Origin of the sequence: Pseudomonas sp. TSRC2-2, assembly GCF_049897785.1 — a bacterium.
Lineage (GTDB): Bacteria > Pseudomonadota > Gammaproteobacteria > Pseudomonadales > Pseudomonadaceae > Aquipseudomonas.
Genome location: NZ_JAFCWZ010000006.1, coordinates 284,645 through 342,315, shown reverse-complemented (window position 1 = coordinate 342,315; position 57,671 = coordinate 284,645). Strand labels below are relative to the sequence as shown.

Annotated in this window: 52 protein-coding genes and 4 pseudogenes (1 of these 56 cut by a window edge); 25 read left to right on the top strand and 31 right to left on the bottom strand. The window is 54.6% G+C overall.

Features of this window, described 5'->3' with window-relative positions:
- Nucleotides 1-22: 22 nt before the first annotated feature.
- The 5 genes from ACP7D9_RS14830 (at nt 23) to ACP7D9_RS14810 (ending at nt 6,781) form a co-directional block, all read left to right on the top strand.
- Nucleotides 23-1,009, top strand: a complete 987-nt coding sequence (locus ACP7D9_RS14830; RefSeq protein ID WP_426158188.1) for a hypothetical protein — start codon at nt 23-25, stop codon at nt 1,007-1,009.
- Nucleotides 1,010-1,258: 249 nt separating this feature from the next.
- Nucleotides 1,259-2,458 carry a tyrosine-type recombinase/integrase gene (locus ACP7D9_RS14825; protein WP_023092971.1) on the top strand — a complete coding sequence of 400 codons (1,200 nt, stop codon included), beginning with the start codon at nt 1,259-1,261 and terminating at the stop codon, nt 2,456-2,458.
- Nucleotides 2,459-2,464: 6 nt separating this feature from the next.
- Complete coding sequence (locus ACP7D9_RS14820) at nt 2,465-3,994, top strand: site-specific integrase (protein ID WP_146050526.1); 1,530 nt, start codon at nt 2,465-2,467, stop codon at nt 3,992-3,994.
- Nucleotides 3,991-6,345, top strand: a complete 2,355-nt coding sequence (locus ACP7D9_RS14815) for a hypothetical protein (RefSeq protein ID WP_125864148.1) — start codon at nt 3,991-3,993, stop codon at nt 6,343-6,345. Before ACP7D9_RS14820 ends, ACP7D9_RS14815 begins: the two co-directional genes overlap by 4 nt.
- A complete protein-coding gene (locus ACP7D9_RS14810; RefSeq protein WP_071560078.1) occupies nt 6,335-6,781 on the top strand; it encodes a hypothetical protein in 447 nt (148 codons plus the stop codon). Before ACP7D9_RS14815 ends, ACP7D9_RS14810 begins: the two co-directional genes overlap by 11 nt.
- Nucleotides 6,782-7,028: 247 nt before the next feature.
- On the opposite strand, the gene ACP7D9_RS14805 is transcribed toward ACP7D9_RS14810, so the two are convergent.
- From ACP7D9_RS14805 to ACP7D9_RS14795, 3 genes are all read right to left on the bottom strand, one after another.
- Nucleotides 7,029-7,331 carry a hypothetical protein gene (locus tag ACP7D9_RS14805; protein WP_023092974.1) on the bottom strand — a complete coding sequence of 101 codons (303 nt, stop codon included), beginning with the start codon at nt 7,329-7,331 and terminating at the stop codon, nt 7,029-7,031.
- Between the two features lie 91 nt (nt 7,332-7,422).
- A complete protein-coding gene (locus ACP7D9_RS14800; protein ID WP_023092975.1) occupies nt 7,423-8,823 on the bottom strand; it encodes a DEAD/DEAH box helicase in 1,401 nt (466 codons plus the stop codon).
- Nucleotides 8,820-9,410, bottom strand: coding sequence for a hypothetical protein (locus tag ACP7D9_RS14795; protein WP_023092976.1), 591 nt, complete (start codon nt 9,408-9,410; stop codon nt 8,820-8,822). The genes ACP7D9_RS14800 and ACP7D9_RS14795 overlap by 4 nt, the downstream gene beginning before the upstream one ends.
- Nucleotides 9,411-9,513: 103 nt before the next feature.
- Between ACP7D9_RS14795 and ACP7D9_RS14790 the strand changes: the two genes are divergently transcribed.
- Nucleotides 9,514-9,735 carry a helix-turn-helix domain-containing protein gene (locus ACP7D9_RS14790; RefSeq protein WP_023092977.1) on the top strand — a complete coding sequence of 74 codons (222 nt, stop codon included), beginning with the start codon at nt 9,514-9,516 and terminating at the stop codon, nt 9,733-9,735.
- An 18-nt stretch (nt 9,736-9,753) separates the two neighbouring features.
- Here ACP7D9_RS14790 and ACP7D9_RS14785 read toward each other — a convergent pair whose 3' ends face one another.
- From ACP7D9_RS14785 to ACP7D9_RS14715, 15 genes are all read right to left on the bottom strand, one after another.
- Nucleotides 9,754-10,326 carry a hypothetical protein gene (locus tag ACP7D9_RS14785; RefSeq protein WP_023092978.1) on the bottom strand — a complete coding sequence of 191 codons (573 nt, stop codon included), beginning with the start codon at nt 10,324-10,326 and terminating at the stop codon, nt 9,754-9,756.
- A 61-nt stretch (nt 10,327-10,387) separates the two neighbouring features.
- Nucleotides 10,388-10,723, bottom strand: a complete 336-nt coding sequence (gene tnpB, locus ACP7D9_RS14780) for an IS66 family insertion sequence element accessory protein TnpB (protein WP_003284817.1) — start codon at nt 10,721-10,723, stop codon at nt 10,388-10,390.
- Nucleotides 10,720-11,037 (bottom strand): IS66-like element accessory protein TnpA, encoded by a 318-nt coding sequence (gene tnpA / locus ACP7D9_RS14775; RefSeq protein WP_003284819.1) that lies wholly within the window; start codon nt 11,035-11,037, stop codon nt 10,720-10,722. The genes tnpB and tnpA overlap by 4 nt, the downstream gene beginning before the upstream one ends.
- A 481-nt stretch (nt 11,038-11,518) precedes the next feature.
- Complete coding sequence (locus ACP7D9_RS14770; RefSeq protein ID WP_023092980.1) at nt 11,519-13,063, bottom strand: ABC transporter substrate-binding protein; 1,545 nt, start codon at nt 13,061-13,063, stop codon at nt 11,519-11,521.
- A 24-nt stretch (nt 13,064-13,087) separates the two neighbouring features.
- Entirely contained in the window at nt 13,088-13,888 is an 801-nt protein-coding gene (locus tag ACP7D9_RS14765) for an urease accessory protein UreF (RefSeq protein WP_199862411.1), read from the bottom strand.
- Entirely contained in the window at nt 13,794-14,069 is a 276-nt protein-coding gene (locus ACP7D9_RS14760; protein ID WP_227493139.1) for a hypothetical protein, read from the bottom strand. The genes ACP7D9_RS14765 and ACP7D9_RS14760 overlap by 95 nt, the downstream gene beginning before the upstream one ends.
- 246 nt (nt 14,070-14,315) lie before the next feature.
- Nucleotides 14,316-15,023: an urease accessory protein UreD gene (locus ACP7D9_RS14755; RefSeq protein ID WP_223863002.1), complete on the bottom strand. Its 708-nt coding sequence runs from the start codon at nt 15,021-15,023 to the stop codon at nt 14,316-14,318.
- Nucleotides 15,024-15,130: 107 nt separating this feature from the next.
- Nucleotides 15,131-15,742, bottom strand: coding sequence for an urease accessory protein UreG (ureG, locus tag ACP7D9_RS14750; RefSeq protein ID WP_023092983.1), 612 nt, complete (start codon nt 15,740-15,742; stop codon nt 15,131-15,133).
- A gap of 13 nt (nt 15,743-15,755) precedes the next feature.
- On the bottom strand, nt 15,756-17,471 hold the full coding sequence (ureC, locus tag ACP7D9_RS14745) for an urease subunit alpha (protein ID WP_023092984.1): 1,716 nt from the start codon (nt 17,469-17,471) through the stop codon (nt 15,756-15,758).
- A 3-nt stretch (nt 17,472-17,474) separates the two neighbouring features.
- Nucleotides 17,475-18,164: an urease subunit beta gene (locus ACP7D9_RS14740; protein WP_023092985.1), complete on the bottom strand. Its 690-nt coding sequence runs from the start codon at nt 18,162-18,164 to the stop codon at nt 17,475-17,477.
- A 93-nt stretch (nt 18,165-18,257) separates the two neighbouring features.
- Nucleotides 18,258-18,965, bottom strand: a complete 708-nt coding sequence (locus tag ACP7D9_RS14735; protein WP_023092986.1) for an ABC transporter ATP-binding protein — start codon at nt 18,963-18,965, stop codon at nt 18,258-18,260.
- Complete coding sequence (locus tag ACP7D9_RS14730; protein ID WP_023092987.1) at nt 18,962-20,755, bottom strand: ABC transporter permease subunit; 1,794 nt, start codon at nt 20,753-20,755, stop codon at nt 18,962-18,964. Before ACP7D9_RS14730 ends, ACP7D9_RS14735 begins: the two co-directional genes overlap by 4 nt.
- A complete protein-coding gene (locus ACP7D9_RS14725; RefSeq protein WP_023092988.1) occupies nt 20,748-21,584 on the bottom strand; it encodes a branched-chain amino acid ABC transporter permease in 837 nt (278 codons plus the stop codon). Before ACP7D9_RS14725 ends, ACP7D9_RS14730 begins: the two co-directional genes overlap by 8 nt.
- 13 nt (nt 21,585-21,597) lie before the next feature.
- Nucleotides 21,598-22,752: a substrate-binding protein gene (locus ACP7D9_RS14720; protein ID WP_023092989.1), complete on the bottom strand. Its 1,155-nt coding sequence runs from the start codon at nt 22,750-22,752 to the stop codon at nt 21,598-21,600.
- Nucleotides 22,749-23,663: a nitrilase family protein gene (locus ACP7D9_RS14715; RefSeq protein WP_023092990.1), complete on the bottom strand. Its 915-nt coding sequence runs from the start codon at nt 23,661-23,663 to the stop codon at nt 22,749-22,751. Before ACP7D9_RS14715 ends, ACP7D9_RS14720 begins: the two co-directional genes overlap by 4 nt.
- Before the next feature lie 479 nt (nt 23,664-24,142).
- On the opposite strand from ACP7D9_RS14715, the pseudogene ACP7D9_RS14710 reads away from it, so the two are divergent.
- Nucleotides 24,143-24,427: pseudogene (locus ACP7D9_RS14710) on the top strand (cupin domain-containing protein); the annotation flags it as partial.
- A 305-nt stretch (nt 24,428-24,732) separates the two neighbouring features.
- Here the strand turns inward: ACP7D9_RS14710 and ACP7D9_RS14705 are convergent.
- The 3 genes and pseudogenes from ACP7D9_RS14705 to ACP7D9_RS14695 form a co-directional block, all read right to left on the bottom strand.
- Nucleotides 24,733-25,161 (bottom strand): annotated as a pseudogene (locus tag ACP7D9_RS14705) (IS66 family transposase); the annotation flags it as partial.
- Nucleotides 25,162-25,220: 59 nt separating this feature from the next.
- The gene (locus ACP7D9_RS14700) at nt 25,221-26,861 is read right to left on the bottom strand and encodes a UvrD-helicase domain-containing protein (protein ID WP_023092993.1); all 1,641 of its coding nucleotides are present in this window, start codon (nt 26,859-26,861) and stop codon (nt 25,221-25,223) included.
- A gap of 3 nt (nt 26,862-26,864) precedes the next feature.
- On the bottom strand, nt 26,865-28,571 hold the full coding sequence (locus ACP7D9_RS14695; protein WP_023092994.1) for an ATP-dependent nuclease: 1,707 nt from the start codon (nt 28,569-28,571) through the stop codon (nt 26,865-26,867).
- A gap of 504 nt (nt 28,572-29,075) precedes the next feature.
- On the opposite strand from ACP7D9_RS14695, the gene ACP7D9_RS14690 reads away from it, so the two are divergent.
- The 12 genes and pseudogenes from ACP7D9_RS14690 to ACP7D9_RS14635 all read left to right on the top strand — a co-directional run.
- Complete coding sequence (locus ACP7D9_RS14690) at nt 29,076-30,446, top strand: IS1182-like element ISCfr1 family transposase (RefSeq protein WP_003116647.1); 1,371 nt, start codon at nt 29,076-29,078, stop codon at nt 30,444-30,446.
- An 825-nt stretch (nt 30,447-31,271) separates the two neighbouring features.
- On the top strand, nt 31,272-31,565 hold the full coding sequence (locus tag ACP7D9_RS14685) for a hypothetical protein (protein ID WP_426158178.1): 294 nt from the start codon (nt 31,272-31,274) through the stop codon (nt 31,563-31,565).
- Between the two features lies 1 nt (nt 31,566).
- Nucleotides 31,567-32,610, top strand: a complete 1,044-nt coding sequence (gene traF / locus ACP7D9_RS14680) for a conjugal transfer protein TraF (protein WP_426158176.1) — start codon at nt 31,567-31,569, stop codon at nt 32,608-32,610.
- A complete protein-coding gene (locus ACP7D9_RS14675) occupies nt 32,594-34,021 on the top strand; it encodes a conjugal transfer protein TraH (protein WP_426158174.1) in 1,428 nt (475 codons plus the stop codon). The genes traF and ACP7D9_RS14675 overlap by 17 nt, the downstream gene beginning before the upstream one ends.
- Nucleotides 34,021-37,041, top strand: a complete 3,021-nt coding sequence (locus tag ACP7D9_RS14670) for a conjugal transfer protein TraG N-terminal domain-containing protein (RefSeq protein ID WP_426158172.1) — start codon at nt 34,021-34,023, stop codon at nt 37,039-37,041. Before ACP7D9_RS14675 ends, ACP7D9_RS14670 begins: the two co-directional genes overlap by 1 nt.
- A gap of 192 nt (nt 37,042-37,233) precedes the next feature.
- Entirely contained in the window at nt 37,234-37,914 is a 681-nt protein-coding gene (locus ACP7D9_RS14665) for a cupin domain-containing protein (protein WP_004574802.1), read from the top strand.
- On the top strand, nt 37,911-38,495 hold the full coding sequence (locus ACP7D9_RS14660) for a TetR/AcrR family transcriptional regulator (RefSeq protein ID WP_004574803.1): 585 nt from the start codon (nt 37,911-37,913) through the stop codon (nt 38,493-38,495). The genes ACP7D9_RS14665 and ACP7D9_RS14660 overlap by 4 nt, the downstream gene beginning before the upstream one ends.
- Nucleotides 38,496-38,554: 59 nt before the next feature.
- On the top strand, nt 38,555-39,331 hold the full coding sequence (locus ACP7D9_RS14655) for an SDR family NAD(P)-dependent oxidoreductase (protein ID WP_004574804.1): 777 nt from the start codon (nt 38,555-38,557) through the stop codon (nt 39,329-39,331).
- A gap of 14 nt (nt 39,332-39,345) precedes the next feature.
- Nucleotides 39,346-39,912 (top strand): OsmC family protein, encoded by a 567-nt coding sequence (locus tag ACP7D9_RS14650; RefSeq protein ID WP_004574805.1) that lies wholly within the window; start codon nt 39,346-39,348, stop codon nt 39,910-39,912.
- A gap of 296 nt (nt 39,913-40,208) precedes the next feature.
- Nucleotides 40,209-40,817, top strand: coding sequence for a hypothetical protein (locus tag ACP7D9_RS14645; RefSeq protein ID WP_014003956.1), 609 nt, complete (start codon nt 40,209-40,211; stop codon nt 40,815-40,817).
- A gap of 2 nt (nt 40,818-40,819) precedes the next feature.
- The gene (locus tag ACP7D9_RS14640; RefSeq protein WP_014003957.1) at nt 40,820-41,380 is read left to right on the top strand and encodes a recombinase family protein; all 561 of its coding nucleotides are present in this window, start codon (nt 40,820-40,822) and stop codon (nt 41,378-41,380) included.
- A gap of 3 nt (nt 41,381-41,383) precedes the next feature.
- Nucleotides 41,384-43,996, top strand: a pseudogene (locus ACP7D9_RS14635) (Tn3 family transposase); the annotation flags it as partial.
- Nucleotides 43,997-44,036: 40 nt separating this feature from the next.
- Here ACP7D9_RS14635 and ACP7D9_RS14630 read toward each other — a convergent pair.
- The gene (locus ACP7D9_RS14630; RefSeq protein WP_017335988.1) at nt 44,037-44,954 is read right to left on the bottom strand and encodes a recombinase family protein; all 918 of its coding nucleotides are present in this window, start codon (nt 44,952-44,954) and stop codon (nt 44,037-44,039) included.
- Nucleotides 44,955-45,155: 201 nt separating this feature from the next.
- On the opposite strand from ACP7D9_RS14630, the gene ACP7D9_RS14625 reads away from it, so the two are divergent.
- Genes ACP7D9_RS14625 through ACP7D9_RS14615 form a run of 3 tightly spaced genes read left to right on the top strand, consistent with a single transcriptional unit; the run spans nt 45,156 to nt 48,802 of the window.
- Nucleotides 45,156-45,395 (top strand): ribbon-helix-helix domain-containing protein, encoded by a 240-nt coding sequence (locus tag ACP7D9_RS14625; RefSeq protein ID WP_017335987.1) that lies wholly within the window; start codon nt 45,156-45,158, stop codon nt 45,393-45,395.
- Nucleotides 45,395-45,805, top strand: coding sequence for a putative toxin-antitoxin system toxin component, PIN family (locus tag ACP7D9_RS14620; protein WP_017335986.1), 411 nt, complete (start codon nt 45,395-45,397; stop codon nt 45,803-45,805). The genes ACP7D9_RS14625 and ACP7D9_RS14620 overlap by 1 nt, the downstream gene beginning before the upstream one ends.
- Nucleotides 45,806-45,808: 3 nt before the next feature.
- Nucleotides 45,809-48,802, top strand: coding sequence for a Tn3 family transposase (locus ACP7D9_RS14615; RefSeq protein WP_024015052.1), 2,994 nt, complete (start codon nt 45,809-45,811; stop codon nt 48,800-48,802).
- Between the two features lie 102 nt (nt 48,803-48,904).
- On the opposite strand, the gene ACP7D9_RS14610 is transcribed toward ACP7D9_RS14615, so the two are convergent.
- The 9 genes and pseudogenes from ACP7D9_RS14610 to cadR form a co-directional block, all read right to left on the bottom strand.
- Nucleotides 48,905-49,756 carry a universal stress protein gene (locus ACP7D9_RS14610; protein ID WP_017735064.1) on the bottom strand — a complete coding sequence of 284 codons (852 nt, stop codon included), beginning with the start codon at nt 49,754-49,756 and terminating at the stop codon, nt 48,905-48,907.
- Between the two features lie 11 nt (nt 49,757-49,767).
- Nucleotides 49,768-51,255 carry a SulP family inorganic anion transporter gene (locus ACP7D9_RS14605; RefSeq protein WP_017735063.1) on the bottom strand — a complete coding sequence of 496 codons (1,488 nt, stop codon included), beginning with the start codon at nt 51,253-51,255 and terminating at the stop codon, nt 49,768-49,770.
- A 582-nt stretch (nt 51,256-51,837) separates the two neighbouring features.
- Nucleotides 51,838-52,116, bottom strand: coding sequence for a PadR family transcriptional regulator (locus tag ACP7D9_RS14600; RefSeq protein WP_024015051.1), 279 nt, complete (start codon nt 52,114-52,116; stop codon nt 51,838-51,840).
- 37 nt (nt 52,117-52,153) lie between these two features.
- Nucleotides 52,154-52,645 (bottom strand): annotated as a pseudogene (locus ACP7D9_RS14595) (chromate transporter); the annotation flags it as partial.
- Between the two features lie 308 nt (nt 52,646-52,953).
- Complete coding sequence (locus ACP7D9_RS14590) at nt 52,954-53,820, bottom strand: sterol desaturase family protein (RefSeq protein ID WP_024015049.1); 867 nt, start codon at nt 53,818-53,820, stop codon at nt 52,954-52,956.
- Between the two features lie 68 nt (nt 53,821-53,888).
- Entirely contained in the window at nt 53,889-54,635 is a 747-nt protein-coding gene (locus ACP7D9_RS14585) for a helix-turn-helix transcriptional regulator (protein WP_024015048.1), read from the bottom strand.
- A complete protein-coding gene (gene lspA, locus ACP7D9_RS14580; RefSeq protein ID WP_003452327.1) occupies nt 54,635-55,144 on the bottom strand; it encodes a signal peptidase II in 510 nt (169 codons plus the stop codon). Before lspA ends, ACP7D9_RS14585 begins: the two co-directional genes overlap by 1 nt.
- On the bottom strand, nt 55,141-55,488 hold the full coding sequence (locus ACP7D9_RS14575) for a DUF3703 domain-containing protein (protein WP_024015047.1): 348 nt from the start codon (nt 55,486-55,488) through the stop codon (nt 55,141-55,143). The genes lspA and ACP7D9_RS14575 overlap by 4 nt, the downstream gene beginning before the upstream one ends.
- Before the next feature lie 130 nt (nt 55,489-55,618).
- On the bottom strand, nt 55,619-56,026 hold the full coding sequence (cadR, locus tag ACP7D9_RS14570; protein ID WP_024015046.1) for a Cd(II)/Pb(II)-responsive transcriptional regulator: 408 nt from the start codon (nt 56,024-56,026) through the stop codon (nt 55,619-55,621).
- A gap of 100 nt (nt 56,027-56,126) precedes the next feature.
- On the opposite strand from cadR, the gene ACP7D9_RS14565 reads away from it, so the two are divergent.
- From ACP7D9_RS14565 to ACP7D9_RS14555, 3 genes are all read left to right on the top strand, one after another.
- Nucleotides 56,127-57,020 (top strand): cation transporter, encoded by an 894-nt coding sequence (locus ACP7D9_RS14565; protein WP_033902376.1) that lies wholly within the window; start codon nt 56,127-56,129, stop codon nt 57,018-57,020.
- Nucleotides 57,021-57,190: 170 nt separating this feature from the next.
- The gene (locus ACP7D9_RS14560; protein ID WP_020303033.1) at nt 57,191-57,454 is read left to right on the top strand and encodes a type II toxin-antitoxin system RelB/DinJ family antitoxin; all 264 of its coding nucleotides are present in this window, start codon (nt 57,191-57,193) and stop codon (nt 57,452-57,454) included.
- Nucleotides 57,441-57,671, top strand: the 5' portion of a protein-coding gene (locus tag ACP7D9_RS14555; RefSeq protein ID WP_011282522.1) for a type II toxin-antitoxin system YafQ family toxin. 51 nt of this gene lie beyond the right edge of the window; the window shows 231 of its 282 coding nt (coding positions 1-231); its start codon is at nt 57,441-57,443; its stop codon lies beyond the right edge, outside the window. Before ACP7D9_RS14560 ends, ACP7D9_RS14555 begins: the two co-directional genes overlap by 14 nt.

The following is a 57,671-nucleotide window of genomic DNA, read 5'->3' as shown; positions in this document are numbered from 1 at the left end:
TTAATGCTCGAAAGGCCCCAAAATGATGAAATCAGGTCATCGTCAAATTATCCCATTAGATAAGTGTATAGTTATTCTAGATACGAATGTCGCCCGTAGTTTAGGGGAGACCACCGCTTGGCCGGAATGGCTTGGTACATTTTGCAATATGGCTCTCTCTGGTGAATACACCTTTGCACTCGCGGATGGGGCATTTGCCGAGCTCTTGAACCAGGTCACAAAGCCTATCGGCGGGATGAGTGATGGTTGTTTCAGCCGGATGATTCAGGGGCTTGAGACATTTATAGACCCCGAATATCCAGTCTTCCTTGGGAGGAAGGATGTCTTAGGGATGCTTGGAATTAACGGTAAGGAGCCGTGGTGCCCTGTCGAAGTGAGGCAGCTTTCAAAGGACGGATGGCAGAAACTCTGCAATGTCCAATCAGAACCAAAATCTGCTCAGTACCAATTAAAATTGGAGAAAATACTACAGGAAGAGCGTGACGAGTGGGCAGCGCAATTTCAAAAATTTGATAATAGTTTTGCTCGTGAAATTGCAGCAGTAAAGAGGCGCATGACTGAGCTACAAAGCCTTAGTGGTGCTCATGCTCTTGCCTTAAGTAATTTGCTTCGTGAGCTTCAACAGAAACTGCAAGCTCTAAATAGTTTGAAGGAATTGGACGGTAAAGTACTGGACGATGCCTTAGCCGCCATAAATGCAGATCGTCCAGTTGCAGGTGTGTCAATGAGCGCGAGATGTGATCTTCAAATAAGGTACCTCTATCGGCAATGGGTAAGGACACGCAAATCTAAGCGTGCCTATTCTCCCGTTTCGCCCAACAGTCGAAATGATGGAATTGATTTTGATTTCTATCGGTTCTTGATGCTGCCGGCATTTGTTGTGACTGAGGACAAGGGCTTCCTCACGCGCATTAGTGACATTCCTAGCGCCCAAAAGACCTGGTTTATGACTCCTGAGGAGCTTGCCGCTCGGTGGGAACGGGGTGGTCGGCCATGGCCAACCTGGTAACGCTCCTGCAGGCGTGGCGTGGCGTCTTATGAGCTTTTACAGGCGATTATAGTTTTTAAAATAGGCTGTCAAATTTCCACCTGTTTATTTCTAGATGGAATAGATACGGACGTTTTTATCGCTATTACGCATAACGTACATTATGTTAAAGACAGGACGTTTCGAGAGTGTTGCATATGCCTGAGTCATGGGCGCTGAAGCCGCCTGTTCCGGGCTTTCCAAGGAGATTTTCCTTCACTACGATACGGCATGACCTGTCAAACCCTCAGATCCAGCGCAACACCCAAGGCCCTGACCGGCTGGGTTCTCCTCGATGGCAATAATGTTCCTCGCTATTGGGCGACTGTCTGGGCTGACGTCCTGCAGGCGAAACTCAAAGACAGCACGCGAAGCCGATGCTTGTACGCGATTGATCGCTTGTACCAGCATTTTGCGCTGCTGCACCAAGCCGATGTCCTTGATCGGCTTCTGACTGATTGCCAATTCGATGCACTTGAGGCTGGCCTGGCCGCCTTCTTGAGCGTCCTGCGAAATCAGGCCAAACGCGATGGCATTGTCAATTCCACAGTTTGGGCTTCGGCCATTAGATTCATTGTCGATATCCTCCGCTACCTTGCCAGAGGCATAGACGCCGACAATATGAAGGGCCGGCTAGAGAATCTGGAAAAACTATATAGCCAGCTCGATCCATCCCCCCCAGCTGAACCGGGTCCTATTCGAGCCTTGCCGGGAATTGTGGTTGACGATCTTTATCGGATTATGGAGCCCCTTTCCCCTGACAACCCTTTTCGTACTGAAAAAAACCGCTGGCGAAATTACTTTGTGTTTATTTGCGCGCTTGCATCTGGGTTGAGGCGAGGAGAAGTAGCCTCTCTTGCAATTGATGCCATTCAATCTGAATATGATTACGTAGCCAATGATGATCGGAGTTGGATAAGCGTACGAGAGAACCCATATGTCGAAGTGGATCCTCGCCGAGATGCGGCTAGCATTAAGAATGCACAGTCCAGACGTCAATTGCCAATTTCCCAAGAGCTATTGCGGATAAACGATCGCTTAGTCTTAGGAACTCCTAGAAAACAATCCCATGGTTACTTAGTAAGCTCACAGAAAGGAAAACCTATTTCTCTTCGTCAGTTACAACGTATATTTGAAGTGGCCTCGGGTCGATTGTCTCCGGCTGCGAGAAGAGCTTTGCAGTTTCGCGGAAAGAACAATGTGACTCTTCACGATCTTCGCCACACTTGCGCCGTCTATAGACTTAAGTGCTACTTGGATTCGGGGCATGACCTGGATACGGCAGTTGAGAAGTTGCGAGTGTTCTTTGGTTGGTCAGCTAGCTCTGATATGCCTAGGCATTACGCTCGAGCATACTTTGAATCAGAGCATGCAGATGTCTGGAGCGACAAGTATGAGAAGATAATTAGCGTCTTGAGAGAGTTAGGATAGATGGGAGTGAAAGTGCCTGGCCAGTTAGAGTTATTTTCCGCGCCGCAGGAAAGAGAAAAAAAAGAGATTTCTCTGCCCACGCTGCACAGATCTATTCGGTACTACGATGGGTTTTCTGGTGAGTTTCGAGTTGTCACGGATACGGCTGCGGATACTTGGGTTCTGGAGATAGAAGGGAGAAAGACACGACTTCTATTTGAGAAGGTTCCAGTCCGCGAGCGGGAGTTATTCAAACATCTAGCGCGGGACATGCTCTCTCGGCTGAATGCTGTATCAGTTGGCATATTTATAGGCTCCTTGCTTAGCGAGCCAAAACATATCATATCTGCATTTTATATGTCGCCGCCAGAGTTTCGTGACTACTGGGTTGCCGGTTTTCGGGGGTGGACGTACATGGTTGCGCTTTCAACGAGAACTGCGGTGCACTCGTTATGTAATCTATCGCTTGGTTTTTGGTGTTCGCATTACAGAGATTACGTAAGCCTCCTCCCCTCGCCTAAAGTTGACCAATATAGAACAGTCAGAAATCAAGAATGTTTTTTGCCTCTTAGTGATCAATCACTTATCGTTTCATATATAGATGATCTTGCAGAAAAGCTGGAGGTATCTAGGTCGGATGGCGCGCCGCATGAATTAGATCTTCTAGATCTAAGGAACGCCTGCTTGATGATATTGAGCCATCAATATGCATTCAGATCTGGCCAAATAGCAAAGATTAAAGCTAGTGACGTTAGGTCGCCCAATATGAATTCGCTGCATGTTTCAGTGCCTGTTGGAAAGCAAAGGAATTCTAAGCGAGGCAGGTTGGTGACGCGAAAAATAAAAAGTGAATGGGCAATTATATTCAGATCATATAGCGAGATGGCTGGCGCTGTACGATTGCATGAAAACAGTACCTTAGGGCAGCTTTACTTTTGCATGACACCGGTGCAGGTCTCTATCGCGATCGGAGATCTTTCCGAGCATATTATTGGTGAGCGCTGGGTCGCGACAGATCTACGGCATACAGCTGCGCAACGAATGGTAGACGCTGGTGTAAGCCATGTGTCTCTTTCAGAGTTCATGACTCACGCCACCACGTTATCAGCCAATGTCTACTTCAACGCCTCGCCTACTCAGGCCGAACGCGTAAATCAGGCATTGGCGCTTTCGCCCATCTATTCAAATGTTGCAGAAGTTGCACGAACTAGGGTAATTGACAAAGCAGCTCTCATGCGACTCCCGTCCGATCAGCAAATAGCAGGTGTCCCCCACGGAATTCCGATTGCTGGCATTGGAGGTTGCTCCGCTGGACAATCGCTCTGCACAATGAATCCGATCTTGAGTTGCTACACGTGCAGAAGATTTTTGCCACTATTAGACTCTGCGATTCATCTAGAGGTCGTAGAAAAGTTGCGCCCTGTTGTAACTGATTTTGCAAATGCATCACGAAACAACGAGGAGAGTCCAGCCTATACGCAGCTAAAGCGAATGTTCCACGCTGCTTTACGTGTTGCGGATGAGGTAAAGATTATAAAGACAGAGGTTGTTGAGTGAATAGCTTTTTCAATAAGTACATTGAAAGTGGTAAATCACTTGCTGAGTCATGCGGTCTAGATTGGGATCTCTCGGCAGACCTTCAAGGTAAGATAATCAAGACCGCGCGTTGGGATCTCGCAACATTATGTGGACTCCCCTCTCCCCCATATTTCTGGCACTCAAGTCTGGGGCCTGACTCAAATGCGCTGGATTCACTGAACGGCTACCGCGCGCGCCAAGGCCTCGAACCAGTTACCATTAAGCGCCTTTCCAAACCGTGGTGTGATTTTTACCAAGCGGTACTACTTAACGAACTCTTGGTGAAGCGTAATAAACCTGGGCACGCACTTAACAATATTGGGCGTGCACTGCGCCTTGTTGCGACTTGTGCTGCAAACGAAGCCCCATGGGAGCTTTCTCCTGACACAGTCCAATTGTCCTATAACGTGGCGCTTGGCCTTGGTGGTTCAGGGAAATTGGCCGCCAATGTATGTATGGTTGTGCGCAATCTTGTAGACGGCTTGCACATCTCGGATCAGTCACCCTTATCAAGATTTTGCGCGCCTTATCCAGAGCAAATAGATCTTGATAAAAATGTTTCAAAGTTACGTAAAGGTAACAATACATATCGAGCAACGGAGAAGGTTCGGACAGAGCTTTCTGAAAGAAAATCTGCTGCTCGCCTACCCGATGAGAAGGCGTTCTGGGAACTTGTCCGGATAGTTTTTACAGAAACCCCCCGAACATTTTCAGATGCAATGCGATTCAATCAGATCAAAATCCAAATTGCTTGTGGATTTCGGGTTGGCGAGAACACCTTGCTGCCTCTGGATTGGAAGCGGTCACATGACTACATTACCATCGATGGTAGACCTGCGGGCGAGCTAGGTGGTATCTCGCGAGCGCTATCAATTCGTCATTTCGCTGAAAAACAGGGTGATGATAAAGACTCTGAAGGAGTCGTGCTTTATGAGACTACGCAGAACATTCCAAAAATTTTCGAGAGTCTCATTGAAGAGGTGCTTACGAATGCGGAGCGACTAAGCGCCCCGCTCCGTGTCCGCCTTCGCCGTCAGATCGAAACAGGAAGACTTATCCCAGAGTATCCTCTAGATGCATTAGTGCCAGCATGGGATATCTATAGCCGCCTTACTGGATCGATTTGGCTTGCTTCCTTACCACCGCCAGATGAGTTAATAGAAAAATATCGAGAAAATTTAGATCCGCAATATCTGGAGTTAATTGTCAAGCAGCAAATAGATTTAATAGCACAACATGGCGTATCCAACGGCTGTAAGAAATATTTTCACAAACTTCCGATTGTTGTTAGGCGAGTCGACGGCTCTCCGCAGGTAGGTAACACCGTTTGGCAGGAAGCCTTTTTTTTAGTTTCTGAAGTTGAGGACATGGTGAGAGAGGCTATGCCAACAAAGATCTCACATACCACGCCCTTCAAACTACAAGGTGGCAGGTTTCTTCCTTCGTCGGAATTTATGTATCTGATGCCTATCCGCCCTTTAATTGAGGAGCGTAATGGTGGGGTTTTGGATGTCACTCGATACTTCTCTATAGGACGTGCGTCACCCTCTGACCTCCATCTACATCTTGGAGGTCAGTCAAATAATATTTTTGCTCGCTATGGTCAGACTGAAGAAGATCGAGCACTAAGCCTGAATACGCACTCCTTGCGCCACCTGCAAAATGGTGAGCTATTTCGACTAGGAGTTGCAGACACCATTATTACTAAACGCTTCAACCGCCGTAGTGTCGCTCAGAGCTATGTTTATGATCATCGTAGTCTGGCAGAAGAACTTGATAATATTGATCTACCCGCTGGTGCGGAAGCTATTGCTCCTCGCGCTCAGGAAACACTGCGCATGATAATGGCCAATAAGATACGAGGGCCGATAGTTGATGAGTTTTTAGAGATTCAAAAAGAAATGGGTGATGATGCAGCTTTCCAGTTTTTGTCCGCAGAGGCGGATGGGCTCCATGCGACACCTTATGGCTTTTGCGTTAATAGCTTCACAGTGGATCCCTGCCCAAAGCACCTTCAGTGCTACAACGGCTGCCGGCATTTGACTCGCTCAGGAGTTGATGAGGAAAACCAGAGCCTAGAGAAGTTAAGAGGGCGATTGAAGAAAATAGTAGACTTGATAAAAGAGACGCCTACAGAGGCTAGAGGTCTTGGGTGGCAAAATCAATTAAATCACGCTGAAACTAGTCTATCAAATTTAGAGAAAGTTATATCAACCGCTCCGGGCAGCAATCCATTTCCTGATGGCCAAAATCTCTATCGTTCCGTAGATATGGCAAGAGGAACGACATTGATAGACTCCGCACTAATAAGAGAAAAGAATGAAACTTGAACTACTAGAATTTCTTCTGAAAGGCATGCTTGATGACAATGTCACAATAACCGCGCGCTCGATTACTCGGCTACCTGACTCACCTTTCAAACATGCAAGTGATTTAACGCGTAATTCAGATAGAATAATGCTCGTTGAAGCCTATCAGACACGGCAGAAGGAGTTGCGTGCGCTGATGGAAAGGACTGACAAAACGTCTCGAACCAACCTCCAGGCACGAGTTGCTCGGCTGCTGAAAGAAAATGAAGTATTGAAGGAGGACCGAGAGCTGCTCATTGCCTCCCACAAAGCGATGCTTCTCTCGGTCGGTGAAATTGGAGGAATGACCGCTTGGCGACGATTTTTTCCTGCCTGGGAGGAAGCCCGGAGCCGGCTTTCCAAACTACAAGCGCTCCCTACAGCTGAGGTTACGGAGCTGAATGATCGCCAAAAATAGCAAGAGCCGAAAAAGCGTTGCCAGCTAAGGATGTTCTGAAAAATCATCATCGAAACATCCCACCGGCAAAAGCCGAAGCGAATTACTATCAGCAAACGACCGAGTCTGCCCAGGCGGCATGACTCACACCAAGGAGCCTCAGGGATTTCCGGGGCGGTTCACTTGCAATTCATGGCAACATTGAGGCATGCGATAGCGGCAGCACGGTTCTTGAAAGACTCCTCGGCCAGTATACCTCTTTCAGCCATCAGCTCTTTTCCCAGTAGTTACCCTTGCTGACCAAGCCAAAATCCTCTGAGGAAAATGGTTGCTCATCCTCGAACATACCATTAACCATACGCTCGCGACGCAACCCGCTCAAGACCCTGAAAAAACAAGGCTCACAGAGATGCACCCGGTAGTGTTCCCCGTCATGCTGCGACCCGTATCCCCATTGGGCTTCAAGCTTGCCGTATTGAAGACCATAGTCCGGAATCCGTGTACCAGAACGGCACACGTCGCAGATTACATCCTCAACTACATCGACCATTGCCGGCGACTTGATCTCCATACGCACCTCACGATTAGTTCCACGCGGCACCAGCCGGATATGCTCTCATGCACACACAGGTAACTTTCGATCACCCTCGGCTGACTTAGCATCAAAAACAAGCGAGCAGCTGCTGCCTGTAGTGTTGGGAAAAGCTGATCTGGTAAGCGGGCTCCATAGCAAAGCCGCCTAGCGAAATTCTGTTCGTAGCCGGCGATACAACACTTGGTTCTGCGCCGCCTGCCCCGCCACTGCCGATACCTTCAACATGCCCCATGGCCTCTATCGGCCTAGGCCAGGAGTCTGGATTAAAACCAGATATCTGCGCATCCTTCAAAACTGCCAAGTCATCCGGCAGGTCATCTGCGATTCGCTCCGCAAAGCCTTGAAGCGTCGGTTCCGCTAGCATGAATAGCCAAGCCTGATCATCTGATTCACTCGTGCGCCGCAGCACCCGCCCCAGCACTTGCCGGTAATGCAGTTCGGTTCGAATACGGCTTAGGTAGCAGCATAGTTGCAGGCGGGGAATGTCTGTGCCTTCACTGATCATTCCGACGGCGACAATCCATCGGCAGGCGCTGCTCCGGAATGCGTTGATCACGTGCTGCGCATCCGGTGTTTTGTTGGTAACGATACGGCACTCTTCACCCATCGCGTCCAAAGCCTGAGCTACTTGCTGAGCGTGTTCGATATCGGTGGCCACCACCAAACCGGCGGCATCAGGCTTGATCTGGCGTAGCTCGCTCAGTTTGCTGCAGCCAAGGTCGAGGATTGGATTGATCACCTCATCATGGCGCAGCAGTTCCTCATAGGTGACCGGTGACTCGCCCAACAGTTTGGCGATGCTGGGAAACAGCCTAACGGAGCTATCCGCACCAAGCTCTTCCGTGAGTTTCACCTTCTGATTGTCGAGCAGAACAATACGAGGGGATCGGCACACGCGGTCGGCAATGGCATCTTTCAAGCCATAACGGTAATCACAGATCAAATGCCCTTCGGGCGACGAGTAGCGAGCCAATGCGATGGCCTTGTCGTCGGAACGCCAGGGCGTACCAGACAGCGCCAACGTGAACTCAGCCCGATCCTGTATCCGATGCAGTATCTGCTGCCCCCAGGCATTGCTGAGCAGCGGATCATGGCCGGCGCAATGGTGGATCTCATCGAAGACCACGAACACCCGGTAGTCATCAAGAAGCTGCCAGAATCCCTCATCACGGTATTCCATGGCCTGATAGGTATAAGCCGCGCCTACGGCACCTATCTGGCCGTCGAGACGCCTGCCTAGCACAGCCGCAAAGGTCGAACGAAAACCCTCCACGACCTGGCAGGACGGCGCAAAGCACAGCACCAAATCAATTCTGTCCTGCTCAAGCAGTCGGATGGCCAGTTCTGCAGCCATGCGCGTCTTTCCAGCTCCCGGCGTTGCCTGGCAGAAGAAGTGCGGCGTGACGGTGAAGTGCTCCAACGCCCGAGTGATGCAGCTGTTCTGCCAGCTCCGTAGCGAGCTGCTCATCGTGGCGCAGCGAGCGTTTTGAGGGTCTTTTCTATGGCGCGCAGATGCCCCAGTAGGCGAGAACTGCGATCCCTGGCCTCCAGATAATCGCCTTCAACCTTGCTCCGCAAATGCGGCATCTCGTCCAGAAGCAGTTTGAATCGCTCTGCCTCGCCCATTGAAGTGAGAAAGTCCAAACGGATTTCCTTGTGGAGCGCTTCCAACTGCAAATCCGTATTGGCTGACGACTTAAGCGACAAAGCCTCAAGGTCGCGAACAGCCTTGTCAGGTTCGGGCACTCCGGAAGCCATCAGGCTGTTCTCAAAACCGTTGTCGATCAGTTCCAGTTGCAGGTGTGCCGGAATCGGCTGCAGGTGGTAGACCTGCCCTCGAACACGGCGGTCCTCGTCCGGAGAAACCCAGCCCGCACGCACTAATCGGCGAATCTGCTCATACACATAGCGTCGCACATCGGCGATACGGAATTGTGTGCCACTCAAGCGAGCGGCATAGGCATCGCGCAGCTCGCGGGTCGTAAACGATGTACGCCCTGGCTCCTGAAGCAGCTCATACAGACGCCTGTCGAAGATAAACGAGGCCGATTTCATTGAGGCACCAGAAGAAATAACGCAAATAAATGCGGATTATAGTCCGTGGCCTGTGCATCCGCAAACGCACGATAGTGCCGCCTCAAATTGAATTGAGACGGTCATGGATAAGTTGGCGAAAGCGTTAGGGGAACGCATCCGAGTGCAAAGGAAGGCCTGCCGTATTTCCCAGGATGCACTAGCGCTGGCGTGCAATATAGACCGTAGCTACATAGGCCGGATCGAACGTGGCGAGGTCAACATCACCGTCGAGAAGCTATTCCGCATCGCAGGCGAACTCGCCTGCGAGCCTTCAAGCCTTCTGCCACAATCATCTGACATTTAACCCGACCACGTCATACGGTCAGACAGCTGTACCACTGTTACCTTGCCCCAGCCCCGCCTGCTGCGTCAGCATCTTCAAAATCACCAACGCAAACGCCCGGCTCTTGGTCTCATTATCCAGCACTTCCAGCGAGAGTTTCTCGTGGTCGGTCATAGCGTCCAGCACGGTGTCCAGCACGCGCTTGGGGAACAGGCCGTGCATTACCTGCTCGACCGAGTGATTGTTCACCTGAGCCATCACATCTTCCTGACGGCTGATGCGATTGGCGATGCCGGTGAGGAACTGCAGCTGATCCTCATCGCTCACCTCGGCACCGAAGATATCGTTGAGCGCCTCGATGATTTCCGACAGCCGCTTCTTCTCCGGGTCGTGGGGCTTGCCGCTGCCCAGCCCTGTAGCCGGATCAAGACTGTGTCGCTTGAACCAGGCGATTTCATGGGTGAGCTGCTCGATGACGGTTTGATCGCGGTCGATCTTCTTGCCCATCGTTTCAACCGTCTTACCCAGTGTGTCGACTTGCGACAGCAACTGCGCAGCGAGTGCGCGCAGTTGCTCAGGTGTCAGTTGGTCGAGATTGGACGAGGAAGTCATGCCGCTGATTGTGCCAGAGCAGGCGATCAGCGCAGATAAAGCGATGGGCTAATGGCCGGCGCTACAGCACTGTGATCGCACCGGCTGCACCAACCCGCTGCCAAGGTAAACCGAGCACCAAAGCCTGAAGCTGCTCGCTCTCGAGCTCGACCTCCGAGCCATGACGGATGCCTGGCCAGTGAAACTTGCCCTGATTTAAACGCCGCGCGGCCAGCCAGATTCCCACGCCGTCATGCACCAGCACCTTCATCCGATTGGCGCGGCGGTTGGCGAACAGATAAGCACAGTGCGGCTTCGCCGCACCGAATACCTCCACTACACGGGCCAATGCGGTCTCGGTGCCGGCGCGCATGTCCATCGGCTCAGTGGCAAGCCAGATGCTATCGATGCGGATCACGGGGCAAGCCCCCGGACAAAGCGGGCGCAGCCGTCAGGATCGGACACTGGCCATTTCACTGTGACTGACTGCTCGCCAAGCGATAGCTCAATAATCACCGATGCTGCAGTCGGCCGTTTGGGCGTAGCCCTCAATGGAACGAACGCCGGCAACACCGCGGGTAGCTGATCTCGGTAAAGCGGTAGCCATTTTCGAATGACGTTGGCGTTGATGCCATGGCGGATGGCAACGCTGGAGACGGTCGCACCCGGTTGTAGGCATTCCTGAACGACCTGGACCTTGAACGGTTTGGGGTAAGAGCTTCGTTGGCGCATGGAAATCCTAACGTTAAGGACGAACGCGTCCGCTTAAAAATACGCGGACACCATCGCCCTTAATGCTGGAGTTCGGAAGGTGACTTGGCTGGACGCTTACCTTTGAGTGCTGTTTTTTAGAGGTACTTTTCAGACACATGCCACGCCGAAGCGGTGTTAACTCAGGATCCAGGCTAATTGCATAACCATGGAAGTCCGCAGCGCATCTCCTTCGTTGTCCATGGATTCTCCAACGCACGAGCTTGATATCGAGAAAGGCTAGATAACCGAAGCGCAATGAAACGGGCAGCCGTTCACCCCGAGCCGATTAGGTGCTGCATCAAAAAGCCTGGGCTTATTTAAGAGCTATGGTGCCGCTGCACCTCTATGCATATGCAAGGTGCAGCTTGATCCGCTTGCCTGCAAACTGCTTAAAGCCCTCTTCGCGCGCCATGTTCCAGCAGCTCGCTTGCCGACTCATGTTTGACCAGGAACGATTCGGTCATTCGAGCCTAACTTTTCGGAAGTCTTGCCAACACTGGTTTACGACGGTGAGCCCCTTCACCCTGGGCGAAAACGCGATCATACCTCGACGGGACGTGAACAGGGGAAGAATCGGGAGTGATTCCATGACCCTTGCATCAGCTGCCCTGTATAGCGCGGCTCTTCCCGACGAGTCAATCGTAGCACGAGCGAGATCCAAGAATCCGTCGAGATGAGGGTCATTGTTATACCCAGCGTTGAAACCTCGGGGAGACTGATTTGCCCCATGTAGGATCTGTGATAGCCATAGATCGCACGACATCCCCCAGCTCATTTCACTGAATGCAATGCCAGACGGCGCCCCCTCACGCCACTGGTTGCAGTAAGCTACCCAATCCGGATGCAGCGTTACATTTAAGCGAATACCAACCTTGGCTAGATCGAGCGCGAGCCGCTGATAAATGGCCCCTGGATCGAGCTGCGCAGACCCCGCTTGCGCCGCAATGACATCCAAAACCAAGCCATCGTTTGCCCCTGCCTCGGCCAAGAGCTCCCTTGCCCGCTCGGGATTGTAGACATAGCGATTTGCTGCATGCGGGTCATGAGCAGGGGAGCCTGGAGATAGCGCACTATGCGCCGGAACAGCCGCCCCCGGAAATAACTCAGCGCATAATGACTCTCTATCAATAGCGTACGCAATTGCCTGCCGAACGCGCAAATCTGCGATAAGCGGATCGCGCAAGTTAAATACCAGATACCAGAGATATGGTGGGTTAAATGAGGGCACGGTGAACCCTAGCGCCGCCAGTTCCTCAAGGTCAGCGCCCTCTAAGCTATAGGCGACATCCACCTTCCCCTCAACCAATGCCCGGACGCGAGCCTTGCGGTCAGGAAAAGGTAGGAACCGGATCCCTTCTATCTGTGGCGGGCCGGCCCAGTAGTCATCGTTCCGCCGCAGCTCTACCGCAGACCCTCCATCCGTCTCAAAACGAGAATGAAACCGGAACGCACCGGTACCAGGAGCTTTGTCGGCACAACCATCAGGACCGAGTTTGCGAATGGCCGCCGGACTAATCAGCGACTGAGCACCGGGTGCGTCTTCTTGGGTCATGTAACGCAGAAATTCAGGAAACGGCTCGGAAAACTTGAACTCTACGGTCATCGAGTCTAAAGCGTGAACTTTTTCAATGAGGCCAACGCCCATGCGATTGAAGTCCGCAACAACCGGAGAGAAAAAGGGCGAGGTTGCGCAACACATTCTCTCGTAGTTGATAACTACAGCCTCCGCGTCGAGTGGACACCCATCATGAAAACGAACCCCTTCTCTGATTCGAAAAGTATAACGACGGGCGTCTGGTGACGTTATGCAATGGGTCGCTAGTCGCGGAACGAGGCTGGTGGGCGCGCCGTCCGAAGCGGGTAACTCTCCGAAGTCATCTTCAAACAGGCTTTCATGTGTTTGATGAACCACGCGGCCTGTATTCCAACCCCCGAATGATCGGGGCGGATCGACCTCGTCCACAGCCCAGTCAAGCGCAACGCGCAAAATCTTGTCTTCATTCATATGGGTGCGTCCTAATTAGCATTGTCAAGTTGCAAATAGCCGACCGTGCTCACGAGCGTGGCGCATAGCTGCTATGTCTAGCCCCACAGCGGCGCCACCTTCCATCTCATCCGGGCGAGTTACAAGCGCGATCTCTGCCGCTGCGATAATTTGCGTGGAAAGAGCTACCATCATTCCTTGGGCCGCCGTGGCCGAAAGCACATCCAGGCGAACGGCTGCCGAAAGAATCATCGTAGCCACACCTCTCAGCTCAGCTAGCACAGCATTCTCACGGCTAACCCCCATTGCCGCCGCCAGGGCTCCTGATATGACCGCTAGATGACCCGGCGTAACCTTGCCCGCCACCGCGGTAGCGTATTCCGCCAACATCGGGTCTGCATGAAGTGACGGTGCTAACACCGCTAGGCGACTTCCACAGCGACGTGAGGCCACCTGTGCTGGAGCCGTCAACTTCAGTAGGTCAAGCCGCGCATCTACTGCTTTCAGATCCTCTAAGTTCCGATCCACAAATGCCGTATGAGCCAACGCGGTCCCCGCACCGTCTGCGCGGGCGCTGCCATGAATCAAGGCCGAGACGATCATTTCACGGAGCGCGTCTGGCGTGGTCACGCGCTTATCCCGAAGCATTCGCTCAAGGCCGAACGCATGGGCGTGCCTGCCTATCGGCAGCGCGGAGTCGGCAAGTTGCATAAGGGACAACAATGGGCCAGCGCGCACGGCTAGGTTGCCTTCAAGCATCGTCAGAATTAGCGACGGGGTGATGGTGCTCGTGTGCAGCCCCCACACCATTTGGAGGTCTTGCAGCCGCAAAAGGTCTTTCTTCAAAGCGTATCGTTAGCTCACGCAATCCGAGGGCCTGGACCGATCTCGCAACAAGATCAGGCGTATCGGTCACCAGTACAAGGATCTCATTACCGTGTAGCTCCGCAGGACTGTGACGGTTCCCAAGAGCGTGGCCAATCCGGAACACCGCCTCAGGGCCCAGCTCGTTGAGCGAGATTACCATTACCAGTTCGGGGCGGCGGGAGACGACCAATATACACATCCCATCATCATGCAGAACTGCGCCGTCAAACATCCAGCTCACACGGGGCAGCTCGATGCCTAGATCTACGCCCCCCTCGCTGCAAGTGCGTAACCGGCGGCGACCCGCGTCGGCCGACGCAATCCATACACGGTCCGTCTGACGACCGGAAAAATCCTGGTCGTTGACGTGGCCCAGAATATTATTTACTAAAAGCATTATCCCTCTTCATTTTCTTAGTAGTGGAGCGGGACGGCCGCGCATGTGGCGACGGGCGACATCCCAAGCCACCTGCGTCGCCATCCGAAGATTTGGCGCATCGTCAGCTAGAAAACGTCCCACCGCACCATAGCCTGAGGCTAACGCAGCTGCACCACCATACACACCCGGTAAGGACGCCAACCGTCGACTGATAAGAGTCGCCAATTCCTCATGGTCGCCCTGTTGGGACAACGCGAATATGGTCCCAACAAAACCACTCGACGCTAACGCCCCCTCTAAGGCCGGACTCGCCTCCCCAGGACGGAAACTCGAAGCGTCAACAAGCACAGGGCGTGCGCTAAAACTGACTTGAAGGCGCGTCGAGAAGCTTCGATAAAGGTGCTCCTCGCCTCTCGCCACCCGGCCAGCCGCGAAACTCTCCATGAAAATGGCCTCGGCTCCGTTTGCCAGTGCAATACATGTGTGCTGCCTGTGTTCCGCTTGCGCATGCGGGATTATCATATCCGGGATGTACTCGAAGAAGGCTCCTTCGCTCAGCTCAATCATGGTCGTCTGTATCGATAGCGCTTCACCTTGCAGGCGTGTTGCGGACGGTGTTGAGAGACAAAGTTCAGCGCTAGCCTCAAGGTGTACGGCAACATGCAGGCGATCACCGCCAAACACTGATCCTGCCGCGTTTTGCACGTATATTAGCGCACCAGATTCTGACTCCATGGGCAAAACGGCGGTAGTCGTCAACGGGTAGCGCTGTTGTCGTGCAGCAAGTCGCGTTCGACCATGTCGATCACGAGCAAAGCGCAACGACAGCACTCCGTCGCCCATCAGGGTTTCCGCCCAAACAGCGCGCTATGGACAATTTGTTCAAAAACGAGCTGCACACCCTCGCCTTTTCGCAGATCGGTAAATACTGAAGCGCGATCGGAACGTGCTGCGGCTACGTCCGCTCTGAAGCGCGTCATATCGACATCGACATGAGGTGCCAAATCAATCTTATTGACGACTAGCAGGTCTGCCCTTAACAGGCCTAACCCATTCTTCCGAGGAATGTCGTCTCCGCCGGCAACATCAATGACGAAAGCCCACCAGTCCACGAGCTCGCTAGAAAATGTAGCGGCTAGATTATCTCCCCCGCTTTCGATGAGAATCACGTCAGGCTGAAAGCGCTGCTCCAGCCAAGCTGCTGCCTCAAGATTTACCGAAGGGTCCTCGCGGATAGCAGTATGCGGGCAAGCCCCGCTTTCAACCCCAAGAACACGCTCAGGATCGATGAGGCCGGAGCGCTGAACACGTTCTGCGTCCTCGTGAGTAACCAGATCATTAGTGATCACGGCGACAGAGATTCCTCGCGCGGCGAACAAGGGGAGCAATCGCTCGACCAGGCGCGTCTTGCCACTGCCTACCGGCCCTCCGAAACCTAAACGCACTGCAGTCAAAGGTTTGCACTCCTTATTTCAACATATATGATTGGCCGAGAGAGACCTGCGATGTGGGAGGGCTGTCGATGGCCTGTCCATCGATGTAAACCCGAAAGTTTTCAGGGTCGACGTCAATTTTAGGTAACACATCATTCAGCACCATATCGCGTTTAGTGAGACGGCGCGTGTCGGCCACTGGACGCAAGGTAGCTTTCAAATCGAGTCGTTGGGCCACCCCGGCTGCGATGGCAGATGGAGAGACAAAACGCACGCCGAGTGACTGCGGAGCGCGACCAAAGTACCCCCACATCGGGCGATAACGCACAGGTTCGCAGGTCATAAGAGAAGCGTTAGCCTCGCCCAAGGGAGCCCAGACAGGGAAGCCAGATTTCAATACTAGTTCCGGTTTGATGCCAAAGCTGTCCGGCTTCCAAAAAATAAGGTCTGCGAGCTTTCCAGGCTCAATCGAGCCCACTTCATCTGCGATGCCGAACATAAGGGCAGGATTGGTAGTATACTTGGCGATATAGCGACGAATTCGGAAATTGTCCGCACCGCTGCCGCTATCCTCGGGCAAAGCGCCCCGTAACTCGCGCATGGTGTCAGCAAGCTGCCAACAGCGAGCGATGGTTTCACCGATGCGCCCCATCCCCTGGCTGTCGGAACCGATCGCGCTGATCGCTCCCATGTCGTGCAGAACGTCTTCGGCGCCAATGGTTTCTTTTCGAATCCGACTTTCCGCAAACGCCACGTCCTCAGGCAAACGTGGATTGAGATGATGGCTCGTCATCGCCATGTCGAAATGTTCATCAAACGTGTTGATGGTGAATGGATTCGTAGGGTTCGTAGATGAGGGCAGTACATTCGATATGCCGCACATGCGGATGATGTCTGGCGCGTGCCCACCCCCGGCGCCCTCGACGTGATAGGCGTGAATGCACCGTCCGGCCATGGCGCGCAGAGTGTGCTCTACAAATCCTGATTCGTTCAGAGTGTCTGCGTGCAAGTGGATCTGCCCACCGCCGATCTCCGCGGCCTTCAAGGCGGCATCGATGATGGCCGGAGTCGCGCCCCAATCCTCATGGATTTTCAAACCCGCTGCGCCTGCAGCAAGCTGTTCGAGCAGAGGCTCGACGGCATGCGAGGCCGCTTTTGCAATGAAACCGAAGTTTATCGGAAAGGCCTCAGCTGCTTGGAGCATTAGCCCCAGGTTAGTTGTGCCTGTCGACGCAATGGGAACCGTAGTGGGTCCGAGCCCTCCTCCCATCAGCGTGGTGAACCCCGCCGAAAGAGCTTCATCCACCTGTCCCGGATCAATAAAATGCACGTGGCAGTCGATTCCGCCCGCCGTAACGATATGTCCTTCCGCGGCCCGGACATCCGTGTTCACGCCCACCGTGAGCCCTGGCGTTACGCCATCCATAAGATTGGGGTCGCCAGCCTTGCCGATTCCTACGATCCGGCCATTCTTAATGCCGATGTCGGCCTTGATGATGCCCGCAACGGCGTCGATGATCAGAGCGTTGGTTATGATCAGGTCCAAAATGCCGTCGGCAGCGGTCAGCACACCGTCACAACCGGTGCCCCCTCGTACCGTCTTGCCCGCGCCAAAGACTAACTCATCGCCCCCTACACAGAAATCGCGCTCCACCTTCGCCCAAAGGCCAGTGTCGCCTAGCCGTACGCAGTCTCCTTCCGTAGGACCGTACAGTGATACATATCTAGAGCGCTCAATAGACTGAGCCATACCCTACTCCTGTAAAAAACTTTCCAACCGGATCATCGCGGCAGAGCGCACTGTTGGGTCATCCAAGGCCCCGTTCACTAGGCCTGCCAGACCATATACAACTCGGGCTCCCCCAATAGCCACCAAGTCAACCAGGCGGGTGTCTCCCGGCTCGAAGCGCACCGTGGTTGCAGCTGGGACGTCGAGCCGGAACCCGTAGGCGGCGGCACGATCGAAGCGCAGGGCTGGATTGACCTCGAAGAAGTGATAGTGCGATCCAAGCTGAATGGGCCGGTCCGCGGTGCTTTGGACACGCAAGGTCACCGTTGGCCGATCCGTATTGATTATCACCGGCTGCTCACCCAGGCGCCAGCGGGGCCGGTGAGGCGCGCCAGCGACAGTGGATTTGCCTGGGCCGATGGGGTCGTGTATGCAAACCAGCTTTTGACCGTCCGGGAAGAAACCCTCGACCATGACTGCATCGAGGCGCTCTGATACCCCTTCCATCACGTCGTCTTCAGTCAACAGCCCGGACGCGATCGAGACCATCTCGGTAACCGTACCTCCTCCGCGCGCACCTTCGCAGACGGTATCCGCAATAATCGCGCGTGCCTCGGGCTCGCTGAGTAAAAGGCCGCGCGCCTGGCGCGATCGCGCCAGTTCAGCAGCCTGGCGCAAAAGAAGTCGATCCACCTCACGGGGCAGTAAACGCATCATTCTCTTCCTGTCTTGGTCGGCCTGCTTGCGCCTTTAACACCGTAGTGGCCGTTTTGGAACCATAACCACATGGTCCGTCGCGAATGCCGGTCAAACGGCCAGGTGATTCGAGAGAGTTTGGGTCGAGACAACATCCTCAACGTCCCCTTGTTCTACAATCTCGCCGAGCTTGAGCACCATAAAGCGATTAGCGACCGACAGCGCAAAGTCGAGGTTCTGCTCCACAAGCAAGACCGCAATGCCCAGCTCATCCCGTGCTCGGATAAGGACCTCGCCCATGCGGTCGACCATCGCAGGCTGCAACCCTTCACTGACTTCGTCAATAAGCATCAACTTTGGCTGGGCGATTAGGCCACGCGACATCAACAGCATCTTTTGCTCGCCCCCAGACAACGTTCCGGCCCGCTGTTTTAGGCGCTCGAGCATTCGGGGGAAAAGGGTTTCGAGAGAAGGCAGGCGCTCGTGGAAAAGCCGGTTCGAAGCTACGCCCAGCCGGAGATTCTCTTCGACCGTCAGATCGGGAAAAAGCGTGTGCTCTTGGGGGGTATGAGCCACACCGGAGCGTGCCATCATGTGCGGTCGGATGTTCGTAACATCATCCCCGTCCAGCGAGACAGTACCGCTGAACGGACTTACGAAGCCCATGATTGTTTTCAGCAGGGTGGACTTACCCATACCGTTCTTTCCTAGCACAACGACTATCTCGCCCTTGGAAACGCTCAGTGAAATGTTTCGCAGTACAGCAGCTGTGCCGTAACCACTGGTGAGCCCCTCGACGCTCAGAAGCTCTTGGTTCATGCTACCGCCTCCTTTTGTAGGCCTGTATAGGCAGCTTTAACCAAGTCCGACGCCACTACCTCTTCAACAGTCCCTTCCATCAAGATCGCACCTTGATGCAAAACGACCACTCGATTGCAGATAGCACGCACGAAGTCGAGATCATGCTCTATAAGCATAATGCACAAGCCGAATTCCTGCGTCAGGCGCGTGAGCACCGCGCCGATGGCCATGCGTTCAGGCCGGGTCAAGCCTGCAGTCGGCTCGTCAAGTAGGAGTACTGACGGCTCAGTTGCCAGCACCATCGCCAATTCCAGTCCCCGCTTCATTCCGTGCGATAAGTTGCGCGTCTCCTCCGCTAGCATCTTATCGAGGCCCGTGGTCTTCAGAATGTCTAGCGCTGGCTGGGGAAGCGAAACGGTTTCGCGCCTGTCGAACAACTTTGCACCATCGATTCGATAACGAGCCAACTGGAGGCATTCACCGACGGTTAGAGTGTCGAATAGATTTGTATTCTGGAAACTGCGTCCCACCCCAAGTCCAACGATATCTTGGGGCGATCCCCGCGCTATTTCGACGTTGTTGACTCGAACAGCACCGCCGGTGCGCTCGTTGCCATCACTAATGCAACGCATCAATGTCGTCTTACCAGCCCCGTTGGGTCCAATAATTCCTAGCAGCTCAGTGCCGTGCGCATCCAAGTTCACATCACGCAGGACCTGTAAGCTCCCATAACGACGAGATACTTGGCTCAGGCATAGGGGCGGCGCATCTCCGAAAGATGCTTGCAGCATCCGGCCCGCTGGCGCCGGGTTAAGCCTGATAGCGTGAGTTTTCGGGACATGCTTGGGCCTTAGCTTACGCCATAATGCGCCTATCAACGGCGCCAGCCCTCGGGGCAGGAGCACAATGACCAAAACAAAAGCGACGCCTGTCAAAAGCTTCCAGACAAAAGGCATAGCGCCGGATAGCCATGAGGAGATTGTATCGATCCCGATCGCCGCGAAGACCGGCCCCAGTAACGTGGCCCTCCCGCCAAGTGCGGTCCAAATAAGTAGCTCCGTGCCCAGCTGAAATCCTGCCATTTCGGGAGCAACAACATTGGAGAAAGCCGCATAGCCGAAGCCCGCTACAGACGCCACCATGCCGGCGAATACCATCAACATAGTCTTGATGCGAGAGACGGGGATACCCAGATAGGCGCTACGCTCTTCGTTCTCACGTATGGCTATGAGGACCCTACCAAAATCGCTACGCACCAAAAGCCAGCCGGCCGTAGTCGTGAGCACCAAAAAGCCCCCTGCAATCCAGAACCAAACTTTCAAGTCCCAGTAATATGTTGGGAATCCTGAAAGCCCGCTCGATGATCCCGTAAAGCTGCCTCCTGAATATATTATCTGGGTCAGCACAATGGGCAATGCTAGCGTTATTATGGAAGAATACAGAGGCGATGAACCATGAAAGAAAGCCAGCCATCCAACAGCAGCAGCAACGATTGCAGCCGTGCCAAGCGCAACAGCTAGCGCGGCAAGTGCCCATCCAGGGCCGAATCCGTAATGGGTGAAGATCAGCCCGCAGGCATAAGCTCCAATGCCAAAAAAGGCCGACTGACCGAATGTTAGAACACCCGTATACCCCCAAAGTATGTCGACAGTCATCACCACTGCCGCAACAAACAATGTACGGATCAAAATATTTGTTAGATAGACATCGAGGAAGAGCGGCGCTACAGCGATAATGGCCAAGCCTGAAAGGCACCCAATCAATGCAGCACGATGTGTGTAAGACATAGAAAGGCGATTATCAGGCACGGCTAAACCCCTTCGGCTTTAAACGCAGAATCAGTGCAGCAAGAACAACGATAGTCATGCCGCCGAGAATGGGACTGATGTAAGTGCTGACAAGGACCTGCGACCCTCCAAGTAGCAGCGAAGCGACCAACAAGCTCGGAAACGAAACGCCCGAAATCATCACTAGCATAAAGCTATTCACCAACCAAGGCAGTCCCATGTTTGGATCGACCGAGAGCAATGGGGTGATTAACGCTCCGGCTGCGCACGCTAGTCCTGCACCCAAGCCGAAAGTTATGGATCGAACATTCGCGCTATCTATACCTAAGCCCCTAGCCAGCGGTTCATTGGCAATGACTGCACGTGCATTCAATCCGAAGCGGGTGAAGCTCAACAAAGCACTAAGCGCAACTGCCAACACTATGGCAATAGCTAGCATGGCCAGCCGATATCCAGAGTATTCACTTCCAAAAACATCTATCGTACCTAGAATCGGTGAGGGCACGAACTGCACGCCCCGCCCGAAAGTCAATGCAAATACTTGCCCGATAACAATGCCTAGTCCCCATGTGGCCAATATCGCATCCAACGGCCGATGATAAAGCGGTCTGATAATAGTTCGTTCAATCACGAGCCCCGCCAAGAGCCCCAAGATGGCCGCCGCCGGGACAGCGAGCCATGGGTTGAGGCCAGCAGCGCCGACAAGATAAGCTATGTATCCGCCAGTGGTCAAAAATGCTCCATGAGCAAAATTGATGAGCTTCATTACACCGAGGATGATCATGAGGCCCGTCGAAACCACGAACAAAATTGCGGCAGTCGTCAAAATGTCAAGCGCTAAAGCCTCCACGTTGTGTCTCCCGTTACTTGTTAGCGAATTGCGGACACTGTTCGCCCGGGTCAACTTTTGGGAACGATTTGACGAGCTGAACTGAACCATCAGCAGCGACGCGGCCCAAATACATATTGAGCGACGCATGACGTTGCTTATTCATGATGACGGAGCCGCGGGGCCCTTCCACAGTCACTTCCCCTAGCGCTTGTATAACAGCAGTAGAATCAGTCGAGCCGGCCTTTTCGACAGCCGCCGCGTACGCATATATGGCTTCGTACTGCGGCACCGACAACTCGTTCGGCGTCTCGGCGCTGCTTCCGAACTTCTTCTCGATCGCTTCAAGGAAGGCTTTATTCGCATCGGTCTCTAGGCTTGAGAGGTAAGATGCGACGATGTATATCCCCTCGGCGTTATCACCCATGCTTTTGGCTGTGCCTTCATCGAGGGCGTAGTTACCATAGGGGATCGAGATACCTGCAGCGCGCAGCTGCCTGGTGAGCGTCACGTTTGGCGCGCCGCCGGCCGTTGACGTAATCAAGGCGTCCGGATTGGCCGAACGTAGTTGAGAAATGATTGCGGTCCAATCTGATCCATCCATGGGCAAGTACGCCTCGCCCACCACACTGCCTCCTTTACTCTCGACGTACTCTCGAGTGTACTGCAGCATGCCGCGACCAAAGGCATAATCGCTGCCAATCAGGAAAAACTTCTTGGCCTCGTTCTCGGCCATAAAATGGTCGACAACCGGGGCGACCTGCTGCTCTGGCACCCAGGCATTGATGTACATCCAAGGAGAGCATGAGCGCCCTTCGTAAAATGATGTGTAGATGAGGGGGACCCTGCCGCGATTGACGATTGGTAAGCCGGCATTTCTGGCAGCCGTAGTTTCCATTGCTACAATGCCGTCAACTTTCCGTTGAAAAACGAGACTGTCATAGGCGCGCTGAGCGCCTTGAGCTCCTGATCCGTCATCAGCAATTTCAAGCCGCAGCTGACGACCCAAGACTCCCCCTTGCGAATTTATCTCCTCGACAGCTAACTCCGAGGCTTGGACGACCGAAGGTGCAACGACACTGTTTGCGCCGCTTAGACCTACTGGTATACCTATTTTTATAGGTTCGGCTGCATATGCTGAAGCTCCCACCGAGAGACCGATACCAAGTAAAAGTGTACGTATTTTCATCGCTCTGCCTCTAACTTTGCCAGGTTAATCTGGATATCTGCGCCTAAATTCTCGCCGTATACATCTGTTCGTCTATCTGTTAGCGGGTGATTGACACTGTTCCAGCTGGGTTCGCACCTAGGGTCCATATCCACTTCCCCGATGAGGATCTTTTCTTCACTTTCAGAGCACGGCCCGGCTACAGGCCAGCCTGAACGATTGATGATTACGCTATTCCCTAAGAATCGTTGCCCACGCTCAATGCCCACCCTGTCAGCGCATGCAATGACTATCGAATTACTGTGAGCCGCGGCCATATGAAGAATGTTTGCCATTATTGGGTGGCCTGCCGGTTGCTCTGGCATGGGCACCCAGTTGGTTGGCACACATACTATCTCTGCACCTTGGCAGGCCGACAGACGAAACATCTCAGGGAACCAACCGTCGTAGCAAATAACGACACTGATCCGGCCCACTAGAGTATCGAACACGGGTAGACCACGATCGCCCGGCTTGAAATAGAGCTTCTCATCTGCCCATAGGTGAAGCTTGCGGTAAACCCCTAGCACGCCTGAAGGGTCGATGATAACTGCGCTGTTATAGAGACAATTTCCGTCGCGCTCTACTAGCCCGGCAACGATTGTCACTTCTAGCCGGCGAGCTGCTTCGACCCAGGCATTAGTAGTAGGCCCTTCAGGCACACGCTCGGATAATGCGAGAGTTTCTTCCCGCGACTGAAAGATATAGCCGGTGCTGCATAACTCTGGCAAAACTATCAAGCGAGCGCCGTAGCCGGCAGCCTGCTCAATCAGGTCGATGCTGCGTGTGACGTTGTGCTCGACCTCGCCAAACTTTGGTTCAAACTGGATGCAGGCAATTTTCAGCTTTTGTGGGCTCTGGTCGGGACCAGAGTGACCAAGGGGACTAAGCATCAGATCAGCTCCTCCGACCGGTCGCGCGCCGAAATAGCGCACTACAAAACCAGAACACAACCGCTACCGCTTCATAAGGGATATTTGATTTCCGGGATGATCAATGAATATTTCGCCAACCGATATATCAAACGAATCAGAACGATAGCTGCGCGCTCCTGACATAAGCAACGGGCGTGCCACCCTGGTAAGCGAATTAAACATCCTTGGTTTTTGGGGGCTTTACGACCGAAAGTACGGGAAACGATACGCTGTTTCGATTGCGCCTTCCTCGGTAGCCGCGCCGATTTAGGTCAAGCGACGCACCGCAGTGGCACATTGATGGGAAAGGTTGCGTTCAGAAGATGCACGGCGTACGACCTCTACCGCATCTTGCGCGAGGAGCTGGGCTAACGGCAGCGCCGTCGCCAGTTTTCCTTTCTTAGGGCATTCAAAGGTATCCCACCCCACCGGGCAGGAAGTTGACAATGTTTACATGCATGCTCCCCTTTGCCGAAATCCATGTAATGGAGCACGGCCTATACGTGTTGGAAGGCAAGGCGGTGTACCTGCTGAACAAGCATTGGGTCGAGTTGGAGGCCGGCGACTATATGTGGCTGCGCGCCTTCTGTCCGCAAGCTTGCTACGCTGGTGGTCCAGGCCCATTCCGCTATCTGCTGTACAAGGATGCGAACCGGCATATGAGGCTGCCGACCTACGGCCGCAGGAACAAGCTTATCGACGATGGGCCAATCTCTAATAAAGCTTCGCTGTTGGCGCTATAATGTTTGCTGCCTTCGGCGCCTTGAGCAACCGTCGCCGGATCGAGTACTTCATCATCAACAGTGAGCGCACTCGCCGATACATGGTTCGGTCAAGGCCGCTACAGCATGCATGTCGGATTTGATACTGTTCCAAACTGCGGAAGGGACGGGCATAAAAACTCCTTAAAACTGTTTTGCGTCTCCAAGGTTGCCGAAGAGCTTGGAAAACTCGGATGCACTGCTATCCACTCTACACAGCGTTACGAAGAAGAGCCGTACGGGCAGTAAGCGCTCCATAAACCCCGTCCTAGCGGACGGGGTTGTTTTCAGGAAGCAGCTGGCGCTGGCGAGCAGTTCCACGGCAACAGCGCTTCGTAGCCTTCGACGCTGTTGACCTGAGGCAGGCGCTCAAGGATGTGGCGCAGGTAGGCGTAGGGCTCCTGGCCATTGGCTTTGGCGGTTTCGATCAGACTATAGATCTGTGCGCTGGCCGTGGCGCCTTTGGGTGTGTCGCTGAACAGCCAGTTTTTGCGGCGGATGACGAACGGGCGGATGGCGTTCTCGGCGCGGTTGTTGTCGATGGGCAGGTTTCCGCCTTCGATGTAGCGCTCCAGGCGGCTCCAGTTGTTGGCCAAGTAGTTCACCGCCTTGCCCAGGGAGGTCTGTCCGGCGACCTGCGGCTGGGCTTTGTCGAGCCAGGCTTTGAGCTGGTCGAGCACGGGTTGACTGCGCTGTTGGCGGGCGCTCAGGCGTTCATAACGGAGAATGAAGGCGTTTAGCTCGGAGATTGGCCCGACTCGCTGAGCACATCGCACTACCATTTCCTATCAACTATTTTGTATAGCTCATCAAGGCCGGGTAAGCTCAAAAAAGCAGATGGGTCTGCTCGTTTAACCGCCCCAAGTGAGTTGATCCTCTGTGTAGTGTGAATTAGTACGCATGCATTCTTGGCTCTAGTGATACCCACGTAGTGCAAATTCAAATCCTGCTCTAAATCTGGGTAAACTCGATCATTGTAGTTTGCGCCTGGCACGCGCTTGGGAAAGACCCATTCGACTAAATCAAGATGGATGACAATATCGAATTCAAGGCCTTTGGATTTATGAAGAGTCATGCACTGGACTTGATCGTCAGTAGCCGGCAGGTATTGGTTTAACAATTCAGGGTCATTTATTATCTTCCTAAGTGCGTTTACTTCAAATTTAGTGGCCGGGATGTCAAGTAACAATTGAGATGCTGCTAAAAGCGTGTCTGCAAGATCTTCGAGCGCAACGGTTCTAACACTCTTAACTGCATCCCTAAGCGCTTTCAATCGGTCGCGACGGATATCGCCGGCTGGGTTGTATAAATTCACTATGTCATCTACCAGCATGCTTTTGTCGAATTTGAATTCGAGCAGCATAACCCATAGCTGGGAGGTTTTTGACTCAATTCCACTGAGGTCATCCTCTGTGTATATCTTGCAAGGGATAGCTAGCTTCTCTCTTATTCGCTCCAGACCTTTATTGTAGCGGACAAGAACTGCCACATCCGAGAGATTCTTGACAGGGTATTTTTTTATAATACTCGGTATGATGTTGTTAAGCTTTAAAGCGACATCTAGTTCGGCTCCCTCCACTTCACATTGATACACTCGAAGTTCTTCACCCTGCTCAACCTCGAAGTCTTCATCAAATAGGCGATTTGCATAATTTGAAATTGAAGGATGGCATCTATGGTTGGTTGATACTGTAAGGTGATTAAAGGTGGGCAAATTAATGAGTTGCTTTAAAAACTCAGGACTGCTTTTTCGCCAGCCATAAATTGATTGCTGAATATCGCCAACGCAAACGCCTCGAATTCCGATATCTAGTAATAAGAGGAATAAATCATGTTGTGCTGAAGATGAGTCTTGATACTCATCTATGTAAGCCGTTGTGTACCGAGCTTTCAAGTAATTACGGCAAGATTTGGAATTTTTCACTATGTGGCTGGCCAAAAAGGGTATGCTTGGGAAATAGATACACCCCAAATCGTACAATTCCTTGAGTGCCGGCATGTAATCATCTATGTTCTCCGCGCCAAGCTCACCAAGCTGGTTTGCGGTCTCAATTATTATTGAGATTTCTTCCTCTGATAGTTCATTCTTGAACTTTGGCACCAAATTATCAGGGCTGGAGCCAAAAATGAACTTGGAAAAGGGAAATATGATCTCCGAGAGGCAGAATGCATCAATGGTTCCAAAGAAGCTTGATTTGGTTTCTTTGCCACCACGATTACACCGGCGCGCCAATTCCTTGCTGGCTTTTCGTGTAAAGGTAATGGCTATAACGCCTTGATGCCTTTTCAGATCTTCGAGTTCGTTTCTGATTTTTTCTGATATTACTGTTGTTTTTCCACTGCCAGGGCAGGCTGTGATAATCAGGTTCCCCGAATGATCTATCGCGGTTATTTGTTGCTTGGTTAATTTGATCATTGCTCACTCCTTTGCCTGTTCTAAGCAATGGAGCAGAGCGCGTGCGATTTCTCCGTGCCCTATGTTTACCAGCCTTTCGCTGTACTTGCTAAGAAATTCCCGCATCCTAATAGCCTTCTTATCCTGTAGGTAGGCTATGGCCAAAGGTAGGTTAGGGCGAGCAGAATAATTGAGTAACTCGTCCGGCATTTCTTCTGATAAGTCGTGCTCTAGGTCTATCTTGGATAGAAAAATTCCCTTTTTATTAACCTTTCTTGAGCACCCACTCCAGTGCCCATTCTTCATAAGATCGGCGTGAGTCGTGGTGGCCGGCGCGTGATCTATCTTTTTTAGACCTGCTAGGGTTAGACACCGGTTAATACCAGCCAGGTTCTTGTACGGCTTCTTGTTTTTCGTGATGTCCGAGATGTCGTTATCTGTTCTGATTGTCCAGGGGATTTCCATTGCGTTTAAAATGCTGGCATAAACCTTGAACTGAACTCCATCAACACTAAGGATGGAGATATTGTAATAATCAAGATCTATTTCTAGGGCTTTGGCTAGCTCTGTATAAAACAGTTGCTCGGATGGGCCTTCTACGAGGAATACGCTTTTGGCAAAGAAAGCCTCCGCAGGGAGAATGCTCATCCGATAGCCAAGCTTGTCCCATGCAGTATTGATACATTTCGAACATCCATTGCTTGCAGCATAGCTTTTTCCGGACTTTGATTTAACGTGAACGATTGACTCAGGAGAGAATCTTGCGGTGATCTGTGGGGAGTGACTTGTAATGAAGGTCTGCCCGGGTAGTTCAGATATGAGATAGTCGGCTAGTTTTCTTTGCTGATGGGGGTGAAGATGTGCTTCCGGCTCTTCGATGCAATAAAAAACCACTTCACTTTCAGGGTCGAATTCTCGTTCGCTTTTTGCCTTCCAGAGTGAAAGAAGAATTTGATTATTCCTCCCATCTCCCCCAAGGGATACTCTTGAACCTGCCGCACTCGCTCCAAGCTTGAGGTTATCGATGAACTGCTGCGTTTCTATGGCGCCGGAATCAAGGTGTACAGAGTACGCAGATAAGTTATGTGAAAGCTTAGATAGTTCGTTGTTCACCGCGTCAGTAGCACCTTTGACATAGTGCAGTTCACGAACATGCTTGTTGATGGTGGTCAGTCTTTTTTCGATAGTTTGTAGTTTTGCTTTATCTTCTTCAGCCTCTTTTTTGGTGCGATTTTCTTGAGAGATCTTGAGGAGTTGTCTCTTTTCTGTGCTAATAAATTTTTCTAGATCTCTTTGCGACTTCACATATCTTAAATTAAGATACTTTAAGTAAAATCGGCCAGCAATCTCATCAAGCTCATCGCTATCCGGGCCGCAATAAAGTGAGTAGCTGAGATCACCTCGCTTTGCAGAGTACCTAAGGACGCATTTTTCATCTTCCCCCACACTGCCCTTTAGCGTGGACAATACGGCATCTTCCTTGACCTCTTTAAAATGAATGTCTATGGAAATGGTTTCGGATTGTTTACCGCCTGGTTCGAAATGAAAGTCTGTCTCTGAGGGCTCCAATTCGCTTTCTGGCAAGCTTTTGTCTAGAAGCAGGCGCATGGCGTGAACTAGGTTGGTTTTGCCACTGTCGTTTGCGCCGATTATCAAGGTGCTCTTGTTGAAATTTATCGTGGCGTTTAGATAGTTTCGAAAGCCGACTATTGAAATTTTCTCAATTTCCATTTGTTTCCCTTGTCTACGAGAGCCATTCCATTCATATGGCAGATAAGGCTAGCGATGGTGGCGAAAGAATGTCACGTGAAGATGACGCTGCCTAGCAAGAATCTAGGCCAAAGGGAGCATCACACCAACAGACCGAAGCCGGTAGCTGCTTTGGAGCCAGCTGTCACTGTGTAGAGGGTGTTAGAGGTGAGGGGGCCCGTCTGACTTCTACTGAGCACCAGCAGGTTGAACGTGGCAAATGTAGTGCCGCTAACAAAGGAGTCAACGCCGTCGCCCCGATCTCCCTAGCCAAGGTGGTCTCCAAACAGTGCTAAATAATGCGAAGGGATTAATACAGGCTGCTCAGGACTGAATCAACCCTGGATCCGAAGACACTTTATGAGCGCTCCCATTGGGTAGCGGCTCTTTGCAAGTGACCGCTATTGGCCGATTCTGTTGAAAAAGTAGCGGCCTCTCCATGCCGTTGGCAAAATTGCTCTGTCAGCGAGCGTGGGGGCGAACAGCATGATGGGGCAGTTACCGGGAGGACAGCAGCGCCTGTTCTACTCGTTCAACCTAGAAGATCACGTCCCGGCTCAACACCTCCTGCGCAGCATCGACCAGTGCCTGGATCTTAGTGATCTGCGCGCCTACCTGGCGGACTTCTATAGTCCCATCGGACGCCCCTCGATTGACCCGGAATTGATGGTGCGCATGCTGGTCGTCGGCTACTGCTATGGCATTCGTTCCGAGCGGCGATTGTGCGAAGAGGTGCACCTGAACCTGGCCTATCGCTGGTTCTGCCGGCTGGGTCTGGAAGACGAAGTCCCCAATCACTCGACCTTCTCGAAGAATCGCCATGGGCGTTTTCGTGACAGCGATCTGTTCCGCTGGTTGTTCAATGAGGTGCTGCGGCGTTGCATGGCAGCCGGCCTAGTCAAGGGCGAAGGTTTTGCCGTCGACGCTAGCATCATCAAGGCGGATGCCAGCCGGCAACGTGGGGTAGCGGGAGATGAGGTCGATTGGAACGATCCAAAGCTCAGCAGCCGCGCAGTGCGCGAGTACCTCGAAGCCCTTGATGAAGAGGCGCTGGCTGAGGCTCTTCCCAAGAAAATTTCGCTCACAGATCCTCAGTCCCGTTGGACAGCAGCGCCAGGTGGGCCGGCCTTTTTTGCCTACTCCACGAATTACCTGATCGACACTGAGCACGGTGTGATCATGGACGTGGAAGCTACCCCGGCGCACCGTACCGCCGAAGTCGATTCGACTAGGACGATGGTTGAGCGTGTCAAAGCTCAGTTCGATCTCACACCGGAACGCCTTATCGGCGATACCGCTTATGGCACCGCCCCGATGCTGGCCTGGATGGTCGAAGAAAAGGACATCGAGCCGCATGTGCCGGTGTGGGACAAGACTGAGCGCAAGGACGACAGCCTCTCCAGTAACGACTTCCACTGGAACCAGGAGGCCAATGAATACCGCTGCCCAGCCGGCAAACCACTACGCAGTGAGTGGCGCGCCTTCACCCAGAAAAGATCGCGGGTGACCAAGGCCAACACCATCATTTATCGCTCCAGCCAAACCGACTGCACTACCTGTCCGCTGAAAGCGAAATGCTGCCCCAACACGCCGAATCGGAAGATCGTCCGCAGTATCCATGAGGCTGCCCGCGATGTGGCCAGGCGCATCGCCAAGACACCGGAATACCTCGTCTCTCGCTGCGAACGAAAGAAGGTGGAGATGCTGTTCGCCCACCTCAAACGGATCATGAAACTCGATCGTTTACGACTGCGCGGCCTGACAGGTGCCACTGACGAATTCACTTTGGCGGCGGCGGTGCAGAACCTGCGACGCATGGCCAAGCTTTTGCCTCAAGGGCCACCGCTCACGGGATAGGTACGCCTGCTGAGAGCAGAAACCTTCAAATTAACCCTCAGGCCTGAGCAAGGACGCTCAGCGAAACGCCGAAAGGCAACCTGAAGTGGCTTGCAGCCACTTCGACAGCAGGCACACCTGATCGGCAGGCCGCCGCTAAACCTACTTTTTCAACAGAATCGGCCGATTGCGGCCTTTGGTAGTTCGCAGCTTTAGGTCGGTCCACCGAGCCGGGATCGCCACACCCCGTAAAAATTGACTAAAAGCTAGGTGCCCTAGGCACAGCGGTAATTGGTGCAATTTATCTGTTACAAAAAATTTGCAACAGTGAGGGTCGTTTGCGCTGCAACAGCAGCTTCAGTCACGAATCTCCGAATAACCAGCAATGATGCTATTTACGACTATGCCGAGAAAGCAACACCGGGCGAAACGACCTCCTTTGTTAAATCCGATAGCAGCCTAATAATTAGGATTGCACTATTCTGAAAAATAGAACACGTAGTCCCCGTGCCGGCTGGCGGGAACTGTCTAATCTGGCTTTTGGATTGGGACACTGACGAGCGATTGATATAGCCGCATGCGCCATGGGCCAGGAGATCTTCTTGTAATTCGCGGGATTGATGTTGCACTGGGGCTGCGTTGAAAAAAGGGTGGGTTGTGCTTACGTTCCGCTTAGGAAAGCTGCGCGTCCTAGGACCTTAATGGTTATAGAACCTGCAGCAAAATTACCGCTCCTTGGCTTTGCCCGCTGAAAATTACTGCCCCCCAGATTGGGCCCAATTGGCCGCTATTCGAAGACCTCATTCCCTAGCATTGAAACATCAGATTTCAATGTGTGGAGTGGAGATGCTTCAGATCTCGCGAGGTCGCGGCCAACAGTCGACTGCCGCAGCTGGCAGCAAGAAAAAGAACGAGTCCACCCTACAGCGCCTTATGCGTATGTATGGCGATCATATGTCCGTTGTTCAGGTCGCCGCTGAGTTGAACTATTCGGTGACCTATTTCCGGAAAAAAATCGGGGCGACCGACTATCAGCATTTGGGGTGGGTCAAGGCGATCTACCCTGCCCGTAAAAAGTCTGGACGGTTCTGGGTATATCGCACTGAGTCAGTCGCAAGCTTCCTTGATAAGGGGGTTTGACGTGAGACCCACAATACTTTTGGGCGTTGCGTTCATATCTGTGTTTGCACACAGCGTAAACGCAAGCGAGAAGCCAGAAGAATCTTCCCTACCAACTGCCGGCGGCAGCAGCTATTACAAGGGAAAGGCTGAAGGATGGTTTTGGTACAAGGACCCACCTAAGGAAGAAGAGGAGCCAAAGAAGGAGTTGCCTCCTCCCCCGCCTCCGCCACCTCCTCCACAGCCGGCTCCTCCGGAAGAAAAGAAAATCGAACCTCCGGTCCCTAAAGGTCCAGAGGTGTTCAGTGTTGCCTGGATTAAAAAGAACCTGCCGAAGTACCGTGACCGAGCCATCGACAACCCGACGGATGCAAACGTTCAGGCGTATTACTACCTTCAACGCGTAATGATGGACAAAGCGTCGCGGTTCTCTGAGGCATCTTCGCGTGCAATCATGAAAGATCCTTTCCTGGACGAAGATAGTCGGCGTCCAGTCGCGACGTATGCAGCAAATGCTATGAATCGCGAAGTAACGGCAAACAAAGATAAGGTACTTCGCAGCTTGGCTGACCGCGTCGGAGTTTTCTTTTTCTTCAAATCTAACTGCATGCTGTGTGCCGAACAGGCAAACGTCCTGCAATCACTCACTACTTCGACTGGCATAAACATCATTCCAGTTTCGCTTGATGGCGGGCCGCTGGATAACAATGCGTTTCCGGACTATCGAGTGGACGATGGCCAGGCCAAGAAACTTGAGATCTTCCAGACCCCTGCCCTCGCTTTAGCCATGCCTCCTCAGGGCACAGCGATCGTTGGCTACGGCGCTATTACGCTCGACGTGCTTTTCAATCGAATTCTGATGGCCACGCGAGACGCAGGAATCATCGACCATAAAACATTTGCGAGCACGCAGCCGTTTTTCGACAACGGACTTCTGTCGATTGATGACTCGGACGGAATCGATGAGCACCTTCTCAATGACCCTCAAAGATTTGTGCAAAGCATGAAAGCCAAGTTGGCAAGAAAGGCTATTGACGTGGAGACCCCTAATGCGAATGAACAGTAAATCAATGATCCTGGCCTTGGCTATCGGCATAGCTCCGTCGGGAGCATATGCTGATATTCAGTCGCAACTGGATTCCATGTTCGATTCGATGTCTAACACCACGGAGCCTGGGGCGTATGAAACCGCTACCCGGGGTGTTATTACCGGCGGTTCATTGCGAGTTAGAAACAAGATATCCAATACACCGGTCGTTAACTTCCGACCGCCCTCCTTCCAAGCTGGCTGTGGCGGAATAGACATGTTCGCGGGTTCGTTCTCATTCATTAACGCCCAACAATTTGTCCAAGCGCTGCGATCGGTCGCATCTAACGCTGTCGGCGTGGCTTCCGGCTACGCGTTTAAACTGGCACTGAATGCAATGGGGCCAACTGTCCACAACGTCATCCAGAACCTGCAAGAAGTTATGCAGGACATTAATAGCCTGATGTCCAATTCATGCCAACTTGCCCAAGGACTGGTCACAGACGCTTTCAGCTCCTTCACGTCTAAGGAGACAATGAGAGCGGCAAACATCAACGTTACTGGGGGACTTGGCGACGCCTTTTCCTCGATCATGCCGGGTAGCCTTACCTCGAAGTCTCCAAAGGAACAGCAAAGTGACGCCGGATTAGCCAAATCCTGTGAGGACATTGGCAACGTAATTTGGTGCGCTATGACACAAAATAATTCCAGGGGATTCTTCCAGTACGGATCACGCCAAACAGACGAGATGATCATGTCCTTTACGGGCACTGTGCTCATCACCGCGCTTGAGAATGCCGATGATGGAAAGGGTAAAGTTCCTACTACGAAGTACTTTGGGCCAACATCTATTACATTGCAGGACATAGTCGAGGGTAAAAAAACGGACACTGTACCAATCTACGATTGTTCCAGTGACGAAGATGCTTGCATGACTATTAAGACGCAGCAGATTTCATTCGATGGTCTGGCTGAAAAAATATTGAAGCTGTTTAATGGTAATGCGAGCTCGCCAGGCATTGTATATAAATGGGCAAATAACGCAGGCCCATTTAACTCTGATGAAGTAGCCATTATTGGGGCGCTTCAAAAAACAGGCTTTTCCGCGATGATTCAGCGTCTTGCCCAACACAGCGAGTACATGGCTAAGGGATTTGTTAGCGCACACTCCAAAATGCTTGCTCTTGAGGGCGCCCACTCCCTTGCAGAGTCGTATATCAACGTGGCCTCAGAAGTTCTAAAAAAAGGCAAAATGGTTGACCAGCTTGGTGAAACGAGCAAGGACTTTTTGGCCGAATCTCGAAATCGCCTCACCTCCGAGCACCAGTCATTGCTTTCAAAATATGGCAACGAAAATGATATGGCCAAAGACTACCAGGTTCGTATGCAGATCATGCCGCCACCCAATTTTATCGCCACGATGGGCGCTAATCCTGTGAGGCCAAACTGATGGAGTTCACCATTTATTCTGTTGGCTCTGCGGTCTACCTCGAGGAGGTTTTGAACTCAGTTGCCATGATCTGTGGCACCGGCGATATCGAGTCTCTGGCTAAAATCGGGTTTGCGATCGGAGCCCTCATCCTGGGCTTTCAAGCAGTCTTCAACAACACTGCAATTCCATTCCAAAAACTGCTTATTTGCTTGGTGCTGTACATGGCCATGTACGGGCCTTCGGGGCGGGCGATCATTGAGGATGTTTATGACGGTGATGTGGCTGTAGTCGATAACGTCCCGCTCGGTCCCTTGGCTGTTGGGTCGATTATTTCAAACATTGGGTACAATCTTACGAACCTCTTTGAGCAGGCGTTCTCCACGCCGGCGATGACAAAGTATGGGTTTGCTGACCCGATTGAAACTCTGATGAAAGTTCGCTCAGTGACTGGTAATTTGATGTCCATTCCATCGTTCACCAATGGATTGGGCGCCAATAAAAACCTGGTTAACTCGTGGTCTAATTATTTTCGTGAATGTACGCTGCCCATGCTTGGCACTGATCTTCAAGATTATGCCGACCTATACCGGTCAAATGATCCAATGGCCGCTGCACGGTTTAGCAGCAGTGTTTATTACACTCAGATTTTCGATGGCCCAGTTGGTGGTAGAACGCTCAATTGCTCTGACGCACATACAGCCCTGGTTAACCTGACTGACTCAGCAACTGATAACGTCATGTCCGAGATCGCTACCGCGGGGTTCAAGCGTCCAGGTAAGTCGGTCGATCCTGATGCGGTGACCTCACGCATTGGTGATTCGCTATATGCCCTGAATATGTCAGCGACCGACGCCCGGGCTTACACAATGGCCTCCGTTCTCTATCCAATTTTTCTCCAAGCACCTGGTCAGAAAGCAGTAGAGGATCTGCAAGGCTCGTATGGCGTCATGATGGGACAGGCCATGGCGCAGCAAAACACCCAGTGGGCAGCCGAAGGGACGCAGTTTACGAAGTATGTCCGGCCATTCATGACCTTCTTTGAAGGACTCATTTATGCCATCACACCGCTGATGGCGTTCCTCATTACCATGGGCGGTTTCGGTATTGGCCTGATCAGCAAATATTTGATGTTGCTGGCCTGGATGATGCTTTGGATGCCGGCATTGGCAATTGTGAACCTTTACACGGTTTCGTCCACCGCGAGTGCTATGGAGTCCATTCTCCAGACGTCGTCGTTCGACGTTGGAGGTACAGGGGTGTCGTTCGAGATGCTCAAGCAGATGGGGCCTGCTCTTGAACAGGCTATTGGTGTCGCGGGGTTAATGGCCTCCTCAATCCCAGCGATCTGTTTGTTTTTGGTCTCTGGTACAGCGATTGCTGCGTCTGGAATCGCAGGGCGGATGAGTGGCTCTGACCAAATAAATGAGAAGATTGCCAGCCCCGATGTCGTAACCCCGTCAACTGGATTGCAGACTACGCCCTACGCAACAAGCGACTTTGATAAAGGCGTACGCATCAATGGATCGGAAAATCAGCGTGGCAACATTTCAGTCGGGTCTATGCTGAGCGAGTCCGTACAGAGTTCAAGGGCGACGTCAGAAGGCTCATCTCAGGCCTTTTCAAAGCAATTCACGAGTACGATGGGGAGATCGCTCGATAACTCGAAAACTATAGGTGAAGCTGCTGATATTGGGCATTCGCTTCAAACATCACTCGGTTTGGATAAAAGTGCGAGTTTCCAGGAAAAGTATGATTCGCTCAGATCTCAAGGGTATAGCGCTAGCAACATTGATGCGGCCATAGCGAGCACAGCATTGAGCAGCGGTGTTGATGGCAAGCTTGGTGCGACTGCAGCTGCAGGCGTTGATGGAGGTCCTGCAGGTGCCAAAGCAGGTGTCAGCGGTGGCGTTGGGCTTAGTGCTGGGGCAACAGCCTCGAGTACTGATCAGTCAACCCGGTCTGATTCCCAGGCGTTTGCTGATACGTTGTCTGCTGTCAAATCATCTGGTCTGGGGGAGACCGTCAAAAGCGCTCTTCAAAAAACTGATGGCACGACGCTGGCCAAGAACTTCCAGAGTGCTGATCGCTCGAGCCTTTCGAAGGCAGACCAGGAAAGCCTTTCACAATCGGCTCAGAAAACCATCAACGATCAGATGGCATATCAGAAGGTTAGTGGCTTGGCGAATTCCTACGGGTACTCTGAGGATATGAAGCTTGACTCGTTGACGGGCAAGGTCATTAACGAAGGCCGAGATCGTGCCGTTGTTGGAGACGCCATGAACAAGTACGGCCAAGAGTTTCAGGAGAATCAGCAGATGTTCAGTCAAACAATGCTGGACCCCAACCGTGCGAATACCGCTGCAGCGTTGTATACCCTGGCCAAACACCATGACTTCGAGGCTTTGACTGGAGCCACTGTCGACTATGACAAGAATGCGAACTTGCGTTCACCGGCGGTTGGCAATCTGGAGTCGGAGGCAAACAAGGCTGGTCACATGGTTGACACTGGAGCATTTGACTCGCGGTTTAATACGGAGAAGTCAGCTGCGGTTGCGGATGCTCACCAGAATATCGCAGCTCGACAAGCTCACAATGATGGGATTGCGCAAAACGACTCTGAGGTTTACGCGAAGAAGGCATTGGATCCCGCAGCAGATAGAGCTGCTGATCGCATCCGCGGTTCGGCGATCGAGCTCAACGATCGAGGTGAGTCCTCGTTTGGCATACTCGCTGCGGCCTCCAATGGCGTCGGAGCGGCTTTGGGCACCCGAGCAACCCGTGAGGAGTACATGCATGAAGGTGAACAACTAGGGCTCAATGAGGCCCAGGCAGATGTATTTGCGACCGCAAGAGTTGGTGGCCTAACGGATAACTCAAGGGAACGCTGGGATAATTACGCTGCTGCAAATCATATGGATAAGGACTTGTCCGATGGAATGTATAAGCAGCTGGTTGAGGCAGGTCTACATGACAATGGATCTGGTGGTCACCTTTCAGACATTCTGACGCTGAATCAGCGAGATAATGTCGGTCGCTGACTGTACTCAGTTCCGCAGCAGTAAATAGGGGACGATAGAGAATTCGGAAAAAATCGTACGCTAAGCTTCGCGAGTTCTTGTAACCAATTCATTGTTTTTTCAATGGATGAAAGAAAATGGCGAAAGCTATTTGACAAACAAATCGGGATCTTATAACTTACCTACCAAGTAGTCGGTAGATGAAATAAAGCCATGAAACTCAATTCAGATCTTTCGCAGCGTGTTGTCGTCGAGCCTTCAAGCTTACAGTGGGTCGATTCGCCAGCGACCGGGATTCAACGCCAGTTACTGGAGCGTGATGGCGACGAAGTGGCGCGTGCCACCTCGATCGTGCGATACGCGCCGGGCTCCGCTTTTGAAAATCATAAGCACGACTTGGGCGAGGAGATTCTGGTCCTGGACGGCGAATTCAGCGACGAATCCGGGACCTTCGGGCCTGGGACTTACATCAAGAATCCACCAGGTTCTTCGCATGCACCGAGCTCCGCGACGGGTTGCACGTTGTTCGTCAAGCTGCGCCATCTTGATCTAGCCGACAGCCAACGCACCGTGGTCGACACCCGTAACGGCCCCTGGTTTCCAGGCCTCGTGCCGGGTCTGTCGGTGATGCCACTTTCTGAGTTCGACACACAACATACGGCTTTGGTGCGCTGGGCCCCGGGGACACGATTCAATTCGCATCGTCACTACGGCGGTGAAGAAATCTATGTGTTGGAAGGCGTCTTTGAGGATGAGTTCGGAAGCTACCCTACCGGCACATGGATGCGCAGTCCGCATTTGAGTGCTCACCGTCCCTTCAGCAATACAGGCTGCACCATCCTGGTCAAGACAGGCCACCTGCCAGTCGCCGAATCAAATGAGGCGCTTGCATGAAGCATTTCTCCGAAATCTCGCCGACCGCCGAGCGGGTGGTCGATGCCGCTGAAGGGTTGGTACAGCAGCACGGCTACAACGGCTTCTCATACGACGACGTGGCCCAGTTGGTAGGCATCAAAAAACCAAGTATCCACCACCACTTTCCCAAGAAGGGTGAACTCGTGGCCGTGGTCGCACAGCGCTACACGCACCGGTTTCGTGAGGAGTTGCTGAGCATCGAAGGGCAGCATGCGAAAGCGCCTGACAGGCTAACTGCGTATGCGGCACTTTTCGAACGCACCTTCGCCAAGGACCGGCGCCTTTGTGTCTGCGGCATGTTGGGTGCCGAGTCGGACTCGCTGCCGGACGCCGTTGTGAGCGAGGTCGAGCGATTCTTTAAAGTCAATCTCGACTGGTTGACTCTTGTCGTTGCCGATGGTCAGCGTGCCGCGCTGATCACCTCGAATTCCACCCCAGAGGCTCTCGCAGAGGCATTCTTGTGCGCGTTGGAAGGCTCGATGATGGTGGGCCGTGGCATGCGGTCGTCACGCGGACCGGCCGAAGTTGGAAACACTTTTCTTTCCACCGTGTTGACCTGAGGTCGGCACTTTTTTTGCAACACAACCCTACCATTTAGTTGGTAGTTAAGGAGATTATTATGAGTACTGAATTTAATGGCAAGAAGTTGTTGGTCATCGGCGGCACTAGCGGGATGGGACTGCAAACTGCCCGCATGGTTCTTGAGCAAGGCGGAAGCGTCGTCATCGTCGGTCACCGTGAAGACAAGGCCGAAGAGGCCCGCAAGGCGCTGTCGTCGTTGGGCACCGTGACCGCCCTGACTGCCGATCTCTCGCGAGCCGAAGATGTGAAGCGACTCCTGCATACCATCGATGAACACCACAAGGACATCAATCTTCTGGTCAACGCGGCTGGGGTGTTCTTCCCGAAGGCGTTTCTTGAGCACACGGAAAGTGATTACGAACAATATTTGACGTTGAATAAAGCGTTCTTCTTCATCACACAAAAAGTCGTGGCCAATCTCGTGGCCAGCGAGCGTCCCGGCGCCATTGTGAACATCGGCTCGATGTGGGGCAAGCAGGCGATTGCGGCTACGCCGTCGTCCGCGTATTCGATGGCAAAAGCAGGTTTGCATTCGCTGACCCAGCACCTTGCGATGGAGCTGGCATCCAAACAAATCAGGGTCAATGCCGTTTCTCCGGCGGTTGTCGAAACGCCGATTTACGAGGGATTCATACCCAAGGCCGAGGTTCATGGCGCCTTACAGGGATTCAACAGCTTCCACCCAATCGGCAGGGTTGGGACGCCACAAGACGTCGCCGAGGTCATCCTCTTCCTGTTGTCGGACAAGGCAGCATGGGTGACGGGCGCAATCTGGGACGTTGACGGCGGCGTGATGGCCGGGCGTAACACATAATGGGGGAACGAGAAATGAACACAAACATTAAAGGAACTCCCGGCAACGGGATCAACGTCGGCGCATTGCGTGAGTTTGCAGATCAGGTCGCAGCAAAGCCCGCCGCAGGCATCGCGACGTTCGGCGTCGTGACAACCTGGGAGGGTGGCACCCGGACGCGTGCGCGAACCATGCCGCTCGTACTAGGTGACACGGCCTTGGCGCGCGGCTTTGTCATCGACGCGGACGAACCGGCAGAATTGCTCGGTACCGACACGGCCGCTAATCCACAAGAATTGATCCTGGCTGCGTTGAACGCATGCATGACTGCAACCTACGCGGCAAATGCGGCGGCAATGAACATCGAGTTGCAATCGCTGACTATCCGCACGAAGGGAAGCCTCGATCTGAGAGGTTTTCTTGGAATCGATCCTGGGATCAATCCAGGGTACGACCAGGTCGAGTATGAGGTCGAAATGGAGTCGTCGGCGGATTCGGCGGCGCTGAAAGCATTGCACGCGCAGGTGCAGCGAACATCGCCGAATTACCACAACTTCGCGAGAGCCATTGATCTCAAGGCCAAGCTGACCATTCTCCAATGATCGAGTCAGTGTTTCCCGTGGTTGGCTGACGGGAGGCCAAACCAGATGCGCTATGACGGAAGGTTCAACCTTCCGTCATCACGTTCTCTGGAATACGCAGTGTCAATTTGAGGTATACCCTAACTGGATGTCAGGCAGAACCGCGCAGCTCCGTCAGAATAGAGTCTTCTTTCGCATTCTTTGACACATGCCCGCAAAGGTCATAGATTTCAGCCTGACAAAAGCAGGGCTTGAGGCGCAACGGAACAGAAAGTGCACTTAGCCCCCTTGCTCACCTTCAACGCGGAGTTGTTCTGATGACCTTTCTATGGGTTGGATTAGGGTTGGTAGTCGCCGGGCTGTGGTGGGGAACGGTTGTCTGGCGGCGGGAGCAGGCAGACCCTTGGATAAATCCACCAACTCCCGAGGCGCGGCGTTTGCTTCGAGCCGCGAGCCTGCATTTGCATTGCCACATTCTCGGCAGGCCTGCGGTAGACCAGGACGCGCCGTCGTTCGTTGGGGTAGATGCCCTCCAGGCACTTTATCTACGTGACGGGGTGATCTTTTTCGAGAAGGGGATCGCCACCTTGCCGGATGGAACCCAAGTCGAGCTGGGGGCACTCACTCATGAAGTGCTCGAAGTGCTTCGAGAAACCTACAGCGCCTTGGATGCCGCTTCAGCAGTGATCACTGACTATGCCACCACCTTCAATACTCCCGAAGAGTTAGAGAAGAGCGAGAATGAAATCCTGCGAAAGATCGCTGGCTACGGGAACATGTACCCGATGCAGAGCGCGATCGCTCGACTGGCATTGTTACTCAATCTCGATCCCGACAAGAACGATGTTGGGATTGGCGGCAAAGTGTTGTGGGAGCGCATCCGCCGTTGGCGTTGGCCCGAGCGCCATTTCTCGGCGGAGCAGTAGGCGTGCAGGGACATCGCATTGGCTACGTCCGGGTCAGCAGCTTCGACCAGAACCCGGAACGCCAGCTGGAGGAGACCGAGGTGAGCAAGGTGTTCACCGACAAGGCCTCGGGCAAGGACACTCAGCGCCCCCAGCTCGAAGCGCTGCTGAGCTTCGTCCGCGAAGGTGACACCGTGGTAGTGCACAGCATGGATCGCCTGGCGCGCAACCTCGATGACCTGCGCCGCCTTGTGCAGAAGCTGACCCAGCGCGGCGTGCGTATCGAATTCCTGAAAGAGGGCCTAGTCTTCACCGGCGAGGACTCGCCGATGGCCAACCTCATGCTGTCGGTGATGGGTGCCTTCGCCGAGTTCGAGCGCGCCCTGATCCGCGAGCGGCAGCGTGAGGGTATCGCCTTGGCCAAGCAGCGTGGCGCGTACCGAGGCCGCAAGAAAGCCCTGTCCGATGAGCAGGCTGCTACCCTGCGGCAGCGAGCGACGGCCGGCGAGCCCAAGGCGCAGCTTGCCCGCGAGTTCAACATCAGCCGGGAAACCCTCTACCAGTACCTCCGCACGGACGACTGATACATGCCGCGTCGCTTGATCCTCTCGGCCACGGAGCGGGACACCCTGCTTGCGTTGCCAGAAAGCCAGGATGACATGATCCGCTACTACACCTTCAACGACTCCGACCTGTCGCTGATCCGCCAGCGGCGCGGCGACGCCAACCGCCTAGGCTTCGCGGTGCAGCTCAGCCTGCTGCGCTACCCCGGCTATGCGTTGGGCACCGACAGCGAGCCGCCCGAGCCGGTCATCCTGTGGGTGGCCAAGCAGGTTCAGGCCGACCCGGCGAGTTGGGCGAAGTACGGCGAACGCGACGTGACCCGCCGCGAGCACGCCCATGAACTGCGCACCTACCTGCAACTGGCCCCGTTTGGCCTGTCCGACTTCCGCAACCTCGTGCGCGAGCTGACCGAGTTGGCCCAGCAGACCGACAAGGGCTTGCTGCTGGCCAGCCAGGCTCTGGAGAGCCTGCGGCAGAAGCGGCGCATCCTGCCGGCGCTGAGCGTAATTGATCGGGCCTGCTCGGAGGCCATTGCGCGGGCTAATCGGCGGGTCTACCGCGCCCTGGTCGAACCACTCACGGACTCGCACCGTGCCAAGCTGGACGAACTGCTGAAGCTCAAGGCCGGCAGCAGCATCACCTGGTTGACCTGGCTGCGCCAGGCACCGCTGAAACCCAACTCTCGGCACATGCTTAAGCACATCGAGCGGCTGAAGACATTTCAGCTGGTGGACTTGCCCGAAGGGCTGGGCCGGCACATCCACCAGAACCGCCTGCTCAAGCTGGCCCGCGAAGGGGGGCAGATGACGCCCAAAGACCTTGGCAAGTTCGAGCCGCAGCGGCGCTACGCGACCCTGGCCGCCGTAGTGCTGGAGAGCACCGCGACTGTGATTGATGAGTTGGTCGATCTGCACGACCGCATCCTGGTCAAGCTGTTCAGCGGCGCGAAGCACAAGCATCAGCAGCAGTTCCAGAAGCAGGGCAAGGCGATCAATGACAAGGTGCGCCTGTACTCGAAGATCGGCCAGGCTCTGCTGGAGGCAAAGGAAAACGGCAGCGATCCGTACGCCGCCATCGAGGCGGTGATTCCCTGGGACGAATTCACCGAGAGCGTCAGCGAGGCCGAGCTGCTGGCCCGGCCGGAGGGCTTCGACCACCTACACCTGGTCGGCGAGAACTTCGCCACCCTGCGCCGTTACACGCCGGCCCTGCTGGAGGTGCTGGAACTGCGCGCTGCACCGGCCGCGCAAGGCGTGCTGGCGGCCGTGCAGACCCTGCGCGAGATGAACGCCGACAACCTGCGCAAGGTGCCGGCGGATGCCCCTACCGCCTTCATCAAGCCGCGCTGGAAGCCGCTGGTGATCACCCCGGAAGGCCACGACCGACGCTTCTACGAAATCTGCGCGCTGTCCGAGCTGAAGAACGCCCTGCGCTCCGGTGACATCTGGGTCAAGGGTTCACGGCAGTTCCGCGACTTCGACGACTACCTGCTGCCGGCAGAGAAGTTCGCCGCGCTCAAGCGGGAACAGGCCCTGCCCCTGGCGATCAACCCGAACAGCGACCAGTACCTGGAAGAGCGCTTACAGCTGCTGGACGAGCAGTTGGCCACCGTAACCCGGCTGGCCAAGGACAACGAGCTGCCCGATGCCATCCTCACCGAGTCCGGGCTGAAGATCACCCCGCTGGATTCTGCGGTGCCCAATACCGCGCAGGCGCTGATCGACCAGACCAGTCAGCTGTTGCCGCGCATCAAGATCACCGAACTGCTGATGGATGTGGACGACTGGACGGGTTTCAGCCGCCACTTCACCCACCTGAAGGACGGTGCCGAGGCCAAAGACAGGACATTGCTGCTGTCAGCAATCCTGGGCGATGCGATTAACCTCGGGCTGACCAAGATGGCCGAGTCGAGCCCCGGCCTGACCTACGCCAAGCTGTCCTGGCTGCAAGCCTGGCACATCCGCGACGAAACCTATTCGGCGGCCCTGGCCGAGCTGGTCAACCACCAGTACCGCCATGCCTTCGCCGCCCACTGGGGCGACGGCACCACCTCATCCTCCGATGGCCAGCGCTTCCGGGCGGGCGGCCGGGGCGAAAGCACCGGGCACGTCAACCCGAAGTACGGCAGCGAGCCGGGGCGACTGTTCTACACCCATATCTCCGACCAGTACGCACCGTTCAGCACCCGCGTGGTGAATGTCGGCGTGCGTGACTCCACCTATGTGCTCGACGGCCTGCTGTACCACGAGTCCGACTTGCGGATCGAGGAGCACTACACCGACACGGCCGGTTTCACCGATCACGTCTTCGCCCTGATGCACCTGCTGGGCTTCCGCTTCGCACCGCGCATCCGCGACCTCGGCGAAACCAAGCTGTATGTGCCGAATAGCGTCCAGGACTACCCGACATTGCGCCCAATGGTTGGTGGCACCCTGAACATCAAGCACGTCCGCGCCCATTGGGACGACATCCTGCGCCTCGCCAGCTCGATCAAGCAGGGCACCGTCACTGCCTCGCTGATGCTGCGAAAGCTCGGCAGCTATCCACGCCAGAATGGCCTTGCCGTGGCCCTGCGCGAGCTGGGCCGGATCGAACGCACCCTGTTCATCCTCGACTGGCTGCAAAGCGTCGAACTGGGGGTTTGGGGAGCAATGGAACCAAAAACCAACATAAGCCCTACCACCTCCGCTCAGAGCCCTCTTCCCAGGCATCTGCCTCGATAAAGCAATTACGCATCTCGGCCTCTTGGCTGATCTCGGTCAGCAGATCATGTACCGTCTTATCCAGTGCCTCATCGTTGCGATAGGGAATGCTCAGCGCGTAGTTGCCCGACTCAAGCAGCTTCATGCCGTAAGGTTCCAGGCAGTAACGCTCGATATTCTCCAGTGCCCGTTTTTTACCACGCACGAACTTGCTGTTGTTCTCGACGGCCAGGCGCAATATGACCGTCGCGATCCGTTCGGCATTGTCCACTGCCGGTGGGACCGTGATGTTGAGATGCTGGGTGATTTTTGCGGGTACGCCGATCGTTATGCCGCGATGCCGGAGGTAGCGGTAAAGCGTGCTTTTGGAAATGTGCAGTTTCTTGCCAATGGCGCTCACACTTAACCGACCCTCTCGGTACAGCGTTTCTGCGGCCATAGCGGTCGCTTCCGCCTGAGCGGGCAGCCCCTTCGGGCGGCCACCGACTCGACCACGTGACCGTGCAGCGGACAAGCCTGCCTGTGTGCGCTCACGAATCAACTCACGTTCGAACTCTGCCAATGAAGCGAACAGGTTGAACACAAAGCGGCCTTGCGCGTGGGTGGTATCGATGGGGTCATTCAGACTTTGCAGGCCAACGTTACGAGCGGCCAATTCACCGACCAGTTCGACCAGGTGCTTGAGCGAGCGCCCTAGACGATCCAGCTTCCAAATCACCACAGCATCACCGGCCCGTACATGAACCAATAATTTGTCCAGTTCCGGACGTGCGCTTTTTGAGCCGCTGGCAACGTCTTGATAGATCCGCTCGCACCCTGCCTTTGTCAGAGCATCGATCTGGAGGTCGGCGTTCTGATCCCGAGTACTCACCCGCGCATAGCCAATTTTCATCAAAAGTACCGTTTACTCAACAGAGAAATTGAAAATAGAACCTTGATTAACGATACCAGTATTTAAAACCATAATATGGGCTAACTCGGAGCTGGGCAGGTCTTCCGTTAAAGTTCTATAAAACGAGGGTTTTATCGAACCGTTGCGGCGCAGTGAGGATCGAGTGTATAAACACATAAACACCTAACATTGGAAAAAGTCATGAATACCACTCGCTGGAACGTCGCCGTCTCCACCGACACCGACCAATCGCTTCGCATGTTTCTGGCCAGCCAAGGCGGTGGCCGTAAGGGCGACCTGTCGCGCTTCATCGAAGAAGCGGTGCGGGCACACATCCTGGAGCTGAGCGCCGAACAGGCCAAGGTTTCCAATGCCCATCTGAGTGAGGCCGAACTGACCGAAGCGGTTGAAGAAGCGCTCGACTGGGCGCGTAAGCGCTGATGCGGGTTGTATTGGATACCAACATTCTGTTCAGTGCGCTGATCTCACCGCATGGGTCTCCTGATGCGATCTATCGGGCCTGGCGTTCAGCTCGCTTCGAGGTGGTGACTTCACGGGCACAGCTCGACGAAATTCGTCGCGCCAGTCGTTACCCCAAGCTTCAGGCCATCCTTCAGCCTGCCAAAGTGGGGGCCATGATCAATAACCTGCAACGCGCCGTGGTATTGGAGCGGTTGACCATTGAGGTTGAAGCCGATGATCCGGATGACTCTTTTCTGCTGGCCATGGCTTTGGCGGGCAATGCGGACTACCTAGTAACCGGTGATCGACGCGCAGGCCTCTTGCAGCGCGGACATATCGAACGCACGCGGATTGTCACCCCCGCCGTGTTCTGCGCCGAGGTACTGTGATCGATGCCGGTTGGTTTTCTGACTCAGGAGCAACGCGACGGCTTTGGTCGCTACATCGATGCGCCCAGCCGTGATGAACTGGAGCGCTACTTCCACCTGAGCGATGAAGACCGTGAAGCCGTCCAGGTACTACGGGGCAACCATAACCGCTTGGGCTATGCCGTTCTGCTGACTACCGTTCGCTTCGTCGGTGTTTTGCCGGACAAACCCACGGCTGTGCCGGTGGAAGTCCTGCTTGTGCTTTGTCGGCAATTGGCAATCGCCGACCCTGACTGTCTTGTACGTTATAGCGATCATCGTCGCTGGATACATGCGGCCGATATTCAAGAGCGCTATGGCTATCGCCACTTTACTGACCCAGGCATCGGCTTTCGTTTGAGCCGATGGCTGTATGCCCTTTGCTGGACTGGTACTGATCGTCCTGGCGTGCTGTTCGAACGAGCTACCTCATGGCTGCTCACACAGAAAGTCCTATTGCCCGGAATTTCCCAGTTAGAGCGCTTCATTGCCCAACTGCGTAGCCGGGTTGAAGAACGCCTCTGGTACACCTTGGGCCGCAGCGTGACCGAGGAGCAAAGACAGCACCTACAAGACTTGCTTCTGGTGGCCGAAGGCAACCGTAGTTCCCGACTGGATCAACTACGCTCCGGCCCGGTGATGGTCAGTGGCCCTGCACTGGTTCGGGCGCTGCGTCGGCTGGATGATGTACGCGGGTTGGGTATCGCCTTACCGGCAGCTGCGCATATCCCTCCCAGCCGCATTGCCGCCCTGGCTCGCTTTGCCAACACCGCGAAGGTCACGGCCATCAATCGACTGCCGGCGTCGCGCCGGTTGGCGACGTTGGTGGCATTCGCGGTTTCCTTGGAAGCCAGTGCGCACGACGATGCTCTGGAAGTTCTGGAAGCGCTACTGCGTGATATCTTCAACAACGCAGAGAAGGCTGACAAGAAGGCTCGGTTGCGTAGTCTAAAAGACCTGGATCGCTCGGCGGCAATGCTCGCCGCTGCGTGCAAGGTCGTGCTGGATAGCTCGATCAGCGATGACAATGTCCGTGCCCGGCTGTTCAACGACCTGCCACGTGTCACGCTGGAGAAAGCCCTGGAAGAGGTCAATGCGTTGATCCGTCCGGCCAACGATGTGTTTTACCTCGCTCTGGAGGAGCGCTACCGCAGCGTGCGCCGTTTCCTTCCTGACTTATTGAAACATATTCGCTTCGGCTTCAGCCCGGCGGGTAAGGGTGTGGCGGCTAGTTTGGACTGGTTGCAACTGAACTTGCCTCGCAGGAAGCCGGAGGATGACGTGCCGCAGGAGATCGTGGCCAAGGCTTGGCAGAACCACATCACTCGCGAAGATGGCTCCCTCGACATGGGCGCCTATGTCTTCTGCACGCTTGATGCACTACGCACGGCCCTACGCCGCCGCGATGTCTTTGTTGCACCCAGTTGGCGCTATGCCGACCCGCGTATCGGTCTGCTCGATGGTGCAGAATGGCTGTCGGCGCGACCGATCATCTGTCGCTCACTGGGCCTGACTGTGAACGCCAAAACCACCTTGGACGCCTTGTCTGCCGAGCTGGATGCGACTTGGTACGCAGTCGCCGCTCGCCTGCCCGACAATCCTGCGATCCAGTTGAGTGAGAATACAGAGGGCAAAACCGAGCTGTCCCTCGGAGCGCTGGAGAAGCTGGAAGAGCCCAACTCGTTGCTGCAACTGCGTGCAGCCGTGGCCGACTTGATGCCGCGTGTCGATTTGCCGGAAATCCTGTTAGAAATCGCCGCTCGTACCGGCTTCACTGAAGCCTTCACCCATGTGTCCGAACGCAATGCGCGGGCCGACAACTTGGTGACGAGTTTGTGCGCAGTGCTCTTGGGAGGAGCCTGTAACACCGGCCTGGAGCCCTTGACTCGCAACGACAACCAAGCGCTGCGCCGTGACCGGCTGTCCTGGGTGAGCCAGAACTATCTCCGTGACGATACCCTGTCGGCAGCCAATGCCATTTTGGTGGCTGCGCAGAGTCAACTGGAGCTGGCTCAGGTCTGGGGCGGCGGCGAGGTGGCCTCCGCCGATGGCATGCGTTTTGTCGTACCTGTGCGTACCGTACATGCCGGCCCTAACCCGAAGTATTTCGGTACCGGCCGGGGCGTCACCTGGTACAACCTGATCTCCGACCAGTTTTCCGGTCTTAACGCCATTACGGTGCCCGGCACCCTGCGCGACAGCCTAGTATTGCTCGCGGTTGTGCTGGAACAACAGACCGAATTGCAGCCCACACAAATCATGACCGATACCGGTGCTTACAGCGATGTGGTGTTCGGGTTATTCCGTCTGCTCGGTTATCACTTCTGCCCGCGCCTGGCTGATGTCGGCGGTACCCGCTTCTGGCGCACCCGCCCGGACGCGGATTACGGCAAGCTCAACGGACTTGCTCGCCAGTCAGTCAAGCTCGACCTGATCGCCGAGCACTGGGATGACCTGTTGCGTTTGGCTGGCTCACTCAAACTTGGCCGAGTGCCGGCGACAGGCATCATGCGCACCCTACAAACGGGAGATCGTCCGACCCGTCTGGCCCAGGCGTTGGCAGAGTTCGGACGGATCGAGAAAACCCTGCATACGTTGACCTACATTGATGATGAGTCCAAGCGCCGCGCCACCCTGACCCAACTGAATCGCGGCGAAGGCCGACACAGCCTGGCTCGCGCCGTGTTCCATGGCAAACGAGGCGAGCTTCGCCAGCGCTACCGAGAAGGCCAGGAGGATCAACTCGGTGCCCTGGGCCTGGTGGTAAATATCATTGTGCTATGGAATACCCTCTACATGACGGCTGCCGTGGAGCGGTTAAAGCAGCACGGCTACCCGGTACAGGACGAAGACCTGGCTCGTTTGTCGCCGCTGATCTTCGAGCACATCAATATGTTGGGACGGTACTCCTTCGCGGTACCAGAAGAGGTCGCCCGAGGTGAGCTACGGCCACTGCGTAATCCAGACGACGATATTTAGGTGCGCAGGTCGAACTCAGTGGGCTATGTTGTCAGATAGCTTAGATGGGATTGACCACAGCATTTCTCAATAAGTAGAAACACTGTGGCTTAGAGAGTTATCTCAGCGCAGCAGCAATACAGGCATGGTGGCTGTTCGAAGCATCGTCGTAGTCGTGCTTCCTACCAAAAACTGCCTGATGCGTGAATGCCCATAGGCACCCATGACCAGCAGATCAATGCCGTGCTCTGTCTGATAATCGTGCAGAGCCGACTCCACCTCACCTTGTCTGATTTCAGCTTGGACTAGGAAGCCAGCCGAGAGAAGCATGCTTTGTGCTTTTCCCAGTGCCTCGTGATTGCTCACCGAATCTGCACCGACCGTAACAAGATGAATGGGCAAGTCTTTGCAAAGCGAACTGGCGGCAAACATTTGGATGGTTTTGTAGGCTGTGGAGCTGCCGTCAAATGCGAGCATCACCTTTTCGGGCTTTTTATAGCTGTTGGCTGTGATCAGGATAGGCCGGTGAATTGTTCGCACTACAGCTTCTATCTGGCTGCCAAGGCTGTGCGCGTTGCGTGAGTTGTCTTCACCCACTCTTCCTATCACCAACAGTCGAATATCCTCCTGAAGGTCGCTCAGACTTTCTACCAAGTGTCCGTGGCGCTGCTTCAGCTCAGGAAACGCAGCGCCGGAAATGACCGTTCGCTCCCTGGCCTTTTCCAGCATGTGTTGGCCCTGTTCCAGAGCGAGTCTGGCGCGTTGGGCATCCAATGTAGCCAGCTCCTCCAGCAGATGCTCTCGACTGCCGAGACCAATATTTCCACTTAGGTCAGCTGCTGCTGGGTATTTCTCTTCATCCAATACGTGAAGCAAGGTAAGAGGCGCGTTGAGTCGCTGCGACGCCCATGCTGCGTAGTCGCAGACCGCCAATGAGGATTGTGAGTTATCAATACATGCCATTACGTGGGTCATTGTCGATCTCCTTAGTGGCTCATGAGCTTGTCGATGGCGCCAGGTTTGTCATGCACGCCAAAGCGGTCAACGATTGTGGCGCTGGCCTCATTTAGACCCAGCACTTCAACCTCGGCGCCCTCGCGACGGAACTTGATTACCACTTTATCCAGCGCGGCGACGGCGGTGATATCCCAGAAATGCGCCTGTGTCAGATCGATGGTGACCTTGTTGAGCGCTTCCTTGAAGTCAAAAACTTCGGTGAACTTGTCTGCCGAGCTGAAGAACACCTGGCCTACCACGCGGTAAGTCCGATGCGACTCCGTCTCTTCAAGACTGCTCTTGATATCGAGGTAATGTCCGACCTTGTTCGCAAAGAACAACGAAGCCAGCAGTACGCCGACCAACACGCCGTAAGCCAGATTATGCGTTGCCACGACCACCACAACGGTCGCGACCATGACGAGGTTGGTCGACAGTGGGTGCTCTTTCAGATTGCGCAAGGAATCCCAGCTAAAGGTGCCGATGGATACCATGATCATCACAGCAACCAATGCAGCCATCGGGATCTTGGAGAGCCATTCGCCGAGGAAAACGACCATCAGCAGCAAGAAAATGCCCGCGCACAATGTGGAGAGACGGGTACGTCCACCGGATTTCACGTTGATGATCGACTGGCCGATCATGGCGCAGCCTGCCATACCGCCGAGCATCCCGGCAGCGATGTTGGCAATGCCTTGACCCTTGCATTCACGGTTTTTGTTGCTGGTGGTATCGGTCAAATCGTCGACGATGGTCGCGGTCATCATGGACTCAAGCAGACCTACTACGGCCAAGGCGGCTGAGTACGGGAAGATGATGCGCAGAGTTTCAACGTTCAGCGGGACTTCAGGCCACAGGAAAATCGGCAGCGTGTCCGGCAGTTCGCCCATGTCACCCACAGTGCGGATATCCAGACCGAGGTAAATAGCAATGGCCGTCAGGGCCAGGATGCACACCAGCGGCGAGGGAATCAGCTTGCCGATCTTCGGTACATACGGAAACAGATAGATTATTCCGAGGCCCACTACGGTCATGGCGTAAACGTGCCAGGTCACGTTGGTCAATTCAGGTAACTGCGCCATGAAAATCAGAATCGCCAATGCATTCACAAAGCCTGTGACTACCGAGCGCGAAACAAAGCGCATCAGAGAGCCCAGTTTCAGGTATCCAGCGAGGATTTGAAGCGCCCCGCAGAGCAAGGTGGCTGCCAGCAAATACTGAAGCCCGTGATCTTTTACCAGGGTGACCATCAGCAGTGCCATCGCACCGGTAGCTGCCGAGATCATGCCGGGTCGACCGCCGACGAAGGCGATGACAGCACAGATACAGAAGGAGGCGTAGAGACCGACCTTGGGGTCGACGCCGGCAATGATAGAGAAAGCAATGGCCTCCGGGATCAGCGCGAGCGCGACCACGATCCCCGCGAGCACGTCTCCACGGACGTTGGAAAACCACGTTTGTTTGAGCGATTGCAGCATCAGAATATCCAAGGCAATGCACCACACGCACACCAGGCAGATGGCGAGCGCGTCGATACGAATTCAAGTTGTGAGGATTATTTGGCTGTGTGCCTTGGGTGTAAAAACCGGGCATACAGCAGTACGCGACCGCGAGCGAAACTAGCGGAAGCGAGATGTTGCGAGGGGGCGTAGCGCTAAGGCGGCGTAGGCTGCCAGTAGATCGTTTGGAGTACAGTCATGCTGGTGTTCCTGTAGCTCAAGAGGTATGGCTGAGCGATAAAGTATACAGTGAAGATATCGTCAAATGCGACCTGCTGCCTCGTTTGGGTCAGTTCTTCCAGCCGTGCTGATCTCCCTAGGGCAAGTCTTTCTAGATTAAACCGCGACGAACTCCGCTGTCAGGCAGTGTACACATGGTGGAGAGATCAATTCAGATCCTCCTGGGGTCGATAGAGAAATCGGAAAAAATCGTACGCTAAGCATTCGGCCTGTCAGGTTGAGGCCATAGAGATTGACGCCTTGGCGTCAGAAAATGCAGAAAGCGGCCCTAGTCTGACGCGGTGCCAGTGAACCGCCTGACGCCGAGTTGAAGCCGTAAACTCAGCAACCTTCGATCAACTCGCCGAACAGTTCCTTAACCTTTGCACGTGCCTCGACCAGCGCAACTTGGCCTTGCTCAGTGATCTCATAGACACGCCGTTCACGTCGCCCGGTGCGTTCGTGGCGTGAGGTCAAATAGCCCTTCTTTTCCAGCCCGTGCAGCATTGGGTATACCGTCCCGGCGCTCAGCTCGTAGCCGTGTCGTTGCAGTTCTTCGATGATTCCCAGTCCGAAGACGGGCTTCTCGGCTGCATGGTGAAGTATGTGCAGGCGGATCAACCCGCCGTACAGGTCTTTATCTGTCGTTTTTCGTGCCTCACAGCGCGATACTCAACAGCCAACCCGCTGCACCGCTGCCGACGACAACTAGCCACGGCGGGAGCTTCCAGAACATCAGTGCGACAAGGGCGACCAGGGCCAAGACAAAGTCTTGCGGCTGAAATATGGCGCTAGTCCATACAGGGTGATAGAACGCGGCCAGCAGCAGGCCAACCACCGCCGCATTGACCCCAGCCAGCGCGGCTTGCATGCCTGTATTGCGACGCAGGCGCTCCCAAAATGGCATGGCTCCCACAACCAGCAGAAAAGAGGGTGCGAAGATAGCCAGTAGGCACACAATACCGCCGACCCAGCCAGAGGGAGCGGTGCTCATCGAAGCACCAAGGAACGCGGCGAATGTGAACAATGGGCCGGGCACCGCTTGAGCCGCCCCGTACCCCGCGAGGAAGGATTCATTACTGACCCAGCCGGAGGACACCACTTCGGCTTGCAGCAGCGGCAACACAACGTGGCCACCACCGAACACTAGTTGTAACGGCTTGCAAACGAAAACGTCCCGACCTGCAATCAATACGATTTTCGACCGGAATTAACTGCGACTGACCGGCCCGGCAAACCAGTATTAGCTGCGAATGAACCTGCATTTATCCGCGCTGACCTGCATTCCATGGCTACCAACCAGCATTAATTGCAAATGACGGGGCTTATAGGTAGTGAATCGATTGCCTCGTTAGAGCGCATGTCTGCTTGGCATGCGGGAACATCTAGTCTCTTCCGCCCACGAGCCAGATCATTCCAGGCAAACACATGGGGCCTACAGCTTTGAGGCCCACTACGCTATGTGCGGGCTCGGTCTCGCCCAAAGGGTTCGGTCAACTGACCAAGGTAACCCTTGGGATAGTCCCTCTCACGCAAGCCGACATTGGCGTCGCCCTGCTTTCCTGTACTGTCGTAGAACGTCCCGAATAGCCGATCCCACACCATCAGAAATTCGCCGCAGTTCACCTGGGCATCTTCGAAGTCGCGCTTGTGGTGCCAACGATGAATTTCAGCCACCCCGATGACATGGCGCAGCCAACCCAGCCGGTAATCCAGGTTCGAGTGCTGAAAGCCCAAGTGAACGGTCAGAATGCCGAACCAGGTGGCAACCACTGCCGAAGGCGCGCCGGATGCAAACAGCAGCACCAATCCCGGGCCAGCCATGAGCATCGCATGTAGGGGATGCCGGCGCTCCCCATTCATCCAGTACAAGCGCTCGGCGCTGTGGTGAATCATGTGAAAACGCCACAGCCAGGGTACGTGGTGGCTGATGCGGTGCATGGCATACAGGCTCAGATCGAGCACGACGGCGACCAGCAGCAGCTGAACCCAAAGTGGACTCTCGACTGGGAAGAGACGAACTGTAGCCGGCACTGCATCGCCCAGCCTGGCCAGGATTTCGGCGGTGAACTGGATGACGGAAAGATTCACCAGCATATGCACCAGGTCGGTCAGGGTGTCCTGGTGATCCTCCAGCCAGCCCTCCCGGAAAGGCTGGATACGCTCCAGCCCCGCGACGGCCAATAGACCGACTGCGGCTACCAAGGGTGTGCTGGGCCAGTACGGCACCCCGGCGTACAAGGCCCAGACCATGAAGGCGGCGCTGCCACCAAACACGAGCGGATAGCTCAACCAGCGTAGGGCGAATCGAAGAGAAGTGGACATCGCTCAGCTCCTATGTAGAGAGCCTTCACGGTAGGTGCAGAGGACGACGTTCGACTTGAACGAAAGAGCTATGACTTCTGGAGATCGACCGCAGCCAGGGCGGAGGACGGATCGATGCCCAGCAGCGCCCTGAATGTCCGGGAGAAATGCGCCGAGTCGGAAAAACCTGCCGCATGCGCGGCTTCGGTCAGCCGTCCCCCTTTGGCCAGGTGTTGCAGGGCTTGGGTGAGGCGCAGCCATTTGACATAGCTGCGCAACGGCAGGCCGGTTTGCTCCACGAACCAATGGGAAAAACGCGTGGGTGACAAATGCACCAACGCGGCCATTGCCTCACGCCCCATTTGGCCTTCGCGCAGCGCTGCGGTGACCTTGGTCAAGCGCGGATCAGGGATTGGTGGATCGGCAAGCCGCAACAGCCGACGTACCTGCGCCTGCAACTGGACAGGCGAATGCCCCGACGCCCTCAGTGCCTCGACCATCGCAGCAATATCGGCCGCTACGATCTCCATCAGCCTCACGGCTCCGCTCACCCGCAAGGCACGCGCCTCATCGGACAGCACATCCAGGTAGATCGACAGGACATGCCCAGCACTGAGCCGGTGCTTCAAGCCTGCCGGAATCAAGATGGCAGCCCCAGATTGCCCACCCAACGGCGTTTCAACCGTTATCGCGGCGTCGAGCCCCACTGCAATTTGATGTGCTTGATGATGGTGCCAATCCTGGTGGGCGGCATGGCCGAGAAAGACGCCGATACCGGGGCCGACCCAGGCATGGCCTGACCAGCGAGCCACTTCTGCGGCATCCGAGCTTCGCATTATCTGCCCCGGTCCAGTTCCGCGCTTGGACTCAGCACACTGCTCAGGAGCAACATGGCGGCACCGCCCACGATGCCGATGTCCGCCAAGTTGAATGCAGGCCAATGCCAGGATTGCCAGAAAAAATCCAGATAGTCGATCACATGGCCTCGGAAGCTGCGATCGATCAGATTCCCCACTGCCCCTCCCAGTATGAGGCTATAGCCCAGCGCTTCGAGCTTGGCCCTGGGCTTACGCAAGAGCAACGCGAGCCCAATCGAAACAACCAGTGCGAGGAGAATGAAGAAGTAGCGCTGCCAACCGCCCGCGTCAGCTAGGAAGCTGAACGCTGCGCCGGTATTCCAGAAATGGACCAGATTGAAGACTGGGGTCAGAGGAACCACGGCGCCGACCGAGAGCGAACCCTCAATTACATATTTGATCGCCTGGTCGGCCAGGGCAACGGCTAGCGATAGCGTCCACCAGAGCCCGGGAGTGATACGGTGCGCCATTCCAAGTGGCGATTTCATTGTTTCGCTCCCTGAAACAGTCGCTGCAATCCGGGTGAGACGGGCATCGGCGCGAATGCACTGATCCTCGCGCGTCCGGTATTGCCGAGCGGTACCCAGATCTTCGAGAACAACACGGCAGCGATGATCCGTGGTGCTTGGCCGAACATTTCCCGGTAGTCGCGCAACTGCCAGCCAGCCCTTAGCATCAACCAATGGCTCCGCGCATGCAGGACGGGCATGTGCTGGCTCAAGATGTGGGCGCGCTCGAGCCAGGGGAATGCCTCGGTTGGCGCCTTTTCACGGAGTGCTGTCCTTGCCTGGAAAAAGGCTTCATCGATGGCATTGCGGAGGGCGGTATTCATCTGGAACTCACTTGCGCAGCAGTTGGAAGGCCATGATTCTGGGCCGATCGTGCAAGTGAACACCCTGTAGCCGCTATAGGGTCAAGCTCTACGCTTTGAGCAGAAGCGAATGGCACTTTTCTAGCGCGCCTTATGGAAGCCGTTTGCCTCCCTCCACTAGACCCGAAAGTATTCCGCAGTCCAGGCTTTGTCGTTCGTCATCGCAGCAGCTGCGTAACGTCACCAACTGGTTTTCCAGGGCTTGCAAGGATGCGATCTGGGCCCTGACCTGGGCGATATGGCTATCAAGCAGCGTATTGACCGCCGCGCACGGTTGCTGCGGCTGTGCTTGAACGCTCTGCAAAACACCAATTTCGTCCAACGACATGCCAAAGGACCGGCAACGGCGGATGAACAGCAGTTTCTCCACATGATCCGCTTCGTAGGCTCGGTAGCCATTTGCCTGGCGATTGGGCGATGCAAGCAGGCCCTGGCGCTCATAGAAACGAATGGTCTGAATGTCCGCTCCCGTCAGCTGTGCAAGTTGACCAATGCGCATAGGCTGCTCCTCGATAAACAGCCAGTATATCCAGGCTTGACCCTATACCTGCTATATGGTTTTCAATTGCCAGAATTGAACCTGATAGGAGAGGCGGATCATGAGCTCGTGTGAAAAATCCTGTGGCTGCGGTTCAGTGTCAGCGCCTGCTGAAGCAGCGAGCGCGCCCTCGACCGAAGGAGCCTGGGTCAGCCATTTTTCTGTACCCAAGATGGATTGCCCTTCGGAAGAGCGAATGATTCGGCTCGCGCTGAATAGCTTGCCTGAGCTTCGTTCGTTGTCCTTTGATCTGAGCAGCAGGCAGGTACTCGCTTTCCATGACGGGGCGGTTGACCCAATCACTACCAAGCTGGAGTCCCTGGGTCTAGGGGCAGCGCTACTGGGGACTCAACCAGCTAGTCAGGAAGCAGCCTCGACCAATCGCGCTGATGAGGAATTAGCGGCGTCGAAAGAGGCGAGCACCCTGAAAATTTTGCTCGGCATCAACGCTGCCATGTTTGTTATCGAGATGGGCGCAGGGTTGATCGCTCAGTCGACGGGCCTTATTGCCGACTCGCTGGACATGTTTGCGGATGCTGCCGTCTATGGCTTGGCTCTCTTTGCCGTCGGCCGCAGTGCACAGCTGCAAGTTCGCGCTGCGCACCTGGCGGGTTTCTTTCAGATCCTGTTGGCACTGGGCGTACTCGTGGAGGTGGCTAGACGCTTCCACTATGGCAGCGAACCTGAGTCGATGCTGATGATGGGGATTGGCTTAGTTGCACTCGTCGCAAACGCCAGCTGTCTCTTGATGATCTATGGCCATCGCGAAGGCGGTGCACACATGAAAGCGAGCTGGATTTTTTCGGCCAACGATGTGCTCGCGAACATTGGCGTTATCGTCGCCGGCGCGCTGGTTGCGTGGACGGGCTCTCCCTACCCAGACTTGGTGATTGGTACGGTCGTTGGCCTCATCGTATTGAACGGTGCGCGCCGAATCCTGGCATTGAAAGCCTGACCAACCGATCCTGTATTCCATCGCGATGGGCTCACTTTCTACAAGTGAACATCAATGGTACGGACAGTCCAATAAACCTTCGTTTGATAGACGCCTCTGGCGAGGTGTGCTGGGTGCACTCCTGGAAGGATTGAGCTACAATGTAGCTCATCAATCTGGAGGATCAAACCATGTCCGCAAATGCTGTAGTCCGTGCCCGTATCGACGAGCACATCAAGGAAGAGGCGACCGTCGTGCTGGCAGCGATGGGACTCACCGTGTCTGACGCCTTCCGCATCATGTTGACCCGAGTCGCCCGCGAGAAAGCCTTGCCGTTCGAGCCGCTGATTCCGAACGCCACCACCATCGAGGCGATGAAGGAAGCGCGCCGTGGCGGCTTGAAGTCGTTCGCTTCCGTCGAGGATCTGATGGCGGATCTGAATGCGGACGATTGAACAGACCAGCCGGTTCAAACGCGATTATAAACGCGAAGCCAAAGGCCCGCATCGTCAGACGCTGGCGAGCGATTTCATTGCCGTCGTCACAGCCCTGGCGAATAACCAGCCTCTGGCCGAGAAGCACCGTGACCACGCCCTCACCGGCGACTGGAAAGACCACCGGGACTGTCACATCAAGCCCGACCTGGTGTTGATTTACCGCAAGCCGGATGAC

Bases quoted from the DNA above. Each gene is read 5' to 3' on its own strand.
- ACP7D9_RS14605 (WP_017735063.1), bottom strand. From the start codon at position 51,255: ATGCTGCAATCGCTCAAACAAACGTGGTTTTCCAACGTCCGTGGAGAC.
- ACP7D9_RS14755 (WP_223863002.1), bottom strand. From the start codon at position 15,023: ATGGAGTCAGAATCTGGTGCGCTAATATACGTGCAAAACGCGGCAGGA.
- ACP7D9_RS14740 (WP_023092985.1), bottom strand. From the start codon at position 18,164: ATGCGTTTACTGCCCCGTGAGGTGGATCGACTTCTTTTGCGCCAGGCT.
- ACP7D9_RS14630 (WP_017335988.1), bottom strand. From the start codon at position 44,954: ATGAAAATTGGCTATGCGCGGGTGAGTACTCGGGATCAGAACGCCGAC.
- ACP7D9_RS14565 (WP_033902376.1), top strand. From the start codon at position 56,127: ATGAGCTCGTGTGAAAAATCCTGTGGCTGCGGTTCAGTGTCAGCGCCT.
- ACP7D9_RS14590 (WP_024015049.1), bottom strand. From the start codon at position 53,820: ATGTCCACTTCTCTTCGATTCGCCCTACGCTGGTTGAGCTATCCGCTC.
- ACP7D9_RS14675 (WP_426158174.1), top strand. From the start codon at position 32,594: ATGCGAATGAACAGTAAATCAATGATCCTGGCCTTGGCTATCGGCATA.
- ACP7D9_RS14695 (WP_023092994.1), bottom strand. From the start codon at position 28,571: ATGGAAATTGAGAAAATTTCAATAGTCGGCTTTCGAAACTATCTAAAC.
- ACP7D9_RS14650 (WP_004574805.1), top strand. From the start codon at position 39,346: ATGAACACAAACATTAAAGGAACTCCCGGCAACGGGATCAACGTCGGC.
- tnpA (WP_003284819.1), bottom strand. From the start codon at position 11,037: ATGCGCCAACGAAGCTCTTACCCCAAACCGTTCAAGGTCCAGGTCGTT.
- ACP7D9_RS14665 (WP_004574802.1), top strand. From the start codon at position 37,234: ATGAAACTCAATTCAGATCTTTCGCAGCGTGTTGTCGTCGAGCCTTCA.
- ACP7D9_RS14585 (WP_024015048.1), bottom strand. From the start codon at position 54,635: ATGCGAAGCTCGGATGCCGCAGAAGTGGCTCGCTGGTCAGGCCATGCC.
- ACP7D9_RS14625 (WP_017335987.1), top strand. From the start codon at position 45,156: ATGAATACCACTCGCTGGAACGTCGCCGTCTCCACCGACACCGACCAA.
- ACP7D9_RS14700 (WP_023092993.1), bottom strand. From the start codon at position 26,861: ATGATCAAATTAACCAAGCAACAAATAACCGCGATAGATCATTCGGGG.
- ACP7D9_RS14690 (WP_003116647.1), top strand. From the start codon at position 29,076: ATGATGGGGCAGTTACCGGGAGGACAGCAGCGCCTGTTCTACTCGTTC.
- ACP7D9_RS14715 (WP_023092990.1), bottom strand. From the start codon at position 23,663: ATGCTTAGTCCCCTTGGTCACTCTGGTCCCGACCAGAGCCCACAAAAG.
- ACP7D9_RS14575 (WP_024015047.1), bottom strand. From the start codon at position 55,488: ATGAATACCGCCCTCCGCAATGCCATCGATGAAGCCTTTTTCCAGGCA.
- ACP7D9_RS14735 (WP_023092986.1), bottom strand. From the start codon at position 18,965: ATGAACCAAGAGCTTCTGAGCGTCGAGGGGCTCACCAGTGGTTACGGC.
- ACP7D9_RS14785 (WP_023092978.1), bottom strand. From the start codon at position 10,326: ATGACTTCCTCGTCCAATCTCGACCAACTGACACCTGAGCAACTGCGC.
- ACP7D9_RS14810 (WP_071560078.1), top strand. From the start codon at position 6,335: ATGAAACTTGAACTACTAGAATTTCTTCTGAAAGGCATGCTTGATGAC.
- ACP7D9_RS14660 (WP_004574803.1), top strand. From the start codon at position 37,911: ATGAAGCATTTCTCCGAAATCTCGCCGACCGCCGAGCGGGTGGTCGAT.
- ACP7D9_RS14610 (WP_017735064.1), bottom strand. From the start codon at position 49,756: ATGACCCACGTAATGGCATGTATTGATAACTCACAATCCTCATTGGCG.
- ACP7D9_RS14645 (WP_014003956.1), top strand. From the start codon at position 40,209: ATGACCTTTCTATGGGTTGGATTAGGGTTGGTAGTCGCCGGGCTGTGG.
- ACP7D9_RS14560 (WP_020303033.1), top strand. From the start codon at position 57,191: ATGTCCGCAAATGCTGTAGTCCGTGCCCGTATCGACGAGCACATCAAG.
- ACP7D9_RS14685 (WP_426158178.1), top strand. From the start codon at position 31,272: ATGCTTCAGATCTCGCGAGGTCGCGGCCAACAGTCGACTGCCGCAGCT.
- ACP7D9_RS14800 (WP_023092975.1), bottom strand. From the start codon at position 8,823: ATGAGCAGCTCGCTACGGAGCTGGCAGAACAGCTGCATCACTCGGGCG.
- ACP7D9_RS14655 (WP_004574804.1), top strand. From the start codon at position 38,555: ATGAGTACTGAATTTAATGGCAAGAAGTTGTTGGTCATCGGCGGCACT.
- ACP7D9_RS14795 (WP_023092976.1), bottom strand. From the start codon at position 9,410: ATGAAATCGGCCTCGTTTATCTTCGACAGGCGTCTGTATGAGCTGCTT.
- lspA (WP_003452327.1), bottom strand. From the start codon at position 55,144: ATGAAATCGCCACTTGGAATGGCGCACCGTATCACTCCCGGGCTCTGG.
- ACP7D9_RS14615 (WP_024015052.1), top strand. From the start codon at position 45,809: ATGCCGGTTGGTTTTCTGACTCAGGAGCAACGCGACGGCTTTGGTCGC.
- cadR (WP_024015046.1), bottom strand. From the start codon at position 56,026: ATGCGCATTGGTCAACTTGCACAGCTGACGGGAGCGGACATTCAGACC.
- ureC (WP_023092984.1), bottom strand. From the start codon at position 17,471: ATGGCTCAGTCTATTGAGCGCTCTAGATATGTATCACTGTACGGTCCT.
- ACP7D9_RS14770 (WP_023092980.1), bottom strand. From the start codon at position 13,063: ATGAATGAAGACAAGATTTTGCGCGTTGCGCTTGACTGGGCTGTGGAC.
- ACP7D9_RS14830 (WP_426158188.1), top strand. From the start codon at position 23: ATGATGAAATCAGGTCATCGTCAAATTATCCCATTAGATAAGTGTATA.
- ACP7D9_RS14825 (WP_023092971.1), top strand. From the start codon at position 1,259: ATGACCTGTCAAACCCTCAGATCCAGCGCAACACCCAAGGCCCTGACC.
- ACP7D9_RS14620 (WP_017335986.1), top strand. From the start codon at position 45,395: ATGCGGGTTGTATTGGATACCAACATTCTGTTCAGTGCGCTGATCTCA.
- ACP7D9_RS14720 (WP_023092989.1), bottom strand. From the start codon at position 22,752: ATGAAAATACGTACACTTTTACTTGGTATCGGTCTCTCGGTGGGAGCT.
- ACP7D9_RS14670 (WP_426158172.1), top strand. From the start codon at position 34,021: ATGGAGTTCACCATTTATTCTGTTGGCTCTGCGGTCTACCTCGAGGAG.
- ACP7D9_RS14805 (WP_023092974.1), bottom strand. From the start codon at position 7,331: ATGGAGATCAAGTCGCCGGCAATGGTCGATGTAGTTGAGGATGTAATC.
- ACP7D9_RS14790 (WP_023092977.1), top strand. From the start codon at position 9,514: ATGGATAAGTTGGCGAAAGCGTTAGGGGAACGCATCCGAGTGCAAAGG.
- ACP7D9_RS14760 (WP_227493139.1), bottom strand. From the start codon at position 14,069: ATGGTAATCTCGCTCAACGAGCTGGGCCCTGAGGCGGTGTTCCGGATT.